We start from the raw sequence: 56,405 nt of genomic DNA, 5'->3' as shown, positions 1-56,405 counted from the left end.
GCCGCGGACCTCGACACCAGTTCGGACAACTTCGCCACCGGTCCGCTGATCTACCACGGCTCCTCGCTGGACACCGCGGACAACGTCCTGATCAGCGACGACCCGGCCACCTGCACCGCCGCCTCGTCGACCGTCCTCAACTGCAAGGGCGTCATCTCCATCCGCCCGGCCGACGGCGACCTGCTCAACTCCGAGGCCGGCACCTGGGGCGCCGGCGCCCTCGCCGTCACGAGCGACGGCAAGGAGAAGATGCAGGGCGGCCTGGGCAGCACCAAGGTGCAGCGGTACTCCAAGCTGACCGTCAACGCCGGCCCCGAGCCCGTCTACAAGGGCAAGACGATCACGTCCACCGGCAAGCTGTCCCGCGCCAACTGGGAGGACAACGCCTACCACGGCTACACCAACCAGCCGGTCAAGCTCCAGTTCCGCAAGGCGGGCACCAGCACCTACACCACGGTCAAGACGGTGTACTCCGACAAGTACGGCAACCTGAAGGCCACCGCCACCGCCCAGTACGACGGCTACTGGCGCTTCAGCTTCGCCGGCACGACGACCACCCCGGCGGTCAACGCCACGGGCGACTACGTCGACGTGCGGTAACTCCGGCTACGCCGGGAAGCGGCGGTCCACCCACCTCCACAGGAGTTCCAGGGTGGCCGCCGCCACCACCGCGATGCCGACCGCCAGCCACGGCATCGTCACGCCGACCAGCTTCAGCGCGAAGAAGTGCTGGAGCCACGGCACGACCAGGACCAGCAGGAAGGCCCCGGCCATCGCCGCCACCAGGGCGATGCGCCACCAGGTGTAGGGGCGGGCGATGATCGCCAGTACCCACATCGAGATGAGGAACAGCGTGAGCGTCGCGGCGCTTGTCTCCGCGTCCAGCGCGCCCGCGCCCGTGTAGTGCTCCCGGGCGATCAGGTACGTCGCGAAGGTCGCCACCGCCGCCACCACCCCGCCCGGGATCGCGTACCGCATCACCCGCCGCACGAAGTTCGGCTTGGCGCGCTCCGTGTTGGGCGCGAGTGCGAGGAAGAAGGCCGGGACGCCGATCGTCAGGGTCGACAGCAGGGTCAGGTGACGTGGCAGGAACGGGTACTCGACCTGCGAGCAGACCACCAGGATCGCCAGCAGCACCGAGTACACCGTCTTGACGAGGAACAGGGTCGCCACGCGCGTGATGTTGCCGATGACCCGGCGGCCCTCCGCCACCACCGACGGCAGCGTCGCGAAGCTGTTGTTCAGCAGCACGATCTGCGCGACCGCCCGGGTCGCCTCCGAGCCGGAGCCCATCGCGACGCCGATGTCGGCGTCCTTCAGGGCGAGGACGTCGTTCACACCGTCGCCGGTCATCGCGACGGTGTGCCCGCGGGACTGCAACGCACCCACCATGTTCCGCTTCTGCTGCGGGGTGACCCGCCCGAACACCGTGCCGTCGTCGAGGGCCTCGGCCATCCCGTCCTGGTCGGCGGGCAGCCGGCGGGCGTCCACGGTCGCGCCGGACAGCCCCAGCTTGGACGCGACCGCGCCGACCGACACCGCGTTGTCGCCGGAGATGACCTTGGCGGCCACGTTCTGGTCGGCGAAGTAGCGCAGCGTGTCGGCCGCGTCCGGCCGCAGCCGCTGTTCCAGTACCACCAGGGCGGTGGGCTTCGCCCCCTCGGCCACCTCGGCGTCGTCGAGGTCACGGTCGACCCGGGCGAGCAGCAGCACCCGCAGGCCCTGCTCGTTCAGCCGCCCGGTCTCCGCGAGGGACGGGTCGTCGTCGGGCAGCAGGACGTCCGGCGCCCCGAGCAGCCAGGTGCTGGTCTCCCCGCCGGCCTCGGCGAACGCGGCGCCGCTGTACTTGCGGGCGGAGGAGAACGGCAGTGCCTGGGTGCAGCGCCAGTCCTCGGCGGCCGGGTAGGCGTCGATGATCGCCTTGAGCGAGGCGTTCGGCCGGGGGTCCGACTCGCCGAGAGCGCCGAGCACCTGGCGTACGTGCGTCTCGTCGGCGCCCTGCAGGGGCCGCAGCTCGGTGACGTTCATGCCGCCCTCGGTGAGGGTGCCGGTCTTGTCGAGGCAGACCGTGTCGACCCGGGCCAGCCCCTCGATCGCGGGCAGCTCCTGGACGAGGCACTGCTTGCGGCCCAGCCGGATGACGCCGATGGCGAAGGCGACCGAGGTGAGCAGCACCAGCCCCTCGGGGACCATCGGGACGATGCCGCCGACCGTGCGGGCGACGGAGTCGTCGAAGGCGTTCTCCTTCACGAACAGCTGGCTGATGATCAGGCCGATCGCGGTCGGGACCATCATCCACGTGACGTACTTCAGGATCGTGGAGATGCCGGAGCGCAGCTCGGACTGGACGAGGGTGAACCGGGACGCCTCCTCCGCGAGCTGCGCGGCATACGCCTCCCGCCCGACCTTCGTGGCCTGGAAGGCCCCGCCGCCCGCGACCACGAAGCTGCCCGACATCACCTGGTCGCCGGGGCGTTTGACGACCGGGTCCGCCTCGCCGGTGAGCAGCGACTCGTCGATCTCCAGCCCGTCGGCCTCGGCACAGACACCGTCGACGACGACCTTGTCGCCGGGCCCGATCTCGATCAGGTCGTCGAGGACGATCTCGGAGGTGCTGACCTGGCCGGACATCCCGTCCCGGCGGACGGTGGGACGCACCTCACCGATCAGCGCGAGCGAGTCCAGCGTCTTCTTCGCCCGCCACTCCTGGACGATCCCGATGCCGGTGTTGGCGAGGATCACGAAGCCGAACAGGCTGTCCTGGATCGGCGCGACGAAGAGCATGATCAGCCAGAGCACGCCGATGATCGCGTTGAAGCGGGTGAAGACGTTCGCGCGGACGATGTCGACGGTGGACCGGCTGCTGCGCACCGGCACGTCGTTGACCTGGCCGCGCTCCACCCGCTCGGCGACCTGAGCCCTGGTCAGGCCGGTCTCGCGGGAGGTGACCGTCGCCGGCCACGCGGAGTCGGGCCGGGCACCCGCGTCGAGATGCGTCATGCATTCGACGGTACGTGCGGATTTGCCGCTTCACCTGCCGAATGCGGGGAAGATCCGACCTGGGAACGACGGACGTCGTGCCCTGGTCGTACGGCAGTTGTACGCCCTCGGATCCCCGTCGGACCCTGGTGCCACTCGCGGTGTCAGCCCGCCCGGCGCGCGGTGAACAGCAGGTACTCCCACTCTCGGAGGCCCCCGACCCCTCCTGGCCCCGGGTCGCCGTCGCGGGCTAGGTCCACCAGGTCGCGGTCCAGGGCGGCGGTGCGCCCGGAGTCGCCGGCGATGCTCTTGTAGACGCTGATCGTGGGGCCGTAGCGCTCCTTGAAGTAGTCGCGGAACGCCTCGGGCGTCTCGAAGCGGTCGACGCGGACGGTCCGGCGCTCGGCGCGCACGTCCGTGACCCGGTCGCCGAGGAGCGCCCGGACATGGTCCTCGTCGCCCCACAGCGGGGGCGGCTGCGCGCCCGGCGGGGGCGGTGGCGCGTACGGCTTCATCGTGGCGAACATCCGGCCGATGAAGCCCTGCGGCGTCCAGCTCAGCAGGCCGATGGTGCCGCCCGGGCGGCAGACCCGGACGAGTTCGTCGGCGGCCCGCTGGTGGTGCGGGGCGAACATCACCCCGACGCAGGACAGCACGGTGTCGAACTCGGCGTCGCCGAAGGGCAGGGCCTCGGCGTCGGCCTCCTGCCAGCTGAGCTCCACGCCCTGCTGCCCGGCCACGCGCCGGCCGGCCTCGAACAGCTCCGGGGTCAGGTCCGAGGCGACCACCTCCGCGCCGGCCAGGGCCGCCGGGATCGCGGCGTTGCCGCTGCCGGCGCCCACGTCCAGCACCCGCTGGCCGGAGCGCACCCCGCACGCCTCGACCAGGACCGCCCCGAGCCCGGGGATGACCTCGGCGGCCAGCGACGGGTAGTCGCCCTGCGCCCACATCGCCCGGTGCTTGGCCTTCAGGGCCCGGTCGGCCTCGGTCGCGCTGTTCTGCGTCGTCATGGCTGCGCTCCTCACCGGTGGTGCGGCGGCAGCGCGCGACGGTTTCGGGCGTTGTGCCGCCTCCCTCCGAGCGTAGGGAGGGGGCGGGCAAGTGTCTCGCCGGAGCGCGAGCGGGACGAGGCCTACTGGGCCGAGGGGGTCGCGGTCGGGTCGGGGGCCGCCGCGGCGGCCCGCTTGATCGCGGCATCGCGCTTACGGACGTACCAGATACCGATCAGCCCCAGACCGCCGCCGGCCAGGCAGGTCCACAGCCACCAGGTGTGGCCGTGGTCGTCGAACCAGCCGTAGAAGGGGAGCTGGACCAGGAAGAGGACGAACCAGAGGATCGTGCCGCCGGTGACGGTGGCGACCACGGGGCCCTCCAGGGGCTCCGGCGCCTCGTGTCTGGGGGTCCATTTCGCCATGAGGAACAGCTTACGAGGCGATCAGGTCTACGCGCGCAGATGTGCGATCGCGGCCTTATATGTTCATACTGAAACGGTTTGTGTCTGACCACTTCTCTTCGTAGGAAACGCCAAACACATGTCCTCCTCGGCTCCCGCCAAGGCCCCCGCCCCTGAACAGCCGGGAGCCGGGCCCACGTACGGCGCACTCGACCGCTTCTTCCGGATCTCCGAGCGGGGCAGCACGCTGTCCCGTGAGGTCCGGGGCGGCCTCGCCACCTTCTTCGCGATGGCCTACATCATCGTGCTGAACCCGATCATCCTCGGCAGCGCCAAGGACATGTACGGTCACCAGCTCGACAACGGGCAGCTGGTGACCGCGACGGCCCTCACGGCCGCGTTCACCACCCTCCTCATGGGCGTCATCGGCAATGTGCCGATCGCGCTCGCCGCCGGCCTCGGTGTGAACTCCGTCGTCGCCCTCCAGCTCGCCCCGCGGATGTCCTGGCCGGACGCGATGGGCATGGTGGTCCTCGCCGGGTTCGTGGTCATGCTGCTGGTCGCCACGGGGCTGCGCGAGCGCGTGATGAACGCCGTCCCCTACGGGCTGCGCAAGGCCATCTCCATCGGCATCGGCCTGTTCATCATGCTGATCGGCCTCGTCGACGCCGGTTTCGTCTCCCGCATCCCGGACGCCGCGCAGACCACCGTCCCGCTCCAGCTCGGCGGGGACGGCCACCTCAACGGCTGGCCGGTCCTGGTCTTCGTCCTGGGCGTGCTGCTCACGCTCGCCCTGATCGTGCGCAAGGTCTCCGGCGCGATCCTGATCTCGATCGTCGCCATGACCGTCGTCGCCGTGGTCATCGAGGCCGTGGCCAAGGTGCCGAGCTGGGGTCTCACCACCCCGAAGTGGCCCGGCAACCCGGTCGCCAGCCCCGACTTCGGGCTGGTCGGGCAGGTCAGCCTGTTCGGCGGCTTCGAGAAGGTCGGCGTGCTGACCGGTGTGCTGTTCGTCTTCACCGTGCTGCTGTCGTGCTTCTTCGACGCGATGGGCACGATCATGGGCGTCTCGGACGAGGCGAAGCTGACCGACGCGCAGGGGCAGATGCCCGGCATCAACAAGGTGCTCTTCGTCGACGGCCTCGCGGTCGCCGCCGGCGGTGCCAGCTCGTCCTCGGCGACCACCGCGTTCGTCGAGTCCACGGCCGGTGTCGGCGAGGGGGCCCGGACCGGTCTGGCGAACGTCGTCACCGGCGGTCTCTTCGCCGTCGCCCTCTTCCTCACGCCGGTCGCCACGATGGTCCCGTCCCAGGCGGCCACGCCCGCCCTCGTCGCGGTCGGCTTCCTGATCCTGGCCGGATCCGTGAAGGAGATCGACTGGGCGGACTACACGATCGCCGTCCCGGCTTTCGTGACGATGCTGATGATGCCGTTCACCTACTCGATCACCAACGGCATCGGCATGGGCTTCATCACCTTCGCGGTGCTGCGGCTGGCGGCCGGGCGGGGCCGGGAGGTGCCGACGGCGATGTACGCCGTGGCGGCGGTGTTCGCGTTCTACTACCTGATGCCGGCGCTGGGCCTGACCTGATCCTCGTCCTCGGAGTCGGATGAGCCGTAGAACCTCTCCGTCTCCTCGACGGCGGACTGGAACCGTTCGTCGAAGTCATCTCGAACGAGCGTCCGGACGACGTAGTCCTGGACGCTCATTCCCCTTTTCGCGGCATGGTGCCGCAGCCGCTGAAGCAGCTCGTGGTCTATTCGCAGGCTGAGCACGCTGGTCCCCATGACCACGAGGGTCGCGGCACCCTCCGGTCCGGTGTGTGGCGTTCCGCCGTCGGGTCACCCATATGAGTGATGTCACGCTTCAGTGGCCAGGGTCACGGGCCTTCCCGTGCGTTCGGGTAGTCCTTAGCGAGAGTAATGAGTTACGCTAAAGAACATGCCGGACCTCAGCCATGGCGACGATGTAGCCGCCGTGAACTCCCTCCGATCCGCCGTGATGCGGCTGTCCCGTCGACTCAAGCACCAGCGGGTCGACGAGTCGCTCAGCCCCACCGAGATGTCGGTGCTCGGCACCCTGTCCCTGTGCGGCAGGGCCACCCCGGGCGAGCTCGCCCGCAAGGAGCACGTCCAGCCGCCCTCGATGACCCGCATCGTGGCGCTGCTGGAGTCCAAGGGACTGGTCCGTCTGGAGCCGCACCCCGAGGACCGGCGCCAGAAGGTCGTGACGCGCACCGAGCAGGCCGAAGCGATGCTCGAGGAGAGCCGCCGCAAGCGGAACGCGTTCCTGGCCTCGCTGGTGGAGAACCTCGACGAGGACGAGTGGGCGAAACTGCGCGCCGCCGCCCCCGTGCTGGAGAAGCTCGCGCATCTGTAAGCCGTATGTCGCAAGGAGGCGAACCCTTTGAGTTCGGGACCCGGAGCAGCTTCCGTCCCCGCACCTGACCCCCACGATTCCCCGCCCACCTCCGACACACGCCCGCGCAAGTCCTCGATGTTCTCCTCCCTGAAGGTGAGGAACTACCGCCTGTTCTTCATGGGACAGGTCGTCTCCAACATCGGCACCTGGATGCAGCGCATCGCCCAGGACTGGCTGGTCCTCAGCCTCACCGGCTCCTCCGCGGCCGTCGGCATCACGACGGCACTCCAGTTCCTGCCGATGCTGCTCTTCGGCCTCTACGGCGGTGTCCTCGTCGACCGGCTGCGCAAGCGGCCCGCCCTGCTCGTCACACAGTCGTCGATGGCCCTCACCGCCATCGCCCTCGCCGTCCTCACCCTCACCGGCCATGTCCAGGTCTGGCACGTGTACGTCGCCGCCTTCGCGGTCGGTCTCGCCACGGTGGTCGACAACCCGGCCCGGCAGTCCTTCGTCTCCGAATTGGTCGGCCCGCAGCAGCTGCAGAACGCGGTCAGCCTGAACTCGGCGAACTTCCAGTCCGCCCGCCTGGTCGGCCCCGCCGTCGCGGGCATACTGATCACCGGCGTCGGCACCGGCTGGGCGTTCCTCTTCAACGGCCTGTCCTTCATCGCGCCGCTCACCGGCCTGCTGCTGATGCGGGCCCGCGAGCTGCACGTGGTGGAGCGCGCCCCGCGCGGCAAGGGGCAGCTGCGGGAAGGCGTGCGGTACGTCACCGGCCGCCCGGAGCTGATCTGGCCGATCGTCCTGGTCGGGTTCGTCGGCACCTTCGCCTTCAACTTCCCCGTCTACCTCTCGGCCTTCGCGGACGACGTGTTCCACGCGGGGGCGGGCGCGTACAGCATGTTCAACACGCTGATGGCGGTCGGCTCGGTCGCGGGCGCGCTGCTCGCCGCCCGGCGCGGCACGGCCCGGCTGCGGCTGCTGATCGCGGCGGCCATCGTCTTCGGCGCGCTGGAGATGCTGGCGGCCACCACACCGACGCTGTGGATGTTCGCCCTGCTCATGGTCCCGCTGGGCCTGTTCGGCATGACGGTCAACGTCACGACGAACACCAGCATCCAGATGTCCACGGACCCGGCCATGCGCGGCCGTGTCATGGCCCTCTACATGATGGTCTTCCTCGGCGGCTCCCCGGTCGGCGCGCCGATCGTCGGCTGGATCACCGACACCTACGGCGCCCGGGTCGGCCTCGCGGCCGGCGGTGCCGTCGCGGCCGTCGCCGCGGCCGTGATCGGCCTGATCCTGGCCCGCGTCGGCAACCTCCGCCTGTCGGTCGGCTGGCACCGCGGGCATCCCCGGGTGCGGTTCGTCCCCCGGGAGCAGGAGCAGCTGGCTCCGGCGGCCTAGGGGGCGTACGGCGGCCTACACCCTCCGGGCCAGCAGCTGGCCGGGCCAGTTGCTCTCGCCGACCGTGAAGGCCTCGGTCCGGGTGAAGCCGTTGGACTCGTAGTAGCGGACGAGTTTGCCGTCGTCTCCGGCGTAACAGTCGACGCGGAGGAGGGACACGCCGGCCCGGCGGGTCTCCTCCGCGGCGTGGGCGAGGAGGGCGCTGCCCACGCCGTGCCCCTTGAAGCGCCGGTCGGAGGCCAGCCAGTGGATGTAGCGCTCGGGTTCTCCGGGCGGCGAGAGCTGGGACAGGTAGGCGCCGGGCGAGTCGGTGAGGGTGAGGGTGGCGGCGGGGACGCCGTCGGCATCGGCCATGTACACGCTGCCCTCCGCCATGTACCGGCCGACCGACTCCACCGTCTTCGGATTCTGCGACAGGGGCTTCGTGCCCCACTGCCCGGTGCGCCCCTGCGCGACCAGCCACTCCACGCAGCTGTCGAGCATGCCGAGTATCGCGGGAATGTCGTCGGGCCCGCCGTCCCGGATGGTGATCCGCATGGCCTCATGGTGCCAGGCTGGAGCCATGAGACTCTTCGCGGCCGTGCTGCCCCCTGACGAGGTGCGTCGTGAACTCGGCGCCGTGGTCGACGCGTTGCGCGCGCTGCCCGGGGCGGACGGGATGCGCTGGACCGGCCGGCCCGGCTGGCACTTCACGCTCGCCTTCTACGGGGAGGTCGACGACGGGCTCGTGCCGGAGCTGTCGGCCCGGCTGGAGCGGGCCGCCCACCGGACGCGTCCCTTTCCGCTGGCCGTGCGGGGCGGCGGTCAGTTCGGGCGCGGCAAGGCGCTGTGGGCCGGGGCCGAAGGCGACCTGGCGACGCTGCGGCTGCTGGCCGAGCGGGCGGAGGCGGCGGCGCGGAAGGCGGGGGTGCCGATGGGGGAGCACCGGCGGTACAAGGCCCACCTGACCGTGGCGCGCCGACGGGAGTCGGGGGATGTGCGCGCCTTCCTGGATGCGCTCGACGCGTTCACGGGCCGGACCTGGACGGTGGACGAGCTCGCGCTGGTGCGGAGCAATCTGCCGACGTCGGGGGTTCCGGGGGAGCAGCCCCGCTACGAGGCGGTCGGCCGGTGGGCGCTCGGCGGCGCCGGTTAGGCTCGGTGCGTGGACCCGAAAACCCGGAACCGGATCATGGCCGGTGTGCTTGTGCTGATGTTCCTCGTCGTCGCCCTCGCTTCCGTGCTCGGGAGGTAGGGCCGAGGGGGGAACCGCGGACGGTTGTGTGCCGGCTGCGGGCCGGTGGGAGCCGGTCGCGCAGTTCCCCGCGCCCCTGAGGACGTCGCCCTCACGGAGCTACCAGGCGAAGGCCTCCGGCGACGGGCCCGGGCCCGGGAAGATCTCGTCCAGGCCTGTCAGAAGCTCCTCGGACAGCTCCAGCTCGGCCGCGCGCACGGCGGAGGCGAGCTGTTCGCAGGTGCGGGGGCCGACGATCGGGCCGGTCACGCCGGGGCGGGTGAGCAGCCATGCCAGGGCGGCCTCGCCGGGCTCGATGCCGTGCTTGTCGAGCAGGTCCTCGTAGGACTGGATCCGCGCGCGGGTGCCGGGGTCGGCGAGCGCGTCGGCCGCGCGGCCGGAGGCACGGCGCTTGCCCTCGACCTCCTTCTTGAGGACACCGCCCAGCAGACCGCCGTGCAGCGGCGACCACGGGATGACGCCCAGGCCGTACTCCTGCGCGGCCGGGACGACCTCCATCTCGGCGCGCCGCTCGGCGAGGTTGTACAGGCACTGCTCGCTGACCAGCCCGATGGTCCCGCCGCGCCGGGCGGCGATCTCGTTGGCCTGGGCGATCTTGTAGCCGGGGAAGTTCGACGACCCGACGTAGAGGATCTTGCCCTGCTGGACCAGGACGTCGATCGCCTGCCAGATCTCCTCGAAGGGGGTGTCCCGGTCGACGTGGTGGAACTGGTACACGTCGATGTAGTCGGTCTGGAGCCGCTTCAGGCTGGCGTCCACGGCCCGCCGGATGTTGACGGCGGAGAGCTTGTCGTGGTTCGGCCAGGCCGGGCCGTCGGCGCCCATGTTGCCGTACACCTTCGTGGCGAGGACGACCTTGTCGCGCCGTCCCCCGCCCTTGGCGAACCAGTTGCCGATGATGCTTTCGGTACGGCCCTTGTTCTCGCCCCAGCCGTAGACGTTGGCGGTGTCGAAGAAGTTGATGCCGGCGTCCAGCGCCGCGTCCATGATGGCGTGGCTGTCGGCCTCGTCGGTCTGCGGGCCGAAGTTCATGGTGCCGAGGACGAGCCGGCTGACCTTGAGTCCCGTGCGTCCGAGCTGCGTGTACTTCATGCGCCCAAGCCAACGTCTTGAAGTGCGCTCCAAGCAAGCACGCGGTGACCTCGAAGGGCGATCAGTCGCGGGGGAACTCGTCGGTCTTGAGGGTGAGGCCGATCTCCGTGATGGTGAGGTCGACGCTCCCGCCGAAGGTGACCGTCGTCTCCGTCAGGTAGTCGCCGTCCTTGGGCTGGGTGTACAGGTGGCACTTGCCCTGGTACGGGTCGGCGATGAGGTAGACGGGGACTTCGGCGAGGGCGTAGGCGGTCTTCTTCGGGCCGTAGTCGTTGTGGGCCGTGCCCTTCGAGATGACTTCGGCCACGAACTCGATGTCCTGGCAGTGCCAGAGGCCCTTCTCGTTCTTCTCGGCTCCCTCGGCCACGAGGGTCACGTCGGAGGCGAATCCGTTGAGGTGCCCCGGATAGTCGACGCGGACATCCGATTTCACGCGCTTGCGCGGGTACTTGGTACGCAGTTGCTCGACAATGTCCAGGATGATCTCCCAGTGCGTGTCCCGCTGCGGCGACATGAAGATGGCCCCCTCGACGATCTCGACCTTGTAACCCTCGGGGGTGGTCCGCTCGAGCGACTCGAACAGCTCGTCCAAAGTCAGCTCGTCGTCTGCCTCGGCCATGTCGATCCTGTCTTCAAGGACGGTCATCGTGGCGCTCCTCCCCTGCCGCCCCATGGACGTGAGCAGCCGCGCGGTACAACGATACGCACGGTGACCACGACACGGGGAAGAGCGCATATGCCAGAGCAGCCCGCCACCGACCACCTCGTCCAGCTCCTCCGCACCACCCTCGGCGACTCCGTCCTCGGTATCTACCTGCACGGCTCCGCCACCCTCGGCGGCCTGCGCCCGCACAGTGACATCGACGTCCTGGCCGTCGTGAGGGACCGCATCGCGCACGCCCAACGCCGGGCCCTGGTCGAGGAGTTGCTCAAGGTGTCCGGTGTGGACGGGCGGCGGCACGTCGAGCTGATCGTCGTCGTACAGGACGACGTACGACCCTGGCGCTACCCGCCCACCTGCGACTTCCTCTACGGCGACTGGCTGCGCGAGGACTACGAGCGCGGAGTGACCCCGGTCCCCGAACCCAGCCCCGACCTCGCGCCTGTCCTCACGATGGTCCTGCGCGCCGACGTCCCGCTCCACGGGCCGCCGCCCGCCGAGCTCCTGGACCCCGTGCCGCACGACGACCTCAGGCGCGCCATCGTCGCCGGCGTGCCGGAGCTGATGGCCGAGCTGGACTCCGACACCCGCAACGTGCTGCTCACCCTGGCCAGGATCTGGACCACCCTCACCACCGGGACCATCCGCTCGAAGGACGCGGCAGCCGCGTGGGCGCTCGACCGGCTCCCAGCCGAGCACCGGCCCGTCCTCGCCCGCGCCCGGGCCGTCTACCTGGGGGAGGAGGCGGAGCGCTGGGACGACCTGGCGCCCCGGCCCTGCGCCGAGTTCCTGGCCCGGATGATCACGGAGAGTCACCCGTCGTAGGGCTCGTCGAGGTCCCAGGCCTGGTGCATCGCCGCCGCGAAGGCCGCCGCGATCTTGTGCTCGCCGCTCGCGTTGGGGTGGGTGCCGTCGTAGGTGTCGGCGTGGATGTCGTACGACGGTGGGGACGAGGCCAGGAGGACGGGCGAGCCGGGCTCGTCGAGGTCCGCGGCCGTCTTCGCCAGCAGCTCGTTGAAGCGGGCGACCTCGGCGGCGAAGGCCCGGTCGGACTCGGCCCGCACGTTCGGGGTCACCGGCAGCCACACCATCCGCACCCGCCGGTTCGCCGCCCGCGCCTCGGCGGTGAAGGCCCTCACGTTCTCGGCGGTCTGCTCGGCGTTCGTGTAGAAGCCCAGGTCGATCAGGCCGAGGGAGACCAGGAGGACGTCCGCGCGGCACGACCGCACCGCCTCGCCGATCAGCGGCGCCATGTGCAGCCAGCCCTCGCCCCAGCCGGCCAGGTGGGCCCGCGGGAAGTCCGGATCGGCGTACGCGTGGGAGGTCGGGGCGTCGGCGAGCTTGTCGTGGAGCGTCTCGCGCGGGCCGACCAGCGTGAAGGGGCCGCCGTAGGAACGGCACAGGTGCTGCCACATCCGGTAGCGCCACGTGTGTTCGCCCGCGCTCCCGATCGTCATGGAGTCACCGACGGGCATGAACCTGAGCATCCGCTCATCATGAACGATCGAGCCGCCGCACGGGGTGTGAGTCGGACCACGCGCCATGGCCCGGCCCCACCAACCCGCCGACCCCTGTGATCCGTTAGCGGCGATGAACCGGGGAGCGGGATGGCAGGCTTGGGGGCATGCGCCGACCGTTCGCCATCCTCGCCGCGGCCCTCCTCGCGGGCGCCTTCGCCGTGCCCGCCTCCGCCGCGGACGCCGACGAGGACTTCACGATCAAGGATCCGCGCATCACCGAGTCCAGCGGTCTGGCCGCCTCCCGTCTCCACCCCGGCATCTACTGGACGCACAACGACAGCGACGACGGCCCCTACATCTACGCCGTCGACAGCAGCACGGGCGAGACCGTCGCCCGCCTCACCCTCACCGGCGTCGGAACGCCCCGGGACGTCGAGGCCATCTCCATCGGCCCGGGCAACCGGATCTACGTCGGCGACACAGGCGACAACCTCGGCGGCAGCTGGCCCCACGTGTGGATCTACGAGCTGCCCGAGCCGAAGACGCTGAAGGACCAGACGATCCGGGCCACGCAGTACGTCGTGAAGTACTCCGACGGGCCCCGCGACGCCGAGTCCCTCGTCGTGCACCCGAAGACCGGCCGGGTCTACATCGTCGACAAGAACGAGAAGGGCGGGCACCTGTACGAGGGGCCCGCCGAGCTCTCCGCCTCGGGCACGAACGTCTTCCGGCCCGTCGCCGCCGTGCCCGACCTGGAGGCCACCGACGCCACGCTCTCCCCGGACGGCCGACACCTCGTCGTCCGCAGCTACTTCGGCGCGATCGCGTACGACTGGAACGGCGGGAAGATCAAGCGGAAGGAGCGGCTCGGCGTGCCGTTCCTCGGGCAGGGGGAGTCCGTCACCTACACCGCCGACGGGACGAGGCTCATGTACGGGGCCGAGGGGGCGGACAGTTCGGTGGAGGGACAGGACGCGCCCGGTGACCCCGGATCCTCGTCCGGCGGAGGGAGTTCGGCCGCCCGGGACGGCGGCGGCAGCGGGGACGGACTCAGCGGCAATCTCAAGACCGGCGCCATCGCCGTGGCCGTGGCCTGCGCCGCCCTGCTCGGTCTGCGCGGGCTGAGGCGGCGCCGGTAGGGCCTGCCGGTGGCGGCCTACGAGGCCGACTCGCCCCGGCGTTGCGCCACGAGTACTTCCAGCCCGTCCAGGATCCGCTGCAGACCGAACCCGAAGTGGTCGAAGTCGGGCCCGAACGTGTCCTCGGAGAGTGACGCCATCACCGGGTAGCGGCCCGAGGCCAGGACCTTCTCCAGTACCGGCACCTGTGCCTGCCAGAACTCCGTGTCCGTCAGGCCCGTCCGGCGCTCCGCCTCCTGCTGGTAGAGCTGCGTGCGCGCGGCCCCGACGACATACCCGTCGATCATGATGATCGCGGAGACCAGTTCGGGGTCGGTGAGCCCCATCGGGCGGATCCGGGTGAGGACCCTCTCCATGCCGTCCAGGGCGCTCGGGCCGAGGATCGGGCGGGACTGGTTGACCTGGAGCAGCCAGGGATGGCGCCGGTAGAGGGCGAGCGTCTCGTGGGCCAGGGCCTCCAGGGCGGCGCGCCAGCCGCCGTCGCCCAGGTCGGCCGGATTCTCCGAGGGGCGCTGGACCCGGTCCAGCATCAGGTCGAGCAGCTCGCCCTTGCCGGGGACGTACCGGTAGAGGGACATGGTGCCGGTGCCGAGTTCGGCGGCGACGCGGCGCATGGAGAACCCCTCCAGGCCTTCCGTGTCCGCGACCTGGACGGCCGCTTCCACGATCCGGTCCAGGGTCAGGGTCGGCTTGGGGCCGCGACTGGGACGCCGGCCGGTGTCCCACAGCAGTTCGAGGGTGCGGGCGATATCGCCGCTGCCACTGGTCTCCGTACCGCCTGTGCTGCTCGTGCCGCGTTCCATGGAGAACAGCTTAGGTCCCCCGCAAAAAACTGGGTACGGTGTACGCGCAATCGGGTACGCTGTACCCAGTTCGGTGTCGACGCAGGGCACGAGCACACGGGAGGGGCGGCATGGACGGATACGCGGTGCGGGCCGAGGCGCTGGAGAAGCGGTACGGCGAGAAACGCGCCCTCGACGGTTTCGATCTGGCGGTACGCGAGGGAACGGTGCACGGCCTGCTCGGGCCGAACGGGGCGGGCAAGACCACCGCCGTCCGCATCCTGTCCACGCTGATCCGGCTGGACGGGGGCAGGGCGACCGTCGCCGGGCTGGACGTGTCCCGGCAGCCCCGCGAGGTGCGGGGCCGGATCGGGCTCACCGGGCAGTACGCGGCGGTGGACGAGGTGCTCACCGGCCGGCAGAACCTGGAGATGTTCGGCCGGCTCTTCCACCTGGGCGGCAGGCGGGCCAGGCTCCGGGCGACCGAACTGCTGGAGCAGTTCGACCTGGCCGACGCCGCCGACCGGGGCGTCGGCAAGTACAGCGGCGGCATGCGGCGCCGCCTCGACCTCGCCGCGTCGATGATCCTCGCCCCGGCCGTCCTCTTCCTCGACGAGCCGACGACCGGTCTCGACCCCCGTAGCCGCGGGGAAGTCTGGGATTCCGTCCGGGCCTTGGTGGCGGGCGGCACGACCGTGCTGCTCACCACGCAGTACCTGGAGGAGGCCGACCGGCTCGCCTCCCGCATCACCGTCATCGACCAGGGGCGGGCCATCGCCGACGACACCCCGGACGGACTGAAGAACCTGGTCGGCGGCGACCGCATCGAGGTGGTGGTCGCCGAGCGCGCCGAGATCCCGCGGGTGGTGAAGGTGGTCGCCCGGGTCGCGGACGGCGAACCCGAGGCGGACGACACCGAGTTGCGGGTGCACGCCCCGGTCACCGACCGGGTCACGGCGCTCACCGAAGTGGCGCGGACCCTCCAGGACGAGGGTGTCCGCGTCGAGGACATCGGGCTGCGCAGGCCCAGCCTCGACGATGTCTTCCTGCGCCTGACCGGACACCGGACCGAGGAGGGCGCCGCAGCATGAGTGCCGTCGACCTGAGCCCGCCCGCCGCGCGCGGCCGCATCTACTGGCTGCTCGCCGACTGCTGGAACATCGTCCGCCGCGGTCTGACCCACTACCGGCGCCAGCCCGTCAACATCGCCTGGCAGCTGGGCTTCCCGATCCTCTCCGTGCTGCTCTACGGCTATGTCTTCGGCAGCGCCATGCAGGTGCCGGGCGGCGGAGACTACAAGGACTACCTGATGCCGGGCATGTTCGCGATGACCATGGCGTTCGGCTTCATCAACACGGCGACCCTCGTGGTCTACGACTCCACCAAAGGCGTCATCGACCGCTTCCGCTCCATGCCGATGGCGTCCTCCGCCGTGGTGGCCGGGCGCGGCGTGACCGATCTGCTCGTCGCCTGCGCCGAGTTGGCGATCATGATGCTCACCGCGCTCGCCATGGGCTGGCGGCCGGACGGGGGCCTCGGCTTCCTGGCCGCGTTCGGGCTGCTGCTGTGGCTGCGGTTCGCGCTGATCTGGATCGGGGTGTGGCTCGGCCTGCTCGTGCCCAACCCGGAGGCGGCGGGCGGCCTGTTCGCGGTCGCCTTCCCGCTGACGATGATCTCCAGCATCTTCGTCGCGCCGCAGCTCATGCCCGACTGGCTGGGCTGGGTGGCGGTCTGGAACCCGATCTCCTCCACGGCGGCGGCGACCCGCGAGCTGTTCGGCACGCCGGTCGGCGGTGACACCTGGGTCGAGCAGCACGCGCTGCTGATGGCCGGGGTGTGGCCGGTGATCCTGACGCTCGTCTTCCTGCCGCTCGCCGTGCGGCGGTTCCGGAAACTGAGCCGCTAGCGAGCGGAACCCGCACCTCCCGGAGGGTTGACGTGCTCATGGTGCGTCAGTTTCCTGGGAGGTGCGCGGCGCACATGGGAGCGCTCCCATCAGTTCCGGGGCCGCGCCTCCTCCGAGAGGAAGCAGCCATGTTCCGCACTCTGCGAAGAGCGCTGTGCGTCGCCGCGGCGCTCCTGTTACCCCTGGCCGGTACCCAGTCGGCACACGCCGACGTCGACGCGCAGGCCGGCGCCGGCTACTGGCACACCAGCGGCCGGCAGATCCTGGACGCGGCCGGGCAGCCGGTCCGTATCGCCGGCATCAACTGGTTCGGCTTCGAGACCGACATCCACGTCGTCCACGGGCTGTGGACCCGCGACTACAAGAGCATGATCGACCAGATGAAGTCGCTGGGCTACAACACCATCCGGATGCCCTACAGCGACGACATCCTCAAGCCCGGCACCATGCCCGACAGCATCAACCACGACGGCAAGAACACCGACCTGCGGGGCCTGACCTCGCTCCAGGTACTGGACCGGATCGTGGCGTACGCCGGGCAGGCCGGCCTCAAGATCGTCCTCGACCGGCACCGCCCGGACGCGGCGGGCCAGTCGGCGCTCTGGTACACGGCGTCGGTCCCCGAGTCGACCTGGATCACCAACCTCAAGTCCCTGGCGGCGCGGTACAAGGGCAACCCCACCGTGGTCGGCATCGACCTGCACAACGAGCCCCACGACCCGGCCTGCTGGGGCTGCGGCGACACCACCCGGGACTGGCGGCTGGCCGCCCAGCGCGCGGGCAACGCCGTGCTGTCGGTCAATCCCGAGCTGCTGATCATGGTCGAGGGCGTGCAGTCGTTCAACGGCGCCAACGGCTGGTGGGGCGGCAACCTCATGGGCGTCGCCCAGTACCCGGTCCAGCTGGACGTCCCGAACCGGCTCGTGTACTCGGCCCATGACTACGCCACGTCGGTGGCCCAGCAGTCGTGGTTCAGCGACCCGTCCTTCCCCGCCAACATGCCGGGGATCTGGGACAAGTACTGGGGCTACATCTTCAAGCAGGACATCGCGCCGGTGTGGCTCGGCGAGTTCGGTACGACGCTCCAGCCGGCGGTGGACCAGAAGTGGCTGTCCGCGCTGGTGACGTACCTGCGCTCGACGTCGGCGTACGGCGCCGACAGCTTCCACTGGACGTTCTGGACCTGGAACCCCAACTCGGGCGACACGGGGGGCATCCTCAAGGACGACTGGCAGACGGTGGACACCGCGAAGGACGGGTACCTCAAGGCGATCAAGGCGCCGGGGTTCGAGGGCGGCGGTTCCGGGCCGGGTCCCGGCGGGCCGGGTGACCCCGGCGGCACGGCTGCCTGCACCGCCGCCTACACGGTGAGCAGCGACTGGGGCGGCGGCTTCAACGCCGAGGTGAAGGTGACCAACACGGGCAGTGCGCCGCTGAAGTCCTGGCAGGTCACCTGGGCGTGGAGCGGTGCGGAGAAGGTCACCAGCATGTGGAACGCGTCGTACACGCAGAGCGGGACGAGCGTGACGGCCGTGAACGCCGCGCACAACGGGACCGTGCCGGTGGGCGGTTCGGCGAGCTTCGGCTTCGGAGGTACTCCCGGGGGCGGGGCCGTACCGAGTGTGAGGTGCACGGCGACATGACGCCGGTGTGACGGGGCGCCCGGTGCTCGCCGGGCGCCCCTTCCGCTGATGCGGCGGATTCCGTGCCGGCCCGCCCCGCAGCGGCGTACGTTGAACCGTATGGCTCTTCATCAGGCCAATGCGTGGCACACAGGACAGGAGTCGTCGAGCGACACGAGCCTCCCACGCAGTGGAGGCGTGATGCTGCCTCCCCAGCCCTCCACCCGCCGGACGTGAGCTTCCCCGCCGTAGCCCGCTCCGCCGAACGGCCCATCCGGTTCACCGCGGCCCCTGACCTTTGACGTGGGCCTTTCCCCTGCCCGCCCGCTCGAGCCTCCTCGGTGACTCACACCATCGGGTTGACTTGCCCGGCCGAAGGGCCGTCAGCCTTCCTCCAGGGCGCTTTTCCGCTCACTGTGTGATCATGAAAACTCCACGATTGCACTGGATGCCCCGATCCCTCGCGCACTCGGCTGGCGCGGCTGTCATCGTCCTCGCGGCAGCCCTGACCTCCGCCGCGCCCGTAGCGGCCGACACGACTGCGCCGCCGGACCGTAAAGATGGCCAGAGTTCTTCGTGCTACACGTCCCGCACTGAGCGGCAGGGGATCGAAGGGGTCGTCTGGACTGTCCTGTTCGGGCCCCAGAACACCACGACGGAGACCAAGTGCGACGGCCAGGTGGCGGAGGGAGGGCAGGACCAGAGCATCGGCCTCCTCCCGCCTCTCGCGGGCTGACCTGCCAGGGGCGCTTGGGTATTCCGGGCGCCCCTCTCATCGCGGCCTGCGCTTTTCCTGCGGGTAGTTCGCGATGGTCCAACAGCCCCTGTTTTCAGGGGGTTTGCGCGTAGAGAACGACTCGATTCGGTCAAGTCTTGGTCGAATGCGTACTGGCATGGCGTGCTCTTCCGAAACGATGCGGCACGGACCGTGTGACACGCGGTCCTGAACCCCTCACCGTTCTGAGAGAACTCCATGAGAAGAAGCGCAGCCGTCCTGTGCGGCGCGACCGTCGTCCTGGCCGGGACGCTCACCGCCGTCCCCGCCAACGCCAGCGCGTCGCACTCCGCGAACACCGCCCGGGCCGCGAAAGTCACGTGGAAGAAGTGCGGCACGGAGGACTACCCGACGCTCCAGTGCGCGTCGGTGAAAGTGCCGCTCGACTACGCGAAGCCGCAGGGGAAGCAGATCACGCTGGCGCTGTCGCGCGTGCCGCACACCGCCAAGACGTACCAGGGCCCGCTGCTGGTCAACCCCGGGGGCCCCGGCGGCAGCGGCCTGACCCTGGCCGGTTTCGTCGCGTCCTCCCTGCCGAAGGAGGTCGCGGCCCAGTACGACGTCATCGGCTTCGACCCGCGCGGCGTGGGCAAGAGCCAGCCCGCCCTGGACTGCAAGCCGGGCTACTTCAACCCCGTGCGCCCCGACTCCGTACCCAGCACGCCGGCGATCGAGAAGGCCAACCTGGAGCGCGCCAAGTCCTTCGCCCAGGCCTGCGGCAAGAAGTACGCGGACGTCCTGCCGTACATGAACACGGTCAGCGCCGTGAAGGACATGGACTCGATCCGCAAGGCCCTCGGCGCCAAGAAGATCAACTACTTCGGCTACTCGTACGGCACCTACCTCGGCGCGGTCTACGGCAAGCTGTACCCCGAGCGGGTACGGCGCCTGGTGCTGGACTCGATCGTCGACCCGACCGGGGTCTGGTACGAGGACAACATCCAGCAGGACTACGCCTTCGACAAGCGCCACAAGGCGCTCATGGCGTGGATCGCCAAGTACGACTCCACGTACAAGCTCGGCACCGACCCGAAGAAGGTCGAGGCCAAGTGGTACGCCATGCGGGCGGCCCTGGCCAAGAAGCCGGCGGGCGGCAAGGTCGGCGCCTCCGAGCTGGAGGACATCTTCATACCCGGCGGCTACAACAACGGCTACTGGCCCACCCTCGCCCAGACGTTCGCGGCGTACGTCAACAACCACGACACCGCTGCGCTGGTCAAGGCGTACGACAACATCGCCGCCATCGACGCCTCCGGCGACAACGGCTACAGCGTGTACACCTCGGTGCAGTGCCGTGACGCGTCCTGGCCGCGCGACTGGAACCAGTGGCGCAAGGACAACTGGGCGGTGTACGAGAAGGCGCCGTTCATGGCCTGGAACAACGCCTGGTACAACGCGCCGTGCGCGTTCTGGCCGACGAAGTCGCTGAAGCCGGTGAACGTCGCCAATGCCAAGCTCCCGCCGGTGCTGCTGTTCCAGGCGACGGACGACGCGGCCACCCCGTACCAGGGCGGTGTCACCATGCACCGGCTGCTGAAGGGCTCCAGCCTGGTGGTGGAGCAGGGCGGCGGCAACCACGGCATCACGCTGGGCGGCAACGCCTGCCTCGACAAGTACCTGGCGACGTACCTCACCAGCGGCAAGGTGCCGCACGGCAGCGGCGTGGCCGACGCGGTCTGCCAGAAGACGCCCGACCCGAAGCCGCAGGCCACGGCGGGGAAGACGCCGAGCACGGCCCAGTCGGCCGTTGCCACGGTCGGCAACACCCTGCGCGGGATCCTGGGGTCCGGGGTCTGACGTGCCGGGGTGAGCATCGCCCGACATGACGCAAAGGGGCGCCCCGCACTCGCGGGGCGCCCTCTGTCACGTGCGGGAGAAGGTCACAGCTTCTCGATCACGTAGTCGACGCACTTCGTCAGGGCCTCGATGTCCGCCGGGTCGATCGCCGGGAACATCGCGACGCGCAGCTGGTTGCGGCCGAGCTTGCGGTAGGGCTCGGTGTCGACGATGCCGTTGGCCCGCAGGACCTTGGCGACGGCGGCGGCGTCCACCTCGTCCGTGAAGTCGATCGTGCCGATGACCTGGGAGCGCTTGGCCGGGTCGGTGACGAACGGGTTCGCGAACTTGACGTCCTCGGCCCAGCCGTACAGCGTCCGCGCGGACGTGGCGGTGCGGCGGACCGACCAGTCCAGGCCGCCCTGGCCGTTGATCCACTCCAGCTGCTCGTTGAGGAGGAACAGGGTGGCGAGGGCCGGGGTGTTGTACGTCTGGTTCTTGCGGGAGTTGTCGATGGCCGTCGGCAGCGAGAAGAACTCGGGGACGTGCCGGCCGGACGCGTGGACGCGCTCGGCGCGCTCGATCGCGGCCGGGGAGAAGACGCCGATCCACAGGCCGCCGTCGGAGGCGAAGGACTTCTGCGGGGCGAAGTAGTAGACGTCCGTCTCGGCGATGTCGACGGGGAGGCCGCCGGCACCGGAGGTGGCGTCCACCAGCACCAAGGCGCCCTCGTCGGCGCCGGCCACGCGCTTGATCGGCATGGCGACACCGGTCGAGGTCTCGTTGTGGGTGAAGGCGTAGACGTCGACGCCCGCCTCGGCGACCGGCTCGGGGTGCGTGCCCGGGTCGCTGGAGATGACGTCCGGCTCGGCCAGCCAGGGTGCGAGCTTGGCGGCCTTGGCGAACTTGGAGGAGAACTCGCCGAAGCTGAGGTGCTGCGACTTGTTCTCGATCAGGCCGTGCGTCGCGATGTCCCAGAACGCGGTGGAGCCGCCGTTGCCGAGGACCACCTCGTACCCGTCGGGGAGCTGGAACAGCTCACGGATGCCCTCACGCACCTTGCCGACCAGGTTCTTGACGGGGGCCTGGCGGTGGGAGGTGCCGAGCAGGGACGTGCCGGTCGCGGCCAGGGCGTCCAGCGCCTCCACCCGCACCTTGGAGGGGCCCGCGCCGAATCGACCGTCGGCGGGCTTGATGTCAGCAGGAATCTGGATCTCAGCCACGCTCTGGAGGTTAGCCGGTGAGGAAACCCGGGCGAAACGTGGTCCGTCGGGTGAGACGGGGTTCGTGGCGGCGTGAGACTGGTTTGCTGGACGTATGACGGATCTCGAGGTCGGGCTGCGCAGGGCCGTCCGAGGTGACGTCCGCTTCGACGTCGCCTCCCGGGCGCTGGTCACCATGGACGCCTCCAACTACCGCCGGGTCCCACTCGGCGTCGTCGCCCCGCGCGACGCCGACGACGTGGCCGCCGTGCTGGAGGTGTGCCGGGCCCACGGCGTGCCGGTGGTGGCGCGGGGCGGGGGGACGTCGATCGCCGGGCAGGCGACCGGGACGGGGGTGGTGCTGGACTTCACCCGGCACATGAACCGGCTGGTCGCCCTGGATCCCGAGACGCGTACGGCCGTCGTGCAGCCGGGGCTGGTGCTCGACCGGCTCCAGGAGGCGGCGGCCGGGCACGGGCTGCGGTTCGGGCCCGACCCCTCCACCCACAGCCGGTGCACGCTCGGCGGCATGATCGGCAACAACTCGTGCGGCTCGCACTCGGTGGCCTGGGGGACGACCGCGGACAGTGTGCGCGAGCTGGACGTGATCACCGCGCGCGGGCGGCGGCTGCGGCTCGGGCGGGACTGGGCCGGCGCGCCGGACGGTCTGCGGGAGCTGGTGGACGGCGAACTGGCCCGGTTGCGCACGGGCTTCCCGGAGCTGCCCCGCCGTATCTCCGGATACGCGCTGGACGCCCTGCTGCCCGAGCGGGGCGCCGACGTGGCCCGCTCCTTCTGCGGTTCGGAGGGCACGCTGGGCGTGCTGACGGAGGCGGTCGTACGACTGGTCGAGGCACCCCGCGCGCGTGCGCTGGCCGTGCTGGGCTACGCCGACGAGAGCGCGGCGGCGCAGGCCGCTGCCGGGCTGCTGCCGCTGCGCCCGCTGACGGTGGAGGGCATGGCGGCGGACCTGGTGCCGTCCACGGCCGCGCTGCCACGGGGCGGGGCCTGGCTGTTCGTGGAGACCGGCGGGGAGTCGGCCGGCGAGGCACGCACGCGTGCCGAGACGATCGTGCGGGCGGCCGATGGCGTGGACGCCCTGGTGGTCACCGACCCGGCCGGGCAGCGCGCGCTGTGGCGGATCCGGGAGGACGCGAGCGGTACGGCGACGCGGATGCCGGACGGGCGGGAGGCCTGGCCGGGCTGGGAGGACTGCGCGGTGCCGCCCGCCCGGCTCGGGGCGTATCTGCGGGACTTCCGGGCGCTGCTCGGCGCGCACGGGCTGCGCGGCACGCCGTACGGGCACTTCGGGGACGGCTGCATCCACGTCCGTATCGACTTCGACCTGCTGACCGAGCCTGGTGTCGCCCGGTTCCGCCGCTTCTCGGAGGAGCTCGCCGAGCTGGTGGTGGCACACGGCGGTTCGCTGTCCGGGGAGCACGGCGACGGGCAGGCGCGGGCGGAGCTGCTGCCGAAGATGTACGGGCAGGAGATGGTCGGCCTGTTCGAGCGGGTGAAGGGAGTGTGGGACCCGGACGACCTGCTCAACCCCGGGATGCTGGTCCGCCCCGCGCCCCTGGACACGGACCTGCGCTTCTCCGTCCTCCCCCGCGAGCCCGTCGACGTCGCCTTCGGCTACCCCTCCGACGGCGGTGACTTCCCGGCTGCGGTGCGGCGCTGCGTGGGCGTCGCCAAATGCCGTACGGCATCGGTGTCCGGCTCCTCCGTCATGTGCCCGTCCTTCCGGGCGACCGGCGCGGAGCAGCACTCCACGCGCGGGCGGGCCCGGCTGCTGCACGAGATGCTCGCCGGTGAGGTCGTGACCGACGGCTGGCGCTCCACACAGGTGCGGGACGCGCTGGACCTGTGCCTGTCCTGCAAGGGCTGCCGGTCGGACTGCCCGGTGGAGGTGGACATGGCCACCTACAAGGCGGAGTTCCTCCACCACCACTACGCCGGCCGGCGCCGGCCCGCCGCGCACTACTCGATGGGCCGGCTGCCGGTGTGGCTCCGAGCCGTGGCCCGTACGCACACGGCGCGGCTGGTCAACGCCCTCGCCCGGCTGCGGCCCTTCGCCCGGGCGGCGAAACGACTGGGCGGGATCGCCCCCGAGCGGGAGATCCCCCGGGTGGCGACACGGACGTTCAGCCGGTGGTGGGAGCGGCGACGGGCGCGACACACCTCCGCGCAGGGCGAGCTGGTCATCCTCTGGCCGGACACGTTCACCGAGTACCTCGCGCCCTCCGTGGGGCAGGCCGCGGTGCGGGTGCTGGAGGCGGCCGGGTTGCGGGTGGCGCTTCCGCCGACCGTGCGGCTGGCGAAACCGCCGGTGGGCGACGGCAGGACGGTAGCGCTCGACCCGCTGTCCCTGCTGCGGGGCCGGGGGCGCGTCTGCTGCGGGCTGACCTACGTGTCGACGGGGCAGCTGGACCGTGCCCGCGCGGTCATGCGCCGCACGCTCGACCTGATGGAACCGGTGCTGGAGACCGACGCCCCGGTCGTGGTCCTGGAGCCGAGCTGCGCCGCGGCGCTCCGCACGGACGTCCCCGAGCTGCTGCACGAGGACCCGCGCGCGGCCCGCCTCGCCGCCAAGGTCCTCACGTTCGCGGAGACGCTGGAACGCCACGCCCCCGGCTGGGCGCCGCGCGTGGACCGCCCGGTGGCCGGCCAGACCCACTGCCACCAGCACGCGGTGCTGGGCGACGCCGCCGACCGCCGGCTGCGTCGGGCCGCGCTGCTCACCGGCGAACTGAGCGGCGGCTGCTGCGGCCTCGCGGGGAACTTCGGCTTCGAGAAGGGCCACTACGAGGTGTCCACCGCGTGCGCGGAGGAACAGCTCCTGCCATCCGTGCGGGACGCCCCCGACGGCACGGTGGTCCTGGCGGACGGCTTCTCCTGCCGCACGCAGCTGGAGCAGCTGGCGGGCGTGCGGGGGAGGCATCTGGCGGAGGTGCTGGCGGCGGCGCTGGAGGGGGGCGGCTGATACCGACGTGGACGTGCTTGAGGCGTTCGGGCCACGGGACGGGCGGACCCGAGTGTCTGAGCCGGGGGAGGGGCGCGGCCGCTCCTAGGCTCTCGCCACCAGCCACTCGAAGGAGCCCGCGCATGAGCGTCCGCGTCCAGCCGATCACCCGTGACGAGCATCTCGCGTTCGTCGCGGCCCGCCCCTCCGCCAGCCACACCCAGATCCCGTCCTGGGGCGAGGTGAAGCCCGACTGGAGGGCGGAGAGCCTCGGCTGGTTCGACGACGCCGGGCAGCTCGTCGGCGCCGGACTGGTGCTGCTGCGCCCGCTGCCCGGGCCGAAGCTGCCCGGACTGCCGCGGTACCTGGCGTACCTGCCCGAGGGCCCGCTCATCGACTGGCACGAACCCGGCCTCGAACACCTGCTGGAGCCGATGATCGCCCACCTCCGGAGCCGGGGCGCGTTCGCGGTGCGGATGGGCCCGCCGGTCGCCGTGCGCCGCTGGAGCGCCGAGGCGGTCAAGGCGGCGATCGCGGACCCGGCGGCCCGGCGGCTGCGCGACGTGCGGGCGACGTCGTTCGAACCGCGTGCCGGCCAGGTCGCGGACACCCTGCGCCGCATGGGCTGGCGGCAGACCGAACCCGGCGGCGAGGACGGCTTCGCCGCGGGACAGCCCCGGTACGTCTTCCAGGTGCCGTTCGCCGGGCGCACGCTGGACGACATCCGCGCCGGTCTGAACCAGCAGTGGCGGCGCAACATCAGCAAGGCGGAGAAGGCCGGCGTGAAGGTCGTACGCGGCGGCTACGAGGATCTGCCGGCCTTCCACGAGCTGTACTCCGAGACCGCCGAGCGCGACCGCTTCATCCCGCGCCCGCTGCCCTACTTCCAGCGCATGTGGAGCGCGCTCACCGCCGAGCACCCGGACCGTATGCGGCTCTACCTCGCGTACCACGACGGCGAGGCGCTCGCCGCCGCGACGATGCTCACCGTCGGTGAGCACGTCTGGTACTCCTACGGCGCCTCCACCAGCCGCCGCCGCGAGGTCCAGCCGAGCAGCGCCGTGCAGTGGCGCATGATGACGGACGCCCATGGACTCGGCGCCGCCGTCTACGACCTGCGCGGCATCACCGACACGCTGGAGGAGTCCAACCACCTGCTGGGGCTGCTCCGGTTCAAGGTGGGCACCGGCGGCGAGGCCGTCGAGTACCTCGGCGAGTGGGACTTCCCGATCAACCGGCTGCTGCACAAGGCGATGAGCCTGTACCTCGCCCGACGCTGAGGGCCGGAGAACCCGGGGAGCCTCGAGAGCCCGCATTCCGAGACAGTGGCATCAGCGGTTTACGCGCCTGACCGAGTCCATTACTCTGGACTTGACAGTACATCGTGATGCACAAGACCGTGCAGGGCGGTGTACGCAACGCAGCCGAGTACACAGCCGAGCCGAGCACAGGACCGCCCGTGACCACCCCCGAAAGCGTCACCACGCCCCAGTCCGCGACAACCGCCGCTGCCACCGCACCGGCCGCCGGGCCGGGCCGACCGGGCCGACTGGGCTCCCTCGGGCCGGTGGGCCTGGTGTTCGCGGGTGGGATCTCGGTGCAGTTCGGCGGTGCGCTGGCGGTGATGCTGATGCCGAGGGCGGGCGCCCTCGGGGTGGTGGCGCTGCGGTTGCTCGTGGCGGCTGCCGTCCTGCTGCTGGTATGCCGTCCGCGGCTGCGCGGCCACTCGCGCACCGACTGGGGCACGGTCGTCGTCTTCGGCATCACCATGGCCGCGATGAACGGCCTCTTCTACCAGGCCGTCGCCCGCATCCCGCTGGGCCCGGCGGTCACCCTGGAGGTCCTCGGCCCGCTCGCCCTCTCGGTCCTGGCGTCCCGCCGCGCGATCAACGTCGTCTGGGCGGCCCTCGCCCTCGCCGGCGTCTTCCTCCTCGGCGGGGGAGGCTTCAGCGGCCTCGACCCCGTAGGAGCGGCCTTCGCCCTGGGCGCCGGCGCCATGTGGGCGACCTACATCATCTTCAGTGCCCGTACGGGCCGCCGCTTCCCGCAGGCCGACGGCCTGGCACTGGCGATGGCGGTGGGGGCGGTGCTGTTCCTGCCGCTGGGGATCGCCGAGTCGGGGACGAAGCTGCTCGACCCGGTGACGCTCGGCCTGGGCGCGGCGGTGGCCCTGCTCTCCTCGGTCCTGCCCTACACCCTCGAACTCCTCGCCCTGCGCCGCCTGCCCGCCTCCACCTTCGCGATCCTCATGAGCCTGGAACCGGCCATCGCCGCGACGGCCGGCTTCCTCCTCCTCGACCAGACCCTCACCGCCATGGAGGCCGCAGCGATCGCCCTCGTCATCGCGGCGAGCATGGGAGCGGTACGGACCCAGGTCGGCCGCGGCCGCGACCGCCGGAAGAAGGCGGCGCTGGAGAGCACGGCTCTGGAGGGCTAGCCCGGCACGCCGCCGCGCTGTCGAGCGAGGCACCGGGCAGGGAACACGCAGACCGATGCGCCGTCACTCCGGCCGGTGCGCGCGCGCCACGCGAAACCCCACGTCGTCGATCCGGAACGTCGGATGACTGCGGCGCCGAACGGAAGCACGGCAACTCCAGTGCTCGTCGGCCCAGCCGCCGCCCCGCAGCACCCGGTAGGTGCCGTAGACCTCGGCGTCGTAGACGTCCCAGCACCACTCCCAGACATTGCCCAGCATGTCGTAGCAGCCCCACGCGTTGGGCTGCTTGCCGCCCACGGGACGGATGCGCTCCTGTGAGGTGCCGCGGTACCAGGCGATCTCGTCGAGCCGCCCGTACCGTGGCCCGCTGCTGCCGGCCCGGCAGGCGTGCTCCCACTCGGCCTCGGTCGGCAGCCGGTACCCGTCACCGGAGGTGTCCCAGCCGACCGGCTCGGACTCACCGCACAGGCGGTACGCGGGCGTCAGCCCTTCCGCCCGGGACAGCGCGTTGCAGAACCGGACCGCGTCCCACCACGACACGCCCTCGACGGGCAGCCGGTCACCGCGAGCGGCACTCGGCCGCTCCCCGGTGACCTGGGCGTACCACGCCTGAGTGACCGGGAACGCCGACATCCGGAACGCCGCGACCTCCACCGCCCAACTCCGCCGCGTCCGCCGGTCGGACAGCGTCACCCGCCCCGGCGGAACGGCCACCATCCCGGTCCCCGCACCCACACCAGCCCCCATGCCGAGCCACACTAACGGCGGTCGGACGCCGGACGTGAAATATCCGAGCGGGCGGCGAAGTTGGCTTGGTCATGACTCAAGGCCCGGCACCCCGCCCGCTGTCCGACGAAGCCCTCTCCGACCTGCTCGGCAAGCAGCAGTTCGGCACTCTCGCCACCGTCAAGCGCAACGGTCGGCCCCATCTGACCACCATGGTCTACAGCTGGGACCCCGGGGCCCGGATCGTGCGGTTCTCGACGACGGCCGACCGTGTCAAGGTCAGGCAGCTGCGCCACGATCCGCGCGCGGCGCTGCATGTGCAGGGCGGTGACGTGTGGTCGTTCGCCGTCGCGGAGGGCGAGGCGGAGGTTTCCGAGGTCACGACGGTTCCCGGTGACGAGGTCGGGCGGGAGCTGCTCGGGATCATCCCGGAGGAGGCCAGGCCGGAGGACGAAGGCGCGTTCCTGGAGCAGTTGGTGGCCGAACGGCGAGTGGTCGTCCGGTTGCACGTGGACCGGCTGTACGGGACGGCGCTCGACATCGACGGGTAGGCCCGATGGGGCCCAGGGCACCCCTGGGGCGCCCTAGCGCACCAACACCCCCCGCACCGTGATCCCGTAATGCACCCGCAGCCGCCGCAGCTCCCACAACCCGACCGCGGTCACGGACAGCGGGGCCCCGAGCATGAACACCGCTCGCACCGGCCCCGGCACGCCCGCGTACGCCCCGGTGAGGACGTCGATCAGCGCCATCTCCCAGACCAGCGTCATGGCGAGCAGCGGCGGCATGGTCTGGTGGATGTCGGCCGTGCGGAACACGTGGAGCAGGGCCAGGCCGATGCCCCAGAAGATGAACGGCGTCACCCACACCAGGATGAACACGATGACCACCCAAGTGACCACGGACATCACCGGGTTGGTGGCGAACTTCCCGTCGAGGAAGCCGGTGAGCATGGTGGCCGGGAAGACGAAGACCGCGGCGACGAGGGCCAGGATCGCACCGAACGACTTCGCGGCCCGGCGCAGCAGGTCCCGGCGGGCCGACGGAGCGGTGAGAGCCGTCAGGACGCCCACGACCACCGGAAGCGTCACGGACAGCACCAGCACGCTGATCCACGACTGCTGGAACCGGTCGTCCGCGACGTCCTCGACGGAGCGGGCGATCTTGTAGGACACCGACACCCACACCACCGCGCCGAGCCCCACGAGCGTACGGATCTTCTGCATCCGCGCGATGAACGGATCCTCCACGAGGTCCGGCCGGGACGGCTTGAAGACCCGGCGCGCGGTGTGGATGGGGCCGATCCGCCGCCGCAGCCGTGTGAAGGGGCCGGGCGGCGGCGCCTGAGGTGGCATCGGGTGGGGTGCGTAGGGGTGCGGCACATGGGGCGGATGGCCACCGCCCGGTGGCGGCTGCGGCGGTCCGTAGGGGCCGGGTGCGGGCGGGTGGGGCCCGGGCGGAGGCGGTGGGTACGGCTGTCCGCCGTGCGGGCCGTACGGCGGCGGCTGCCCGCCCGGGTTCCAGTTGCTCATCCTTGTGTCTCCCCCGATGCGTGACCACTGCGCGACCAAGTGAACAAGCGCGTCCCAGAGTGTATTGATCGCGCCGCCCGTGCACACGCTTTCAGCCACCCGACAATTTCATGCAAGCACGCTTGATTGTTTCTGGCCTCGCTGCCATGCTCCTCAACACGCCGCACCACCCCGCACCACCCCCGCACACCGCCGTGCCCCGAGGGGAGCGCCCGTGTCCGATCCGACGTCCGTGATCGACGACCTGCGCGAGGAGAGCGAGCAACTCGACCGCCTCGTGGCCGGGTTGAGCACGCCGCGCTGGGCGCTCGCCACCCCCGCGCCCGGCTGGACCGTCGCCCACCAGATCGCCCACCTCGCCTGGACGGACCGCTCGGCCCTGCTCGCCGTCACGGACGCCGAGGGCTTCCGCGCCCTGGTCGAGAAGGCCCTCGCCGCACCGGGCTCCTTCGTCGACGAGGGCGCCGAGGAGGACGCCGGACTCCCGCCCGCCGACCTGCTCGCGCGGTGGCGCGACGGCCGTACGGCGCTGCAGGAGGCACTGCGGGCCGCGCCGCCCAAGGCGCGCTTCCCCTGGTACGGCCCACCCATGTCGGCCGCCTCCATGGCGACGGCCCGCCTTATGGAGACCTGGGCCCACGGCCAGGACGTGGCCGATGCCCTCGGTGTGGTGCGCCCACCCACCGACCGACTGCGGCATGTGGCCTGGCTCGGGGTACGGACCCGGGACTTCGCCTACGGTGTGCACGGGCTGACTCCGCCCGCCGAGCCCTTCCGCGTCGAACTCGACTCGCCCTCCGGTGACGTGTGGACGTACGGGCCCGAGGACGCCCCGCAGCGCGTCACCGGGCCCGCCCTCGACTTCTGCCTCCTGGTCACGCAGCGCGCCCACCGCGCCGACCTCGCGCTGCGCGCCGACGGCCCCGACGCCGACCGCTGGCTGGACATCGCCCAGGCCTTCGCGGGCCCGCCGGGCAGCGGCCGTGCGCCGAAGCCGAAGGGAGCAGCCGAGTGACCCGGGCGGCCCTCCGCATCGGCAACGCCTCCGGCTTCTACGGCGACCGCTTCGACGCCATGCGCGAGATGCTCACCGGCGGCGATCTGGACGTCCTCACCGGCGACTACCTCGCCGAGCTGACGATGCTCATCCTCGGCCGGGACCGGCTGAAGGACCCCGGCGCCGGATACGCACGGACCTTTCTGCGGCAGTTGGAGGACTGCCTGGGGCTCGCGCACGAGCGGGGCGTGAAGATCGTCACCAACGCCGGCGGGCTCAACCCGGCCGGACTCGCCGACGCCGTGAGGCACTTGGCCGACCGGCTCGGCGTCCCCGTACGCGTCGCACATGTGGCGGGCGACGACCTCACCGCCGCGTACCCCGGTGCCCTCGCCGCCCACGCCTACCTCGGCGGCTTCGGTATCGCGGCCTGTCTGCGGGCCGGCGCCGACGTCGTCGTCACCGGGCGGGTGACCGACGCGGCACTCGTCACCGGGCCGGCCGCCGCCCACTTCGGCTGGACCCCGGACGACCACGACCGGCTCGCGGGGGCCGTCGTCGCCGGGCATGTGCTGGAGTGCGGGGCGCAGGCCACTGGCGGCAACTACGCCTTCTTCCGGGACGGCGACGTCCGCCGCCCCGGCTTCCCGCTCGCCGAGCTCCACGAGGACGGCAGCTGCGTGATCACCAAGCACCCCGGCACCGGTGGCTTCGTCGACGTCGGCACCGTCACCGCGCAGTTGCTGTACGAGACGGCCGGGGCGCGGTATGCCGGGCCCGACGTCACCGCCCGGCTCGACACCGTGCGGCTCGGCCAGGACGGGCCCGACCGGGTGCGGATCGAGGGCGTGCGCGGTCAGGCGCCGCCGCCCACCCTCAAGGTCGGTCTCAACAGGCTCGGCGGCTTCCGCAACGAGGTCGTCTTCGTGCTCACCGGCCTCGACGTCGAGGCGAAGGCCGCCCTGGTGCGGGAGCAGATGGAACCCGTCCTCGGCAAGGCCGCCGACGTGCGCTGGGAGCTGGTGCGCACCGACCGGCCCGACGCCCCGAGCGAGGAGACGGCGAGCGCGTTGCTGCGGCTCGTCGTACGGGACCCCGACCAGGAGGCCGTCGGGCGGGCCCTGAGCGGGGCGGCCGTGGAGCTGGCGCTCGCCAGTTATCCCGGCTTCCATGTGCTGGCACCACCTGGAAAGGCCTCGCCCTATGGGGTCTTCGACGATGTGTACGTCCCCCACGGTGCCGTCGACCATGTCGCCGTCCTCCATGACGGACGCCGGGTCCCCGTGCCCCCGGCCCACGACACCGCCGTACTCGACGAGGCGCCCGAGCCGCCCCTGCCGGAGCCGTTGCCGTCCGGGCCGACCCGGCACGCCCCCCTCGGGCTCGTCGCGGGCGCCCGCAGCGGCGACAAGGGCGGCAATGCCAACGTCGGGGTGTGGGCCCGCACGGACGACGCCTGGCGCTGGCTCGCGCACGAGCTGACGGCCGACCGGTTCCAGGAGTTGATTCCCGAGAGCCGGCCACTGCAGGTCACCCGGCACGTCCTGCCCAACATCCGCGCCCTCAACTTCGTCGTCGAGGGCATCCTCGGCGTGGGCGTCGCCGCCCGGCACCGCTTCGATCCGCAGGCCAAGGCCCTCGGCGAATGGCTGCGCTCCCGCCACCTGGACATACCGGAGGCCCTGCTGTGACCGTCCTGACCTCCGCGCTCGACCCCGGCAGCCCCGACCACCGGGCCAACCGCGAGGCGATGCTCGCCAAGCTCGCCGACCTCGAAGCCGAGCACGCCAAGGCCCTCGCGGGCGGCGGCGAGAAGTACGTCGAGCGGCACCGCAAGCGCGGCAAACTCCTCGCCCGCGAACGCATCGAACTGCTCCTCGACCCCGACACGCCCTTCCTGGAGCTGTCCCCGCTGGCCGCCTGGGGCAGCGACTACGCCGTCGGTGCCTCCCTCGTCACCGGCATCGGTGTCGTCGAGGGAGTGGAATGCCTGATCACGGCCAACGACCCGACCGTGCGCGGGGGAGCGAGCAACCCCTGGTCGCTGAAGAAGGCCCTGCGCGCGAACGACATCGCCCTCGCCAACCGGCTGCCCTGCATCAGCCTGGTCGAGTCCGGCGGCGCCGACCTGCCGTCGCAGAAGGAGATCTTCATTCCCGGGGGTGCCGTGTTCCGGGACCTGACCCGGCTGTCCGCCGCCGGGATCCCCACCCTCGCGGTCGTCTTCGGCAACTCCACCGCCGGAGGCGCCTACATCCCCGGCATGTCCGACCACGTGATCATGGTCAAGGAACGGGCGAAGGTGTTCCTCGGCGGTCCGCCCCTGGTGAAGATGGCCACGGGGGAGGAGAGCGACGACGAGTCCCTCGGCGGGGCCGAGATGCACGCGCGCGTGTCGGGCCTCGCCGACCACTTCGCCGTCGACGAGCACGACGCGCTCCGGCAGGCCCGCCGGGTGGTCGCCCGCCTCAACCACCGCAAGGCGTACGGCGATCCCGGCCCGGCCGAGCCCCCCAAGTACGACGCCGACGAACTCCTCGGCATCGTCCCCGGCGACCTCAGGAGCCCCTTCGACCCGCGTGAGGTCATCGCCCGCATCGTCGACGCCTCCGACTTCGACGAGTTCAAGCCGCTGTACGGGCCCAGCCTGACCACCGGGTGGGCGGCCCTGCACGGCTATCCGATCGGCATCCTCGCCAACGCCCGAGGGGTCCTCTTCAGCGAGGAGTCCCAGAAGGCCGCCCAGTTCATCCAGCTCGCCAACCAGCGCGACATCCCGCTGCTCTTCCTGCACAACACCACCGGCTACATGGTCGGCCGGGAGTACGAGCAGGGCGGCATCATCAAGCACGGCGCGCTGATGATCAACTCGGTCAGCAACAGCCGCGTCCCGCACCTCTCGGTCCTCATGGGCGCCTCCTACGGCGCCGGCCACTACGGCATGTGCGGCCGGGCCTACGACCCCCGCTTCCTCTTCGCCTGGCCCAGCGCCAAGTCGGCCGTCATGGGCCCGCAGCAGCTCGCGGGGGTGCTGTCGATCGTCGCCCGCCAGTCGGCGGCGGCGAAGGGCCGGCCGTACGACGACGAGGCGGACGCCGCGCTGCGCGCCATGGTGGAGCAGCAGATCGAGTCCGAGTCGCTGCCGATGTTCCTGTCCGGGCGGCTCTACGACGACGGCGTCATCGACCCGCGCGACACCCGCACCGTCCTCGGCCTCTGCCTCTCCGCCATCCACACCGCCCCCTACGAGGGCGCGCGCGGCGGCTTCGGCGTCTTCCGGATGTGAGGGAACAGATGATTTCCACCCTGCTGGTCGCCAACCGGGGCGAGATAGCCTGCCGCGTCTTCCGCACCTGCCGCGAGCTGGGCATCCGCACGGTCGCCGTGCACTCGGACGCCGACGAGAACGCCCTCCACGCGCGCGTGGCCGACACGGGTGTACGACTGCCGGGAGCCGCGCCCGCCGACACCTACCTGCGCGGCGACCTGATCGTGAAGGCCGCCGTCGCGGCCGGAGCGGACGCCGTGCACCCCGGCTACGGCTTCCTCTCCGAGAACGCCGGCTTCGCCCGGGCCGTCCTGGACGCGGGCCTGGTCTGGATCGGACCGCCCCCGGACGCCATCGAGGCGATGGCGTCCAAGACCCGCGCCAAGCGGCTCATGGGACTGAAGCCCCTCACCGACGTCACCGAGGCCGACCTCCCGGTCCTGGTGAAGGCGGCGGCGGGCGGCGGCGGCCGCGGCATGCGGGTCGTACGGCACCTGGCGGACCTGGACGCCGAGTCGGCCGCCGCACGCGCCGAGGCGGCGAGTGCCTTCGGTGACGGCGAGGTCTTCGTCGAGCCGTACGTGGAGAACGGCCGCCACGTCGAGGTGCAGATCCTCGCCGACACCCACGGCACCGTCTGGCCGCTCGGCACCCGCGACTGCTCCCTCCAGCGCCGCCACCAGAAGGTCGTCGAGGAGGCCCCCGCACCCGGACTCTCCGCGGAACTCCGGGAGGAGCTGAGCGCCCTCGCCGTACGGGCCGCCCGAGCCGTCGACTACGTGGGCGCCGGCACGGTCGAGTTCCTCGTCGCCGACGGCAGGGCCCACTTCCTGGAGATGAACACCCGCCTCCAGGTCGAACACCCCGTGACGGAAGCGGTCTTCGGCCTCGACCTCGTCGCCGAGCAGATCCGCGTCGCCGAGGGTCACGCCCTCGAAAGCACCCCGCCACGCGCGCGTGGCTACGCCGTGGAGGCCCGCCTCTACGCCGAGGACCCGTCCCGCGACTGGTCCCCCCAGACCGGCCGCCTGCACCGCCTCGCCCTGAACGAGGGCATCCGCCTCGACACCGGCTACACCGACGGCGACGACATCGGCGTCCACTACGACCCCCTGCTCGCCAAGGCCGTGGCCCACGCCCCCACGCGCACGGAGGCCGTCCGCAAGCTCGCCTCCGCCCTGGAACGGGCCGTGATCCACGGCCCCGTCACCAACCGCGACCTCCTCGTCCGCTCCCTGCGCCACCCGGAGTTCACCGCGGCCCGCATGGACACCGGCTTCTACGACCGCCACCTGCCGGACCTGACCGAGCCGTCCCCCGACCCGCACGCCCCCCTGGCCGCCGCCCTCGCCGACGCCCAGGGCCGCTCCCGCTTCGGCGGCTGGCGCAACGTCCCCTCCCAGCCGCAGACCAAGCGCTACGCGATGGCCGGGGAGGAACACGAGGTCCACTACCGGCACACGCGCACGGGCCTGGAGGCGGACGGCGTACGGGTGGTACACGCGGACGCGCACCTCGTGGTCCTCGATGTGGACGGAGTACGGCGCCAGTTCGAGGTGGCCCGCTACGGCGATCAGGTCTACGTCAACTCCACCGCGCTGACGATCCTGCCCCGATTCCCCGACCCGACGCCCCAGCACGCCCCCGGCTCCCTCCTGGCCCCCATGCCGGGCACGGTCGTCCGAGTGGCCGACGGCGTCACCGCGGGCACACCCGTGAAGGCCGGGGACCCCCTCCTCTGGCTGGAGGCGATGAAGATGCAGCACAAGATCGCGGCACCGGCCACGGGAACGCTGACCGCGTTGTCGGTGGTACCCGGACAGCAGGTGGAGCCGGGCATGGTCCTGGCGGTTGTGTCGGAGACCTGAGGGGCGCGGGGAAGTGCTCGACCAGCCACGTACGGCCCGCACCCGAAAGGACACCCGTGGACACCGAAGACCACAAAGCCCTACGCCAAGCCGTGTCCGCACTCGGCAAACGCCACGGCCGACCACACGACCCCGCCCGACTCTGGTCCGAAGCAGGCAGACTGGGCTACCTCGGCGTCAACCTCCCCGAGGAGTACGGAGGAGGCGGCGGAGGCATCTCCGAACTCTCCATCGTCCTCGAAGAGCTCGGCGCAGCCGGCTGCCCCCTCCTCATGCTGGTCGTCTCACCGGCCATCTGCGGCACGGTGATCGCCCGCTTCGGCACGGACGCCCAGAAACAACAGTGGCTCCCCGCCCTGGCAGACGGCTCCCGCCTCATGGCCTTCGGCATCACCGAACCCGACGCCGGCTCCAACAGCCACCGCATCACCACCACGGCTCGAAAAGACGGTACGGACTGGATCCTCACCGGCCGCAAGGTCTTCATCTCCGGCGTCGACATCGCGGACGCCACCCTCATCGTCGGCCGCGCCGAAGACGCCCGCACCGGCCGCCTCAAGCCCTGCCTCTTCATCGTCCCGCGCGACGCACCCGGCTTCACCCGCCGCCCCATCGACATGGAACTCCACGCCGCCGAGAAGCAGTTCGAACTGACGCTGGACGGCGTACGGCTGCCCGCCGACGCACTCGTCGGCGACGAGGACGCGGGGCTGCTCCAGCTCTTCGCCGGCCTCAACCCAGAGCGCATCATGACGGCCGCCTTCGCGATCGGCATGGGCCGCCACGCCCTCGCGAAAGCCGTGGCGTACGCCCGCGACCGACAGGTCTGGAACACCCCCATCGGCGCCCACCAGGCCATCGCCCACCCGCTGGCCCAGGCGCACATCGACCTCGAACTCGCCCGCCTGATGATGCAGAAGGCGGCCCGTCTCTACGACGCCGGCGACGACATGGGCGCCGGTGAGGCCGCCAACATGGCGAAGTACGCGGCGGGGGAGGCCTGTGTGAAGGCCGTGGACCAGGCCGTGCACACCCTCGGCGGCAACGGCCTCACCCGCGAGTTCGGTCTCGCCTCGCTGATAACGGCCGCGCGCGTGGCTCGTATTGCCCCGGTCAGCCGGGAGATGATTCTCAACTACGTCTCCCACCAGACCCTGGGCCTGCCCAAGTCGTACTGAGACGGCCCGCGCGCGAGGAGGAACCATGTTCCGCAGCGAGTACGCAGACGTCCCGCCCGTCGAACTGCCCATCCACGACGCCGTCCTTGCCCGGGCCGCGGAGTTCGGCGACATCCCGGCGCTGATCGACGGCACCGACGGCACCACCCTCTCGTACGAGCAGGTGGACCGGTTCCACCGGCGCGTCGCCGCCGCCCTCGCCGAGGCCGGGGTGCGCAAGGGCGACGTCCTCGCCCTGCACAGCCCCAACACCATCGCCTTCCCGACCGCCTTCTACGCCGCCACGCGCGCGGGAGCCACCGTCACCACCGTGCACCCGCTCGCCACCGCCCAGGAGTTCGCCAAGCAGCTGACGGACTCGGCGGCCCGCTGGATCATCACCGTCTCACCGCTGCTCGACATCGCCCGCCGGGCCGCCGAACTCGCGGGCGGCGTACGCGAGATCTTCGTGTGCGACAGTGCGACCGGACACCGCTCCCTGATCGACATGCTGGCCTCCGCCGCCCCGGAGCCGCAGGTGGCCATCGACCCCGCGGAGGACGTGGCGGCCCTGCCGTACTCCTCCGGGACCACCGGCACGCCCAAGGGCGTGATGCTCACGCACCGGCAGATCGCCACCAACCTCGCCCAGCTCCACCCGGCGATACCCGCCGGACCGGGAGACCGGGTTCTGGCGGTTCTGCCCTTCTTCCACATCTACGGCCTCACGGCCCTGATGAACGCGCCCCTGCGGCAGGGCGCCACCGTCGTCGTCCTGCCCCGCTTCGACCTGGAGCAGTTCCTCGCGGCTGTCCAGAACCACCGCATCACCGCCCTGTACGTGGCCCCGCCGATCGTGCTCGCCCTCGCCAAACACCCGGCCGTCGCGCAGTACGACCTGTCGTCCCTGAAGTACGTCATCAGCGCCGCCGCACCCCTGGACGCCCGGCTCGCCGCCGCCTGCTCCGAGCGGCTCGGCCTGCCGCCCGTCGGTCAGGCCTACGGCATGACGGAACTGTCGCCCGGCACGCACGTCGTCCCGCTCGACGCGATGCGCGACGCCCCTCCCGGCACCGTCGGCAGACTCATCGCCGGCACCGAGATGCGCATCGTCTCCCTCGACGACCCCGGCAAGGACCTCCCCGCCGGTGAGTCCGGCGAGATCCTCATCCGCGGTCCCCAGGTCATGAAGGGCTACCTCGGCCGCCCCGACGCCACCACCGCCATGATCGACACCGACGGCTGGCTGCACACCGGCGACGTCGGCCAGGTGGACGAGGACGGCTGGCTGTTCGTCGTCGACCGCGTCAAGGAACTCATCAAGTACAAGGGCTTCCAGGTGGCCCCCGCCGAGCTGGAGGCCCTGCTGCTCACCCACCCGGGCATCGCCGACGCCGCCGTGATCGGCACGTACAACGACGACGGCAACGAGATCCCGCACGCGTACGTGGTCCGGCAGCCGGCCGCCACCGACCTCTCCGAGGCGGAGATCATGATGTACGTCGCCGAACGCGTGGCCCCCTACAAGCGGATCCGGCACGTCACCTTCATCGACGGCGTCCCCCGCGCGGCCTCCGGCAAGATCCTGCGCCGACAGCTCAGGGAGCGCGCATGACTCTGATCGGCAGGGCACGCGCGCGTGCCGTGCAGACCCTCACCCTCGACTCGCCCCACAACCGCAACGCCCTGTCGGCGGCCCTCGTCGGCGAACTGGCCGACGCGCTCGCGGACGCCGGCCAGGACACCGGCGTCCGCGCGGTGGTCCTGACCCACACCGGGAACACCTTCAGCGCGGGCGCGGACCTCAAGGATCCGCCGCCCCCCGAGGCGCTGGTCGCACTGCTCCGCCGGATCATCGAACTGCCCAAGCCGGTCGTCGCCCGGGTCACCGGCCACGTCCGCGCGGGCGGTCTCGGCCTGCTGGCCGCCTGCGACATGGCGGCCGCCTCCACCGAGGCCACGTTCGCCTTCACGGAGGTCCGCATCGGCGTCGCCCCCGCGGTCATCTCCCTGCCGCTGCTGCCGCGCACGGACCCGCGCGCCCTGTCCCGCTACTACCTCACCGGCGAACGCTTCGATGCCGCGGAGGCCACCGCGACCGGCCTGCTCACCACCCACGCCGACGACGTCGACACCGCACTGGCCCCCATCCTCGACGGCCTGCGCAGATCCGCCCCCGACGCCCTCACCGAGACGAAACGGCTGCTCACGGCTAGGGTGCTGGAAGCCTTCGACCGGGACGCGGCCGGCCTGACCGCGCTCTCGGCCCGGCTGTTCTCCTCCGCGCAGGCCCGCGAGGGGATGACGGCCTTCCTCGAACGACGGGATCCGGCATGGGTGGTGTGAGGACATGGGCGGTGTGAGCACGGTCGACCGCGCGGAGCGGGTCCCCAAGCAGGACCGCAGCCGTGCCACCCGGCAGCGGCTCCTGGAAGCCGCCGTGTCCTGCCTCGCCGAACACGGCTGGGCGGGATCCACCGTCTCCGTCGTCGCCGAACGCGCCGGCGTCTCCCGCGGCGCAGCCCAGCACCACTTCCCGACCCGGGAGGACCTCTTCACGGCGGCCGTCGAGTACGTCGCCGAGGAACGCTCCACGGCCCTGCGCGCCCTGTTCCCCGAGGGCGCGGCCGGAGACCGGCACGCGGTCGTCGCGGCCCTGGTCGACCTCTACACGGGACCGCTGTTCCGCGCGGCCCTCCACCTCTGGGTGGCCGCCTCCAACGAGGACCAGCTGCGTGCCCGCGTCACCGAGCTCGAATCCCGCGTGGGCCGCGAGACCCACCGCATAGCCGTCGACCTCCTGTCCGCCGACGAATCCGTCCCCGGCGTCCGCGAAACCGTCCAGGGCCTCCTCGACATGGCCCGCGGCCTGGGCCTCGCCAACCTCCTCACGGACGACGCGGCACGCCGCGACCGGGTGGTCGAGCAGTGGGCGGGGCTGCTGGAAGGGGCGCTGGGCAGCCGCTAGGGACTGAGCCGCTCCACGCGCCAGCTCCCGTCGGCCCGCTCCACGTACCGCAACCGGTCGTGCAGCCGGTTCTCGCGGCCCTGCCAGAACTCCACCGTCTGGGGGGCCACCCGGAAACCGCCCCAGTGCGGGGGCACGGGGACCTGCTCGCCCTCGGGATAGCGGGCGGCCAGTTCGGCGTAGGCGCCGTCGATGTCGGCCCGGGTGGCGATCACCGAGGACTGGGCGCTGGCCCAGGCGCCCAGCTGCGATCCGTGCGGGCGGGTCCGGAAGTACGCCGCCGTCTCGTCCCGCCCGGTACGCCGCGCGACCCCGGTCACGATGACCTGCCGGGCCATCGGATGCCAGGGGAACAGCAGCGAGACGTACGGGTTCTCCGCCAGGTCACGGGCCTTGCGGGAGTCGTAGTTCGTGTAGAAGACGAAGCCCTGCTCGTCGAAGTGCTTCAGCAGCACCGTGCGGGAGCTGGGGCGGCCCTCGGCGTCGGCCGTCGAGACGATCATGGCGTTCGGCTCGAACAGCCCGCCGTCCGTCGCGGCCTGTTTGAACCAGCGCGCGAACTGCTCGACGGGGGTGGCGGCCAGCTCGTTCTCGGAGAGGCCCTCGGCCCGGTACTGCTTGCGCATCGAGGCCAGGTCGAAGGGGACGGCGTCGCGGTCGGTCACCCGGTCATCTTGCCGTATGGACGGTGTCCTTCGTCACTGCCTGGCACTGAGTGCCGTGAACCCTCCCCAACGGTGGCACTCGGGGATATCGTTTCCGTGCCGTTCCGGTTGGGTGACCGCCAGCCGTACGGGGCATCACAGGGGGAGACCGGCCAGGACCGCGAGTCGCCGTAGGTGACCGTGGATCCTCCGGACGGCCGCCCGCTTCGCAAGCTGACTGACACATGGTTCGTCGTCCCACCCCACATCACACCATCTGTCACTTACATCACGAGGAGCCGCCTGATGTCCGACTTCGTACCCGGGCTCGAGGGAATCGTCGCGTTCGAGACGGAGATCGCCGAGCCGGACAAGGAGGGCGGCGCACTCCGGTACCGGGGCGTCGACATCGAGGACCTCGTCGGCCACGTCTCCTTCGGCAACGTCTGGGGCCTGCTCGTCGACGGCGCGTTCAACCCCGGCCTGCCGCCCGCCGAGCCGTTCCCCATCCCCGTCCACTCCGGCGACATCCGCGTCGACGTGCAGTCGGCCCTGGCCATGCTGGCGCCCGTGTGGGGCCTGAAACCCCTCCTGGACATCGATGCCGAGCAGGCCCGCGAGGACCTGGCCCGGGCGGCCGTCATGGCACTGTCCTACGTCGCCCAGTCGGCACGCGGCCAGGGCCTGCCGATGGTCCCGCAGCGCGAGATCGACAAGGCCCACTCCGTCGTCGAGCGCTTCATGATCCGCTGGCGCGGCGAGCCGGACCCCAAGCACGTGGCGGCGGTGGACGCGTACTGGACGAGCGCCGCGGAACACGGCATGAACGCGTCCACGTTCACGGCGCGGGTCATCGCCTCGACGGGCGCGGACGTGGCGGCGGCCCTGTCCGGAGCGGTCGGCGCGATGTCGGGCCCCCTCCACGGAGGCGCCCCCTCCCGCGTCCTGCACATGATCGAGGAGATCGAGCGCACGGGCGACGCGGAGGCCTACGTCAAGCAGACCCTCGACAAGGGCGAACGCCTCATGGGCTTCGGCCACCGCGTCTACCGCGCCGAGGACCCGAGGGCGAGGGTCCTGCGCCGCACGGCCCGCGAACTGGGCGCACCGCGCTTCGAGGTCGCCGAGGCCCTGGAGAAGGCGGCCCTGGCGGAACTCCACGCCCGCCGCCCCGACCGGGTCCTCGCCACCAACGTCGAGTTCTGGGCAGCGATCGTCCTGGACTTCGCCGAGGTCCCGGCCCACATGTTCACGTCCATGTTCACCTGCGCCCGCACGGCCGGCTGGTCCGCCCACATCCTCGAACAGAAGCGCACGGGCCGCCTGGTCCGCCCCTCGGCCCGCTACACGGGTCCGGGCTCCCGCGACCCCCGGGAGATCGAGGGCTACGAGGACATCGCCCACTGATCCGTCTCCCACACGGCCCCACCCGGCTCCGGGTGGGGCCGCCCGCCCCTCTCACCCCGTGAGCCGGTCCAGCTCCTGCCCGATCGCCTCCCGCACCGGGTCGTGCCGCGCCCCGAGCGCATGGCGCTCCGCGCTCCACATCTCCCGCGGATAGAGCCACACCGGCATCCGCACGAGATCCCCGGGCTCCCAGTCGTACCGCGGCCACACATGCGCGTGCAGGAACCCGTCGGCGTTCCCGAGAATCTCCAGATTGACCCGCCGAAAGCCCGACTCGATCCGCCGGCAGGCCCGCTCGACGGCCTCCCCCAGACGCGCCATGTCCTCCAGAAACGCCGTCCGCCTGCTCCGCGGCAGCTCCGACAGTCGCTCCACCAAGGGGTCATCGGTCAGCAACACCGAGTAACCAGGCAGAAACTGCACATCGCCGATCACCGCGAACCCGGCGTCCAGCCTCCGCATCACGGTCGGATTCTCGCCCCGCAGAGCGCTGCCGATCCGATCGTCGCGCCACTCGCTCGCCACCATCGCCCCCCGGAAAACGCAGACGACCCGCGAGCCTGGTCCTCCTGAGGAGGAGCCGGCCGGACGTACCGGCGACTCGCGGGTCGGGTGACTGCTGGAGATTGGGCCGGCTGCACGTTTCGCTCACGTGCTGGTCCGGCACCGCACTGTGTGTGGTGCCGGGCCGCTAGCCCGCAGCCACCTCACGCGTCCGGTTCTCATACATCTGCCGAACCACCTCCCTTCTCGTGTACCTGGAACCCTAGGAAACCGTCCGGCCCCGGATCAACTGTTTTTCTGAGACCTTGACCCCATGACGCAGCGACAGGCGATTCTCAGCGGTTCGGTGTTCGAGGAGCGGATCGGGTACGCCCGGGCCGTGGTGGACGGGGACTGGGTGCACGTGTCGGGGACGACCGGCTTCGACTACGCGGACATGACGATCTCCGACGACGTCGTGGAGCAGGCCGAGCAGTGTCTGCGGAACATAGGTGCCGCGCTGGAGGAGGCGGGGTGCTCGTTCGCGGACGTCGTGCGGGTGCGGTACCTGCTGCCGGATCGCGAGGACTTCGAACCGTGCTGGCCGGTGCTGCGGAAGTGCTTCGGTGAGGTGCGGCCGGCCGCGACGATGTTGGTGTGCGGGCTGGCGGACCCCCGGATGAAGATCGAGATCGAGGTGTACGCCCGCCGCGGGAGTGGTACTGGGGGTGTGTCGTCGATCGGCTGAGTCCGCGGCGGGCCGCTCTCCGGGGCGTTGACGTGGGGATCGCCGCCGTACAACGATTCCTTCAATGTTGTGGGAACTTGGTGTGCGCTGGGTCACGTTCCAGTTGAATGATTGCAAGTAGCGAACCGACGTGCCGTACGTGCGGACGCAGCCTGCAGGGGGTCCAGGTGAGTGCTTCCCGGCGTAGTGGGACCACCGACGAGCTGGGGCCGGACGAGCCCGAGCGGGACGGTTCGGACGGCTCGGATCTGCTCGCCGCGCTGCTGGACGGTATGGACGCGGCGCTGTGCGCCTTCGGCGCCGACGGGGTCGTGACGCACTGGAACCGCGAGGCCGAGCGGATTCTGGGATGGAGCGCGGACGAGGCCGTGGGGCGGCGGGGCCTCGCCGGGTGGGCCGTGCGCAGCGCGGACGCCGAGGAGGTCGAGGCGCGGCTGCTGTCCGCCATGCACGCGCCGGGGCGCCAGGTCCACGAGTTCGCGCTGCTGACGAAGGACGGCGGGCGGGTGCTCGTACGGATGCAGTCGGCGGCCGTGCGAGGACCTGACGGCAAGCCCGCGGGTGTGTACTGCGCCTTCAGCGAGGTGCACGTGCAGATCGATCTGGAGCGGTCGATCGCCCTCAGCGAGGCGCTGTTCGAGGACGCCAGCTGGGGTGTCGTGCTCGTGGACGTCGACCTGCGGCCCGCCGTGGTGAACGCGCACGCGGCCCGGGCGCTGGGCACGGGGCGCACGTCCGTGCTCGGGCGGCCGCTCGGGGAACTGCTCGCGCAGGGCGTGGAGGAACTGGAGAGCGCGCTTCAGCACGTGCTGGCGGAGGGTGCGCCGCCCGCGCCCGCCGAGGTGTGGGTGACGGTGCGCACGCCCGAGGGGGAGCGCCGGCGGTGCTGGCGCAGCGGTTTCCTGCGGCTGGCCTCGCCGCTCGCGGAGGAGCCGGTTCCGCTGGGCGTCGGCTGGCTGTTCCAGGACGTGACGGAGGCCAAGCAGACCGAGCAGGAGGCATCACTGCTGCGGTTCCGTACGCAGCAGCTGCACCGGGCGTCGCGGGCCGCCGCCGAGTGTGAGGACCCGGCGGAGGCCGCGACCGTCCACCTGGACTTCGCCCTGGCCGGTTTCGCCGACCACGCGCTGATCGACCGGGTGGCCGGAGGCGCGCTCACCGACGGTGAGAACGAGGGGCCGGTGCGGCTGGTGCGGGTCGCCGCGACGCCCTCCGGCGCGCCGGGCCCGAGCAAGCTCGCCGACCGCGCGGGCCTGCCCGTGCGGTACGCCGAGGCGCATCCGGCCGTGCAGTGCGTGGAGCGGGTCGGTGCGCTGCGGGCGAGCGCGGGCACGGTCCCGCCGGAGCAGGCCCGGGAGTGGGCCCTGGCCCGCCAGTGGCCGCCGGACGCCGTGCACGCCCTGTGCGCGGTGCTGCGCAGCCGGGGGCGGACGCTGGGTGTCGTGACGTTCCTGCGGGGCGCGGGGCGCAGCGCCTTCGAGCGGTCCGACGCGATGTATGCGGAGGACGTGGCGGTACGGATCGCCGCGTCGCTGGATCTCGCCGGGTTGTCGGACGAGGAGTGAGGGCGCGCCGACGCCCGTGGCGCCTCAGCGCCGCCGGAACACGTCAGTGCCGCTTGAACATGTCAGTGCCGGTAGAAGATCCGGTCCCGGTACTCCTCCATGACCCGTGCGTTCCAGTCATGCCCCCCGTCGACGTTCCCGGAGCGCAGGAGCGGGGGCTCCACGCCCCGGTCGGCGAGCGTGGCGGCCGTGGTCGCCATGACGGCCTGGAGGAGGGCCGAGGTGACGACCGTGGAGGCGGGGGCGAAGGGGGCGGGCACGTCGTCGTGGGTGAGTTCCGCGTCGCCGACCGCGATCTTCGAGTCGAGGACGAGATCGCAGTGGTCCTTGAGATACGTCCCCGAGGCGTGCCGCGACTTCGTCTCCGAGGCGTACGCCACCGACGTCACGCCGATGACCTGCACGCCCAGGGCGCGCGCGTGCAGGGCCATCTCCACGGGGAGGGCGTTGCGCCCCGAGAGGGAGATGATCAGCAGGGCGTCGCCCGCGCGGAGCGGGGAGCTGTCCAGGACGGCGCTCGCGAGGCCGTCGACGCGTTCCAGCGCGGAGCCGAGCGGCGCGGGCATGACGTCGACGCCGACGACTCCCGGCACGGCGAGCAGGTTCATCAGGGCGAGACCGCCGGCGCGGTAGACGAGGTCCTGCGCGGCGAGGGAGGAGTGCCCGGCGCCGAAGGCGAACAGACGGCCGCCGTTCTCGACGGTGTCGGCGAGGAGCGTCCCGGCCGCCGCGATGCTGTCGGCCTCCTCGTCGCGGACCCGCCGCAGCAGGCCGATCGCGGCGTCGAGGAACCGGCCGGCCGGCGCGCGCTCGCTCATACGGAGTCCCTTCGGGCTGACCTGGGGCGGGTGTCGCGCATCACGGTGCGGTCTGGACCAGTGCGGTGTCAATACGGCCGTGAAAGGCCCGGCGGAGCCGGGAAAAGCCCGGCGGGGCCGGGAGAGCGCTCGTTGCGGTTGTGAAAGGCTCCGTCGTACCCCGCCGCGGGCCCGGATAACCTCCGCTTTCCCTCCCGCGGCACGGTTGTCGGTGGTATCCGGCAGAATTGGGTGCAGGGCCAGCGCACACGCCGGTGAGCCGTCCAGCCTCCGGCAGATCTCATTCGAGGGGCACGTATGTCCGGACTGATCGACACCACGGAGATGTATCTCCGCACCATCCTCGAGCTGGAGGAAGAGGGTGTGGTCCCCATGCGCGCCCGTATCGCCGAGCGGCTGGACCAGAGCGGGCCGACGGTCAGCCAGACCGTGGCCCGGATGGAGCGCGACGGCCTGGTGTCCGTCGCCAGCGACCGGCACCTGGAGCTCACCGACGAGGGCCGTCGTCTCGCCACGCGCGTGATGCGCAAGCACCGCCTCGCCGAGTGTCTGCTCGTCGACGTGATCGGTCTGGAGTGGGAGCAGGTCCACGCCGAGGCGTGCCGCTGGGAGCACGTGATGAGCGAGGCCGTGGAGCGCCGCGTCCTGGAGTTGCTGCGGCACCCGACGGAGTCGCCGTACGGCAACCCGATCCCGGGGCTGGAGGAGCTCGGCGAGAAGGACGGCGCCGACCCGTTCCTGGACGAGGGCATGGTGTCGCTGGCCAGCCTCGACCCGGGCGCCGAGGGCAAGACGGTCGTGGTGCGCCGGATCGGCGAGCCGATCCAGACGGACGCGCAGCTGATGTACACGCTGCGGCGCGCGGGCGTGCAGCCCGGCTCGGTGGTGAGTGTGACGGAGTCGGCGGGCGGTGTGCTGGTCGGCAGCGGTGGCGAGGCGGCCGAGCTGGAGTCGGACGTCGCCTCCCACGTGTTCGTCGCCAAGCCCTGATCCCGGCCCGGAACCGGTCTCGGGGTGGTCGCCAACTCCCGTTGCGGGTGGGGCGGTTGTGGCGTTGGCGTGATCCCGTCGGATCCATGATTCAGTCCGTCGAATGGCAGCGCTCGCGGGCTTCCCGTGCGACGCTGTCGCGTGAGGCATATGACCTGAGGGCTCTTGGCCGCGGTTCGACAGCGATGTCGTCCGGCCGGGGAGGGGGCGGAAGGATGTGCCGTGGAGACGTGGAGGGCCCCGGCGCCGCGTGGCGCCGGGGCCTGTCCTCCCCTGTGCTGACCCGGAGCCCCGAGCTCTCAGGGTCATTCCCCGCGGACCGGTTTCCCCGAGCGGTCCGCCCCCCGCTGAAGATCTCCCCTCGGTCGAGGCGATCAATCCTTGGGGGTGGTCACTCGAACGAGGGGTGTTGTCCGCGAGAACGGCCTCCTCGAATGGCCATTCGATAATCTGCGGGTGACGTACCCACCGGAATGTGCGCTACAGGGATGTGCACTCCGGCAGGAACCACGAGGAACGGCAACAGGCACGGCAGGCAGAACACGGTTCACAGGACCGACCGGCCCGAGACGGCCACGGTCCGCGCGAAGCTTGGGGGGTGCCAGGACATGGCGCGACGCATCGACGTGACCGGGACGGGCGGCGTACGCCTCGCGGCCTGGGAGTTCGGCGACCCGCCCAAGACCGATCCAGCCGGATCCGATCCAGCGCGGGACGTGCCGGACGGCTCCCCGGGCGTGCTGTTACTGCACGGTCTCATGGGCCGCGCCTCGCACTGGGCGTCCACCGCCCGCTGGCTCTCCGCCCGGTACCGAGCGGTCGCCCTGGACCAGCGCGGCCACGGCCGTAGCGACAAGCCCCCGCAGGGCTCCTTCACCCGTGACGCCTACGTCGACGACGCCGAGGCCGCTCTCGAACAGCTCGGCCTCGCCCCGGTCGTCCTCATCGGCCACGCCATGGGCGCGCTGACCGCCTGGCAGCTCGCCGCCAAGCGCCCCGACCTGGTCCGTGGCCTGATCATCTGCGACATGCGGGCCTCCGCCCTCGGTGCCGCGTCGCAGCGCGAGTGGGACCAGTGGTTCAAGTCCTGGCCGCTGCCCTTCGCCACGCTCGCCGACGTCCGCAAGTGGTTCGGCGAGGACGACCCCTGGGTGGAGCGGCCCAACCCGGCCCGCGGCGAGTTCTACGCCGAGGTGATGGCCGAGTCCCCGGACGGCTGGCGTCCGGTCTTCGACCCGGAGCAGATGCTCCGCTCCCGCGAGACGTGGGTGTACGACGCGCACTGGGAGGAGCTGGCCCAGGTCCGCTGCCCCGCCCTGGTGGTGCGCGGCCTCGACGGCGAGCTGGGCCGGGCCGAGGCCCAGGAGATGGTCCGCGTCCTGCCCCGCGGCCAGTACGCGGAGGTCGCCGACGCCGGCCACCTCGTCCACTACGACCAGCCGGAGGCCTGGCGGGCGGCGATCGAACCGTTCCTGGACGCCCTGAGCGCCGACTGACGCCCCTGGGGGTGTTTCGGAAGCCCCCTGGTCACCCCTTGCTGACCGCCGTCAGGATCTCCGGCAACCGCCGGGCCGTCTGCGGAGCGGCGAACCGCAGTCCCACCGCCGTGAGCGCCGCCGCGTACCCCGCGCCCACCGGCAGCAGCAGCCACGTCGAGTCGTCGCCCCCGGCGCTCACGTTCAGCCAGATCGTGAGCGCGATGACCGGCGCGCACAGCAGGGCGGCGGCGATCATCCCGCCGAAGATGGAGATCCAGGCGAGCCCGGCCTGCCCGGGGGCGACGTTCTTGTGGCCCTCCTGCGGAATGGAGTAGGGGAAGCGGGCCGAGGTCCACGCCCCGGTCGCGAGCATCGCGCCGAGCAGCGCGAAGGACAGCCCCAGCGCCTCGGGCAACCGCCGCCAGTCGCCGAGCACGGCGGTCGTCACGACGGTGACGAGCGTGGCGTACGGCAGGGTGATCAGCAGCAGGGCCAGGGCACGGGCGCGCAGCTCGACGTAGGCGTCGCGGGTCGACGAGATCGTCATCGCGACCATCCAGAACGCCGAGGTGTCCTGCCCGAACTGGTTGTACATCTGGATGCCGAGCATCCCGGCGGCGAAGCAGGCGAAGTACACGGACCCGGTGCCCTGCCAGGCGTTGAACACCGGCACGATCAGCCCGATGGCCAGCGACGTCACCCAGGCCGCCTTGGTCTTGGGGTCGCGCCACACGTACCGCAGGCTGCGCTCCATGACCGTCCCCGTACGGCCCGCGGGCAGCAGCCGTCCGAGCCCGCTGGACGTCCGCTCGCGGGCGGCCGTCCCGGCGGCCGGCAGCGTCGACCCGTCGGGCGAGGTCATCAGCCGGGTCAGATGCCGTGACCACACGGCGAGCAGCGCGGCCAGCGCGCCCGCCGTCAGCGCCAGTTGCGCGAGGGCGAGACCGTACGATCCCTCGCCCACCGCGTGCACGGCCCCGATGGCCGACGCGGGCGGCACCCACCGGAGCACGTCCGCCGCCGGGTCGAGCTCGCCCAGGCCGGACGCCCCGAGCCGCTGCGCGCCGAAGTTGACGACCTGCGCCCCGATCGCGATGACGAGCCCGCTCAGCACGGCGAGGTCCCGCCCCTTGCGGCTGGTCAGCAGCCGTACGTTGGCGGCGGCGACGGCCCGCGCGAGAGCCACGCACACCAGCAGCGCCAGGACGACCGCGACCACGCCCACCGCGAACGCCGCCCCGCCCCGGGCCACCGCGACCACGGAACCGATCAGCAGGCACAGCGTGAACAGCGGCCCGATACCGACCAGCGACGCCACGAGCAGGGCCCGCACCAGCGGCCGGGGCCGCAGCGGCAGCATCACCAGCCGGGTCGGATCCAGCGTCTCGTCGCCGCTGGGGAAGAACAGCGGCATCACCGCCCAGCCGAGCCCCAGCACCGCCGCCGCCAGCACGACCAGCGACTCGACGTGCGCGTGCCCGCGCAGCGCGATCAGGCCGATCAGTTGCAACGCGGCGAACAGCAGAGCACAGACGGCCGACGCGATGTAGGCGGCCTTACGGCCCCCGGACTGCCGCAGCCCGTTGCGCAGCAGCGACAGCTTCAGCCGTACGAAGACGGGGGTGATCGTGGAGTCGCTCACCGGGACCCGCCGCCCAGCCAGTCGAGATCGGACCCGGCGTCCCGGCTCTGCGCCCCGACGAGCTCCAGGAACGCCCGCTGCAACGAGGGCGCGTCACCCCGCACTTCCGCCAGCGTCCCGTGCGCGCGGATCCGTCCGGCGGCCATCACGGCCACCCAGTCGCACAGCGACTCGACGAGCTCCATGACGTGGGAAGAGAACACGACCGTGGCGCCGGAGGCGGTGTACCGCTCCAGGACGCCCCGGATGGTCTGGGCGGAGACGGGGTCGACGCCCTCGAACGGCTCGTCCAGGAACAGCACTTCGGGATTGTGGAGGAGAGCCGTGGCGAGGCCGATCTTCTTTCGCATGCCGGTCGAGTAGTCGACGACGAGCTTGTGCTGGGCGCCCGCCAGATCGAGGACGTCGAGGAGCTGCGTGGCCCGCTTGTCGACCTCGGCACCGGGCAGTCCGCGCAACCGCCCGGTGTACGCCAGCAGTTCCCGCCCGGACAGCCGCTCGAACAGCCGCAGCCCCTCCGGCAGCACCCCGATCCGCGCCTTCACCTCGACGGGGTCCCGCCACACGTCGTGCCCGACCACCTCGACGGTCCCGTGGTCGGGCCGGAGCAGCCCGGTCACCATCGACAGGGTGGTGGTCTTCCCGGCCCCGTTCGGCCCGACAAGCCCGATGAACTTGCCCGCGGGCAACTCCAGGTCGACCCCGGCAACAGCGACCTGCTGCCCGAACCGCTTCCAGAGCCCCTGCACACGCACAGCGCTGGATCCCACCGCGTCTCCCTCCGTCACCTTGAACCCTACGGTGGCGTTCTTCAGGGGCGCGGGGAACTGCGCGATCAACCACACACAACCAGCAGTCGCCGCACACCAGCGACCAGGCAGACGAACAGGCGCGGCTACCGATCCCGGCCGCACGCATAGGCCAACGGCGAGATCAACTCCTCCGCATCCGGCAGCCACCGATTCGCGGGCGTAGGCCGGCAGGCCCACTGCACAGCTCCGCGCGACCCGAACCGCGTGGGCGGCGCAGCCACGTACCCACCCTCGCCCAGCACCGTCAGATCCAGCGACGACAACGACCAGCCCAGCTTCCGCACCAGGTCAGGCACCTTCACGGACGCCCCCGGCAGCACGAAGAACTCCATCCGCCGATCCGGCGTGAGCGTCACCGGCCCCAGCGTCAGCTCCATCCGCTCCATCCGCGCCAGGGCGAGGAACCCGGCGGTCTCCGGCACGGAAATCGCGTCGAACGTACGCCCCGTCGGCAGCAGGATCGACGCCGTCGGCTGCTTCTGCCACATCCGCCGTGCCACGGTCGCGCTGCCCGTCGCCTGCGTCGCCCAGTCCGGGCGCGCCGGGTGCGATCCCGGGGCCGGACACGCGGCGTCACCGCAGGAGCAGCGCTGGGCGCCGTCGACGGCTTCCAGCCAGGTGCCGGGGAACACGTCCCAGTGGCGCTCCTCGGCGTAGCGGACAGCGGTCTCCAGCAGCGATTCCCCGCGCTGCTTCGGGATCTGAGCGGCTTCGGTGCCGGCGATCGTCTCTTCCACGATGAACACAACTCCGGTCGTCACCAGGGGTTACGCCCGCCCGCGTGCGCGGGGAGGAGCATCGCCCTTGTCGTCGGGGCGCATGGGTGCATGTGCGGGGGCGCGCAGGAGGATCCGTGGCCGGAGCTGGGTAGCCACGAGTGGGGCCGGCAACAGCCGTTACCCCGGCAATCCTCACATGCCTCGCATTTTCGCCTGGTCGGCGGGGCATTGATCTTCACGGCCGGATCTTTTCGCCGGGACGCGAGGGACCCGGCCGCGGAAGACACGTCAACTCGGTGCGTGGGCAGGCACCGCAGCCACAGGGGGTACGCCATGGCCGCAAGGCCGCTCGTCGCCAGGCAGCCGAACGAACGGCTCCAGGCGCTCATCCAGGAAGCCGGATGCTCCAACGCCGGCCTCGCCCGCCGGGTCAACATGTGCGGTGCCGAGCACGGCCTCGACCTGCGCTACGACAAGACGTCGGTGGCGCGCTGGCTGCGCGGGCAGCAGCCGCGAGGACGGGCCCCGGCGATCATCGCCGAGGCGCTCGGCCGCAAGCTCGGCCGTACGGTCACGATCGACGAGATCGGCATGGCCAACGGCAAGAACCTCGCCTCGGGCGTGGGTCTGCAGTTCTCGCCGACGGTACTGGGGGCCATCGAGCAGGTCTGCGAGCTGTGGCGCAGTGACGTGGGGCGGCGGGACTTCCTGTCCGGCTCCTCCGTCGCCGCGTCCGCGCTGGTCGAGCCCAGCCGTGACTGGCTGATCTCCGCACCCGACGGCCAGGTGTCGCGCTCGGCCGGGCCGCGGGTCGGGCAGTCCGACGTGCAGGCGGTGCGGGCCATGACGCAGGCGCTGGTGGATCTCGACCACCAGTACGGCAGCGGGCACGTGCGGCCGGTCGTCGTGCACTACCTCAACAGCGTCGTCTCGGGGCTGCTGGCGGGGTCGTACCGGGAGGCGGTCGGGCGGGACCTGTTCGCGGCGGTGGCCCGGCTGACCGAGCTCGCCGGGTACATGGCCGTGGACACCGGGCAACCGGGCCTGGCCCAGCGCTACTACATCCAGGCGCTGCGGCTCGCCCAGGCGGCCGGGGACCGGGGCTACGGCGGGTACGTGCTCGCCGCCTCCATGAGCCATCTCGCCGCGCAGCTCGGGAACCCGCGGGAGATCGCGCAGTTGGCGCGGGCGGCGCAGGAGGGGGCGCGGGGGCGCGTGACGCCGCGTGCGGAGTCGATGTTCCACGCGGCGGAGGCGCGCGGGCACGCCCTGATGGGCGACGCGCGCGCCGCCCAGTCCTGCGCCGGGCGGGCGGTGAGCGCCCTGGAGGCGGCCGACCCGGCCGCCGGGGACGACCCGGCGTGGATCGGGCACTTCGACGAGGCCTATCTCGCCGACGAGTTGGCCCACTGCCACCGGGATCTCGGGCAGGCCGAGGCGGCGGCGCGGTGCGCGCAGGAGTCGCTGGCCGGGCATCCCGAGACGCGGGCCCGCCGCCGGGCCATCGGTTATGTGCTGTTGGCCACGGCACAGGTGCAGCAGCGCGAGATCGAAGAGGCGTGCAGTACGGGCATGAAGGCCGTCGAACTCCTGGAGGGGCTGCGCTCCAACCGGGGGGCCGAGTATCTGGAGGACTTCCAGCAGCGGCTGGAGCCGTACCGGGACGAGGCGGTGGTCAGGGAGTTCGGGGCGCGGCTGGACCTTCAGGCGGCGGCGTGAACACAGGGTCGGCGCATGCGTGAACGTGAGGAAAACGGCGGCTTGGCGCGCGGGAGGTGACATGAGCAGCGAGCCGTGACCCGGTTTTGTTACCGCGCTCACAGGGCAGGAGGTCACGTCCTGTGCTGCGTGGCACGGGGCTCAGGGGACCCGGTAGCGTGACCCGACGATTCACAAGGTCCCCCATTAGTAGGAGTCCCGGTGACGCAGAGTGGACAGGGCGAGGAGCCCTCGGCGCGCCCCGCGCGCGAAGGCATCGTGCTGCCCTCCGACGGTGGCGAGCCCCTGCTGCCGGGCATGACGGGCGGACGCGGTGACGCGCCCGCCGGCCGCCGGTCCGGCCAGACCCCGGCCTCGGCTCCCGCCGAGGGCCAGACCTGGGGCCAGCCCTGGGGGCCCGACCAGCAGACCCCGCCCGCGCAGCCGGGCCAGAGCTGGCAGTCCCCGCCGCCCCAGCAGTGGACGGAGCCACCGGCCTGGGACGCCCAGCACCCCGCCCCCGGCACACCGGGCCCGGGCGCGCTGCCCCCCGAGGGCGCCCAGTCCCCGAACCCGTACGCCGGCTCCTACGGCGCGCCCGCCGACGGCGCACAGTACGGCGCTCCTGCGGGCCGAGCCCCGCTGCCTCCGGAGGGCGCGGGCGGCCGGCCGCCGCAGCAGCACGACGCGTACGGGTCACCTGCCGGAGGCGCGCCCTCCGGCACGTACGGGCCCGCCGGCACGGGCGGTTCACACCAGCAGGGCGCCGACGCGTACAACTCCCCTGCCGGGTCACCGGGCCCCCAGGGGCCCGGCGGGTACGGGAACGGGCCCGCCGGAGGGCAGCAGCCGCAGCAGTCCGGCGCGTACGGGAACGGGCCCGCCGGGGGGCAGCAGCCGCAGCAGACCGGTGCCTATGGGACCGGCCCCGCCGGGGGGCAGCAGCCGCAGCAGGCCGATGCCTACGGGAACGGCCCCGCGGGCGGGCAGCCGCCGCAGCAGTCCGACGTCCACGGGTCTCCCGCCGGAGGCGCGCCCTCCGGTGCGTACGGGCCTGCCGGTGGGCAGCTGCCCCGGCAGAGTGACGCGTACGGGTCCGTCGCCGCGGGTGGCCCGCAGCCGCCGGCCTCCGGCGGACACGGCGCCGCTGCCGGACGTGCCCCCCTGCCCCCGGCCGTCGACGAGGGGGCGACCCAGTATCTGCCGCCCGTCGCCGCCACCCCGGCCGACGAGGGGGCGACGCAGTACATACCCCCGGTGGGCCCGGGCGCGCTGCCGCCCGAGATGCCCGCCGAGCAGGACTCCGAGGCGACGCGGTTCCTGGGGACCGGGCCGTTGCCGCCCGCCTCGAACCCGGACGCCGAGGCGACGCAGTACATCGCGCCGGTGCCAGGCGGTGGCCAGCAGCCGCCCGCAGGGTTCGAGAACCTCTTCCGCAGCGAGCACGGCGCCGAGAGTCCGGCCGCGGCCACCCAGCAGATGCCCCGCTTCGAGCAGCCGCAGTCCCACCCCCAGCCCTCCTACGCGCCGCCCGGCGGCGGCCAGTCCGACGGCCGCTCCGGCCGCGGTGGCCGGAGCGGCTCGCGCGTGCCGGTCATCGCGGCCGTCGGCATCGGCATCGCCGTCCTCGGCGTCGGCGCCGGCGCGCTGCTCGCCGGTGGCGGAGGCGGTGACGACAGCGGTGACAACAACAAGACCGTGGCCGCCTCGGCGCCCGCGACGGACGGTTCCGCCTCGCCGTCCGCCGACCCGGCCCGCGCGCAGGCGGTCGAGCTGGACAAGCTGCTCGCCGACAGCGGCAACAGCCGCAGCACCGTGATCAACGCGGTGGCCGACGTCAAGGGCTGCGACAACCTCGCCCAGGCCGCCAAGGACCTGCGCGACGCGGCCAAGCAGCGCAACCAGCTGGTCACCCGGCTCTCCGGCATCACGGTCGACAAGCTGCCCGACCACGCCGCGCTGACCACCGCCCTCACCAAGGCGTGGCAGGCCTCGGCCTCGGCCGACAACCACTACGCGGCCTGGGCCGACCAGACCGCAGGCAAGAAGGGCTGCAAGAAGGGCCAGGCCCGCGTCACCGGCCAGACGCAGGCCGGCAACCGGGCCAGCGGGGTGGCGAGCGCCGAGAAGACCAAGGCGGCCCAGCTGTGGAACGGCATCGCGAAGAAATACGGCCTGACCGAGCGGCAGCCGACGCAGCTGTGAGTGCTCCCGGCCGGGCGTGAACTGCTGAGCCGGGCTCAGTAGTTCACGTCGGCGTTCTGCAGCGTCCTCGTCGTGTCGACGAAGCCCTTCCGCGCCGACACCAGCCGTCCCTGCCGCACCACCTGGAGGGTCACGTTGGCGTTGACCAGGCGCGGGAATCCGACGGAGGCGAGCTTGTCCTGGAAGCGCCACTGAAGCGTCGGCGTGAGCCCGCCCGTGCTGATCCTGAGGCCGTCGTCGAGGGCCTCCGTGACCGTGTCGGCGGTCACCTCCCCGTCGCCGAGCGACTCGACGATCTTGCGGAACACGGTGTAGGCGATCCAGGTGGTCTGCACTCCGGCGTCCGCGGGGTCGATGCGGTTGTCGTCGAAGGCCTCCTCCTTGATCACCCGCTTCATCGCGTCCCAGCGGGGATCGCTCTCCACCGGGTACCAGCCGGTGATGTACGAGCCTTCGTACGGACCCGACGCCCCGCCGGTCGCGTCGATCACCGTCTGGTCGACGCTGCCGAGCACGGTGGCCGTCCGTACGTCGGGATAGTCCTCGCGGGCCCGGCGGAAGGAGTCCATGAAGGTGCCGTTGCGGTCCCCGAGCGCGGGCACCACACACCCCCTGTCCACCGGGTCGGTGGTCGTCGTCTCCAGCGCCCGCTGGGCCTGGCCGTCGTACTCGGTGGCGTCCTCCGCCGCCCGCTGGTCCCTCGCGGGCCTGTGCCCGCCCGCCTTCAGGCCGGAGTCGAGCAGCGGGGGAAGCTGGTCGCCCGCGATGGTGTCGGGCCGGATCAGCGCCACGGGCCCGCAGCCGTCGGCGAGCGCGCTGCCGAGCCCGGCGAGCAGCGCGGGCTGGCCGCCGTTGACGGGGTAGGACAGGGGGCTGGTGAACTCGGCGTTGGTGACGCCGTAGCCGCCGATGTACGGGATGCCCGCGCCCTCCAGGGACGGGAAGAAGGAGTCGGCGTACTGGCTGTAGGATCCTACGACCGCGACGACGTTCTCCTTGGCGGCCCGCCGGGCGCACTTGGCGGCGGCCACGCTGTCGTTGTGGTCGTTGCAGGTCAGCACGTCGAGCTTGCGGCCGTTGATCCCGCCGTTGGCGTTGACCCAGCGGGCGTAGGCGCGTGCGAGGGCGGGCATGCCGGGTTTGTTGGTGGCCTTGGTGTCCTGCGGCGCCCAGGTCATGACGGTGATCGGGTCGTCCCCGGCATCCCCCGTGGTGCCGGGGACCACCCCGCAGCCGGCGAGGAGCGACGCGCACGCGACCGCCGTGCCCGCGGAGAGGACGCCGGTTCTGGCGTGACGGGTGAGGAGGCCGGGGAGGAATGTGCTGCGGTTGCGTCGCCTGCCGGTCATGGCTCTGCACGATTCCGCCACACGACTAACCCGGGAGTGATCTCCGGTCAACGATCGGTGACGCACAGGTGAATTGCAGGGGTCGGTGTGACCGATGTGAAGGGGAACGTACGATCGATGACCGTGCAAGCTTCGGAGAACT

General features: G+C 71.7%; 50 protein-coding genes (2 of these 50 only partly in view). 31 read left to right on the top strand and 19 right to left on the bottom strand.

Annotated features, from left to right (window positions below):
• On the top strand, positions 1–600 hold the 3' portion of the coding sequence (locus GTY47_RS11580; RefSeq protein WP_029180896.1) for a hypothetical protein. It extends 255 nt beyond the left edge of the window; the window shows 600 of its 855 coding nt (coding positions 256–855); the start codon falls outside the window, past its left edge; the stop codon is at positions 598–600.
• A 6-nt stretch (positions 601–606) separates the two neighbouring features.
• Here the strand turns inward: GTY47_RS11580 and GTY47_RS11575 are convergent, their stop codons facing one another.
• The 3 genes from GTY47_RS11575 to GTY47_RS11565 all read right to left on the bottom strand — a co-directional run bounded on the left by GTY47_RS11575 (position 607) and on the right by GTY47_RS11565 (position 4,393).
• A complete protein-coding gene (locus GTY47_RS11575) occupies positions 607–3,000 on the bottom strand; it encodes an HAD-IC family P-type ATPase (protein WP_010035869.1) in 2,394 nt (797 codons plus the stop codon).
• Between the two features lie 143 nt (positions 3,001–3,143).
• Positions 3,144–3,989 (bottom strand): methyltransferase domain-containing protein, encoded by an 846-nt coding sequence (locus GTY47_RS11570; protein ID WP_010035867.1) that lies wholly within the window; start codon positions 3,987–3,989, stop codon positions 3,144–3,146.
• 122 nt (positions 3,990–4,111) lie between these two features.
• Positions 4,112–4,393, bottom strand: a complete 282-nt coding sequence (locus tag GTY47_RS11565; RefSeq protein ID WP_078602761.1) for a DUF2530 domain-containing protein — start codon at positions 4,391–4,393, stop codon at positions 4,112–4,114.
• 118 nt (positions 4,394–4,511) lie between these two features.
• Between GTY47_RS11565 and GTY47_RS11560 the strand changes: the two genes are divergently transcribed.
• Positions 4,512–5,963 carry an NCS2 family permease gene (locus tag GTY47_RS11560; protein ID WP_010035863.1) on the top strand — a complete coding sequence of 484 codons (1,452 nt, stop codon included), beginning with the start codon at positions 4,512–4,514 and terminating at the stop codon, positions 5,961–5,963.
• Here the strand turns inward: GTY47_RS11560 and GTY47_RS11555 are convergent.
• A complete protein-coding gene (locus GTY47_RS11555) occupies positions 5,933–6,160 on the bottom strand; it encodes a hypothetical protein (RefSeq protein WP_050810191.1) in 228 nt (75 codons plus the stop codon). The two genes, GTY47_RS11560 and GTY47_RS11555, sit on opposite strands and share 31 nt — an antisense overlap.
• A 154-nt stretch (positions 6,161–6,314) precedes the next feature.
• Between GTY47_RS11555 and GTY47_RS11550 the strand changes: the two genes are divergently transcribed.
• Both GTY47_RS11550 and GTY47_RS11545 read left to right on the top strand, forming a co-directional pair.
• Complete coding sequence (locus tag GTY47_RS11550) at positions 6,315–6,752, top strand: MarR family transcriptional regulator (RefSeq protein ID WP_010035858.1); 438 nt, start codon at positions 6,315–6,317, stop codon at positions 6,750–6,752.
• A 27-nt stretch (positions 6,753–6,779) separates the two neighbouring features.
• On the top strand, positions 6,780–8,141 hold the full coding sequence (locus tag GTY47_RS11545; protein WP_029180895.1) for an MFS transporter: 1,362 nt from the start codon (positions 6,780–6,782) through the stop codon (positions 8,139–8,141).
• Between the two features lie 15 nt (positions 8,142–8,156).
• Here GTY47_RS11545 and GTY47_RS11540 read toward each other — a convergent pair whose 3' ends face one another.
• Positions 8,157–8,678 (bottom strand): GNAT family N-acetyltransferase, encoded by a 522-nt coding sequence (locus GTY47_RS11540; RefSeq protein ID WP_010035855.1) that lies wholly within the window; start codon positions 8,676–8,678, stop codon positions 8,157–8,159.
• 25 nt (positions 8,679–8,703) lie between these two features.
• Between GTY47_RS11540 and thpR the strand changes: the two genes are divergently transcribed.
• The gene (thpR, locus tag GTY47_RS11535) at positions 8,704–9,276 is read left to right on the top strand and encodes an RNA 2',3'-cyclic phosphodiesterase (RefSeq protein WP_010035851.1); all 573 of its coding nucleotides are present in this window, start codon (positions 8,704–8,706) and stop codon (positions 9,274–9,276) included.
• A gap of 198 nt (positions 9,277–9,474) precedes the next feature.
• On the opposite strand, the gene GTY47_RS11530 is transcribed toward thpR, so the two are convergent.
• A complete protein-coding gene (locus GTY47_RS11530; protein WP_010035847.1) occupies positions 9,475–10,467 on the bottom strand; it encodes an aldo/keto reductase in 993 nt (330 codons plus the stop codon).
• Positions 10,468–10,528: 61 nt separating this feature from the next.
• Positions 10,529–11,113 (bottom strand): Uma2 family endonuclease, encoded by a 585-nt coding sequence (locus tag GTY47_RS11525; protein WP_010035845.1) that lies wholly within the window; start codon positions 11,111–11,113, stop codon positions 10,529–10,531.
• 90 nt (positions 11,114–11,203) lie between these two features.
• On the opposite strand from GTY47_RS11525, the gene GTY47_RS11520 reads away from it, so the two are divergent.
• Positions 11,204–11,953, top strand: coding sequence for an aminoglycoside nucleotidyltransferase ANT9 (locus tag GTY47_RS11520; RefSeq protein ID WP_010035842.1), 750 nt, complete (start codon positions 11,204–11,206; stop codon positions 11,951–11,953).
• Here GTY47_RS11520 and GTY47_RS11515 read toward each other — a convergent pair.
• The gene (locus GTY47_RS11515; protein ID WP_010035839.1) at positions 11,941–12,615 is read right to left on the bottom strand and encodes a GDSL-type esterase/lipase family protein; all 675 of its coding nucleotides are present in this window, start codon (positions 12,613–12,615) and stop codon (positions 11,941–11,943) included. The genes GTY47_RS11520 and GTY47_RS11515 overlap by 13 nt on opposite strands.
• 137 nt (positions 12,616–12,752) lie before the next feature.
• On the opposite strand from GTY47_RS11515, the gene GTY47_RS11510 reads away from it, so the two are divergent.
• Entirely contained in the window at positions 12,753–13,727 is a 975-nt protein-coding gene (locus GTY47_RS11510) for a hypothetical protein (protein ID WP_010035838.1), read from the top strand.
• 17 nt (positions 13,728–13,744) lie between these two features.
• Here GTY47_RS11510 and GTY47_RS11505 read toward each other — a convergent pair whose 3' ends face one another.
• Complete coding sequence (locus tag GTY47_RS11505; protein WP_010035837.1) at positions 13,745–14,530, bottom strand: TetR/AcrR family transcriptional regulator; 786 nt, start codon at positions 14,528–14,530, stop codon at positions 13,745–13,747.
• A 110-nt stretch (positions 14,531–14,640) separates the two neighbouring features.
• On the opposite strand from GTY47_RS11505, the gene GTY47_RS11500 reads away from it, so the two are divergent.
• From GTY47_RS11500 to GTY47_RS11485, 4 genes are all read left to right on the top strand, one after another.
• Positions 14,641–15,600 carry a daunorubicin resistance protein DrrA family ABC transporter ATP-binding protein gene (locus tag GTY47_RS11500; RefSeq protein ID WP_010035834.1) on the top strand — a complete coding sequence of 320 codons (960 nt, stop codon included), beginning with the start codon at positions 14,641–14,643 and terminating at the stop codon, positions 15,598–15,600.
• Positions 15,597–16,415 (top strand): ABC transporter permease, encoded by an 819-nt coding sequence (locus GTY47_RS11495; protein WP_010035833.1) that lies wholly within the window; start codon positions 15,597–15,599, stop codon positions 16,413–16,415. The genes GTY47_RS11500 and GTY47_RS11495 overlap by 4 nt, the downstream gene beginning before the upstream one ends.
• 128 nt (positions 16,416–16,543) lie before the next feature.
• Positions 16,544–18,058, top strand: coding sequence for a cellulase family glycosylhydrolase (locus GTY47_RS11490; protein WP_010035830.1), 1,515 nt, complete (start codon positions 16,544–16,546; stop codon positions 18,056–18,058).
• A 952-nt stretch (positions 18,059–19,010) separates the two neighbouring features.
• Positions 19,011–20,609, top strand: coding sequence for an alpha/beta hydrolase (locus GTY47_RS11485; RefSeq protein WP_010035828.1), 1,599 nt, complete (start codon positions 19,011–19,013; stop codon positions 20,607–20,609).
• A gap of 83 nt (positions 20,610–20,692) precedes the next feature.
• On the opposite strand, the gene serC is transcribed toward GTY47_RS11485, so the two are convergent.
• On the bottom strand, positions 20,693–21,811 hold the full coding sequence (gene serC, locus GTY47_RS11480; RefSeq protein ID WP_029180894.1) for a phosphoserine transaminase: 1,119 nt from the start codon (positions 21,809–21,811) through the stop codon (positions 20,693–20,695).
• Positions 21,812–21,905: 94 nt separating this feature from the next.
• Here serC and GTY47_RS11475 point away from each other — a divergent pair, with 94 nt between their 5' ends.
• From GTY47_RS11475 to GTY47_RS11465, 3 genes are all read left to right on the top strand, one after another.
• The gene (locus GTY47_RS11475) at positions 21,906–24,773 is read left to right on the top strand and encodes an FAD-binding and (Fe-S)-binding domain-containing protein (RefSeq protein ID WP_010035826.1); all 2,868 of its coding nucleotides are present in this window, start codon (positions 21,906–21,908) and stop codon (positions 24,771–24,773) included.
• 122 nt (positions 24,774–24,895) lie between these two features.
• Positions 24,896–26,032: a peptidoglycan bridge formation glycyltransferase FemA/FemB family protein gene (locus GTY47_RS11470; RefSeq protein ID WP_010035825.1), complete on the top strand. Its 1,137-nt coding sequence runs from the start codon at positions 24,896–24,898 to the stop codon at positions 26,030–26,032.
• A 179-nt stretch (positions 26,033–26,211) separates the two neighbouring features.
• On the top strand, positions 26,212–27,189 hold the full coding sequence (locus tag GTY47_RS11465) for an EamA family transporter (RefSeq protein ID WP_029180893.1): 978 nt from the start codon (positions 26,212–26,214) through the stop codon (positions 27,187–27,189).
• 63 nt (positions 27,190–27,252) lie between these two features.
• Here the strand turns inward: GTY47_RS11465 and GTY47_RS11460 are convergent, their stop codons facing one another.
• Positions 27,253–27,936 carry an SUMF1/EgtB/PvdO family nonheme iron enzyme gene (locus GTY47_RS11460; RefSeq protein ID WP_040902663.1) on the bottom strand — a complete coding sequence of 228 codons (684 nt, stop codon included), beginning with the start codon at positions 27,934–27,936 and terminating at the stop codon, positions 27,253–27,255.
• A 71-nt stretch (positions 27,937–28,007) separates the two neighbouring features.
• On the opposite strand from GTY47_RS11460, the gene GTY47_RS11455 reads away from it, so the two are divergent.
• Positions 28,008–28,466: a TIGR03618 family F420-dependent PPOX class oxidoreductase gene (locus tag GTY47_RS11455; RefSeq protein ID WP_010035817.1), complete on the top strand. Its 459-nt coding sequence runs from the start codon at positions 28,008–28,010 to the stop codon at positions 28,464–28,466.
• A 33-nt stretch (positions 28,467–28,499) separates the two neighbouring features.
• Here the strand turns inward: GTY47_RS11455 and GTY47_RS11450 are convergent, their stop codons facing one another.
• On the bottom strand, positions 28,500–29,447 hold the full coding sequence (locus GTY47_RS11450) for a hypothetical protein (RefSeq protein ID WP_231911158.1): 948 nt from the start codon (positions 29,445–29,447) through the stop codon (positions 28,500–28,502).
• A 214-nt stretch (positions 29,448–29,661) separates the two neighbouring features.
• Here GTY47_RS11450 and GTY47_RS11445 point away from each other — a divergent pair, with 214 nt between their 5' ends.
• From GTY47_RS11445 to GTY47_RS11410, 8 genes are read left to right on the top strand one after another with little or no spacing between them, the layout of a single operon-like run.
• Entirely contained in the window at positions 29,662–30,462 is an 801-nt protein-coding gene (locus GTY47_RS11445; RefSeq protein ID WP_010035813.1) for a TIGR03084 family metal-binding protein, read from the top strand.
• Positions 30,459–32,135 carry an acyclic terpene utilization AtuA family protein gene (locus GTY47_RS11440; protein WP_010035811.1) on the top strand — a complete coding sequence of 559 codons (1,677 nt, stop codon included), beginning with the start codon at positions 30,459–30,461 and terminating at the stop codon, positions 32,133–32,135. The genes GTY47_RS11445 and GTY47_RS11440 overlap by 4 nt, the downstream gene beginning before the upstream one ends.
• The gene (locus GTY47_RS11435; RefSeq protein ID WP_010035809.1) at positions 32,132–33,730 is read left to right on the top strand and encodes a carboxyl transferase domain-containing protein; all 1,599 of its coding nucleotides are present in this window, start codon (positions 32,132–32,134) and stop codon (positions 33,728–33,730) included. Before GTY47_RS11440 ends, GTY47_RS11435 begins: the two co-directional genes overlap by 4 nt.
• Before the next feature lie 8 nt (positions 33,731–33,738).
• Positions 33,739–35,580, top strand: coding sequence for a biotin carboxylase N-terminal domain-containing protein (locus GTY47_RS11430; protein ID WP_010035808.1), 1,842 nt, complete (start codon positions 33,739–33,741; stop codon positions 35,578–35,580).
• 56 nt (positions 35,581–35,636) lie between these two features.
• Entirely contained in the window at positions 35,637–36,758 is a 1,122-nt protein-coding gene (locus GTY47_RS11425) for an acyl-CoA dehydrogenase family protein (protein ID WP_010035807.1), read from the top strand.
• Between the two features lie 25 nt (positions 36,759–36,783).
• Positions 36,784–38,352 carry a 4-coumarate--CoA ligase family protein gene (locus tag GTY47_RS11420; protein ID WP_010035806.1) on the top strand — a complete coding sequence of 523 codons (1,569 nt, stop codon included), beginning with the start codon at positions 36,784–36,786 and terminating at the stop codon, positions 38,350–38,352.
• The gene (locus tag GTY47_RS11415; protein WP_010035803.1) at positions 38,349–39,083 is read left to right on the top strand and encodes an enoyl-CoA hydratase family protein; all 735 of its coding nucleotides are present in this window, start codon (positions 38,349–38,351) and stop codon (positions 39,081–39,083) included. Before GTY47_RS11420 ends, GTY47_RS11415 begins: the two co-directional genes overlap by 4 nt.
• Before the next feature lie 4 nt (positions 39,084–39,087).
• Complete coding sequence (locus tag GTY47_RS11410; RefSeq protein WP_010035802.1) at positions 39,088–39,705, top strand: TetR/AcrR family transcriptional regulator; 618 nt, start codon at positions 39,088–39,090, stop codon at positions 39,703–39,705.
• Here the strand turns inward: GTY47_RS11410 and pdxH are convergent.
• Positions 39,702–40,370 (bottom strand): pyridoxamine 5'-phosphate oxidase, encoded by a 669-nt coding sequence (gene pdxH, locus GTY47_RS11405; protein WP_010035799.1) that lies wholly within the window; start codon positions 40,368–40,370, stop codon positions 39,702–39,704. The genes GTY47_RS11410 and pdxH overlap by 4 nt on opposite strands.
• Positions 40,371–40,655: 285 nt before the next feature.
• On the opposite strand from pdxH, the gene GTY47_RS11400 reads away from it, so the two are divergent.
• The gene (locus GTY47_RS11400; RefSeq protein ID WP_010035796.1) at positions 40,656–41,756 is read left to right on the top strand and encodes a citrate synthase 2; all 1,101 of its coding nucleotides are present in this window, start codon (positions 40,656–40,658) and stop codon (positions 41,754–41,756) included.
• A gap of 51 nt (positions 41,757–41,807) precedes the next feature.
• On the opposite strand, the gene GTY47_RS11395 is transcribed toward GTY47_RS11400, so the two are convergent.
• The gene (locus GTY47_RS11395) at positions 41,808–42,281 is read right to left on the bottom strand and encodes a diadenosine tetraphosphate hydrolase (RefSeq protein ID WP_029180891.1); all 474 of its coding nucleotides are present in this window, start codon (positions 42,279–42,281) and stop codon (positions 41,808–41,810) included.
• A gap of 292 nt (positions 42,282–42,573) precedes the next feature.
• Here GTY47_RS11395 and GTY47_RS11390 point away from each other — a divergent pair, with 292 nt between their 5' ends.
• Positions 42,574–42,987 (top strand): RidA family protein, encoded by a 414-nt coding sequence (locus tag GTY47_RS11390; protein WP_010035792.1) that lies wholly within the window; start codon positions 42,574–42,576, stop codon positions 42,985–42,987.
• Positions 42,988–43,094: 107 nt separating this feature from the next.
• Positions 43,095–44,552 (top strand): PAS domain-containing protein, encoded by a 1,458-nt coding sequence (locus GTY47_RS11385; protein ID WP_078602760.1) that lies wholly within the window; start codon positions 43,095–43,097, stop codon positions 44,550–44,552.
• Positions 44,553–44,614: 62 nt separating this feature from the next.
• Here GTY47_RS11385 and GTY47_RS11380 read toward each other — a convergent pair whose 3' ends face one another.
• Positions 44,615–45,370, bottom strand: coding sequence for a sugar isomerase domain-containing protein (locus tag GTY47_RS11380; RefSeq protein WP_010035782.1), 756 nt, complete (start codon positions 45,368–45,370; stop codon positions 44,615–44,617).
• A gap of 297 nt (positions 45,371–45,667) precedes the next feature.
• Here GTY47_RS11380 and GTY47_RS11375 point away from each other — a divergent pair, with 297 nt between their 5' ends.
• The gene (locus tag GTY47_RS11375; RefSeq protein WP_010035781.1) at positions 45,668–46,360 is read left to right on the top strand and encodes a metal-dependent transcriptional regulator; all 693 of its coding nucleotides are present in this window, start codon (positions 45,668–45,670) and stop codon (positions 46,358–46,360) included.
• A 608-nt stretch (positions 46,361–46,968) separates the two neighbouring features.
• Entirely contained in the window at positions 46,969–47,856 is an 888-nt protein-coding gene (locus tag GTY47_RS11370) for an alpha/beta hydrolase (protein WP_010035779.1), read from the top strand.
• A gap of 31 nt (positions 47,857–47,887) precedes the next feature.
• Here GTY47_RS11370 and GTY47_RS11365 read toward each other — a convergent pair whose 3' ends face one another.
• The 3 genes from GTY47_RS11365 to GTY47_RS11355 form a co-directional block, all read right to left on the bottom strand.
• Positions 47,888–49,480 carry a hypothetical protein gene (locus GTY47_RS11365; protein ID WP_010035772.1) on the bottom strand — a complete coding sequence of 531 codons (1,593 nt, stop codon included), beginning with the start codon at positions 49,478–49,480 and terminating at the stop codon, positions 47,888–47,890.
• Positions 49,477–50,268 (bottom strand): ABC transporter ATP-binding protein, encoded by a 792-nt coding sequence (locus GTY47_RS11360; protein ID WP_029180890.1) that lies wholly within the window; start codon positions 50,266–50,268, stop codon positions 49,477–49,479. The genes GTY47_RS11365 and GTY47_RS11360 overlap by 4 nt, the downstream gene beginning before the upstream one ends.
• A 107-nt stretch (positions 50,269–50,375) precedes the next feature.
• Complete coding sequence (locus tag GTY47_RS11355; RefSeq protein WP_010035765.1) at positions 50,376–51,038, bottom strand: bifunctional DNA primase/polymerase; 663 nt, start codon at positions 51,036–51,038, stop codon at positions 50,376–50,378.
• A gap of 306 nt (positions 51,039–51,344) precedes the next feature.
• Between GTY47_RS11355 and GTY47_RS11350 the strand changes: the two genes are divergently transcribed.
• Positions 51,345–52,730 (top strand): transcriptional regulator, encoded by a 1,386-nt coding sequence (locus GTY47_RS11350; protein WP_010035764.1) that lies wholly within the window; start codon positions 51,345–51,347, stop codon positions 52,728–52,730.
• Between the two features lie 201 nt (positions 52,731–52,931).
• A complete protein-coding gene (locus GTY47_RS11345; RefSeq protein ID WP_010035763.1) occupies positions 52,932–54,914 on the top strand; it encodes a hypothetical protein in 1,983 nt (660 codons plus the stop codon).
• A gap of 35 nt (positions 54,915–54,949) precedes the next feature.
• Here GTY47_RS11345 and GTY47_RS11340 read toward each other — a convergent pair whose 3' ends face one another.
• Positions 54,950–56,263, bottom strand: coding sequence for an ABC transporter substrate-binding protein (locus GTY47_RS11340; RefSeq protein ID WP_010035761.1), 1,314 nt, complete (start codon positions 56,261–56,263; stop codon positions 54,950–54,952).
• Positions 56,264–56,380: 117 nt separating this feature from the next.
• Here GTY47_RS11340 and GTY47_RS11335 point away from each other — a divergent pair, with 117 nt between their 5' ends.
• Positions 56,381–56,405, top strand: partial view of a hypothetical protein gene (locus tag GTY47_RS11335; protein WP_029180888.1) — the start only. 476 nt of this gene lie beyond the right edge of the window; only the first 25 of its 501 coding nucleotides appear in the window; its start codon is at positions 56,381–56,383; the stop codon falls past the right edge of the window.

The sequence above is a fragment of the Streptomyces sp. SID5464 genome (assembly GCF_009862985.1).
GTDB lineage: Bacteria > Actinomycetota > Actinomycetes > Streptomycetales > Streptomycetaceae > Streptomyces > Streptomyces chartreusis_D.
This window is presented reverse-complemented; position numbering and strand designations above follow the sequence as displayed.

Bases quoted from the DNA above. Each gene is read 5' to 3' on its own strand.
- GTY47_RS11575 (WP_010035869.1), bottom strand. From the start codon at position 3,000: ATGACGCATCTCGACGCGGGTGCCCGGCCCGACTCCGCGTGGCCGGCG.
- GTY47_RS11570 (WP_010035867.1), bottom strand. From the start codon at position 3,989: ATGACGACGCAGAACAGCGCGACCGAGGCCGACCGGGCCCTGAAGGCC.
- GTY47_RS11565 (WP_078602761.1), bottom strand. From the start codon at position 4,393: ATGGCGAAATGGACCCCCAGACACGAGGCGCCGGAGCCCCTGGAGGGC.
- GTY47_RS11560 (WP_010035863.1), top strand. From the start codon at position 4,512: ATGTCCTCCTCGGCTCCCGCCAAGGCCCCCGCCCCTGAACAGCCGGGA.
- GTY47_RS11555 (WP_050810191.1), bottom strand. From the start codon at position 6,160: ATGGGGACCAGCGTGCTCAGCCTGCGAATAGACCACGAGCTGCTTCAG.
- GTY47_RS11550 (WP_010035858.1), top strand. From the start codon at position 6,315: ATGCCGGACCTCAGCCATGGCGACGATGTAGCCGCCGTGAACTCCCTC.
- GTY47_RS11540 (WP_010035855.1), bottom strand. From the start codon at position 8,678: ATGCGGATCACCATCCGGGACGGCGGGCCCGACGACATTCCCGCGATA.
- thpR (WP_010035851.1), top strand. From the start codon at position 8,704: ATGAGACTCTTCGCGGCCGTGCTGCCCCCTGACGAGGTGCGTCGTGAA.
- GTY47_RS11530 (WP_010035847.1), bottom strand. From the start codon at position 10,467: ATGAAGTACACGCAGCTCGGACGCACGGGACTCAAGGTCAGCCGGCTC.
- GTY47_RS11525 (WP_010035845.1), bottom strand. From the start codon at position 11,113: ATGACCGTCCTTGAAGACAGGATCGACATGGCCGAGGCAGACGACGAG.
- GTY47_RS11520 (WP_010035842.1), top strand. From the start codon at position 11,204: ATGCCAGAGCAGCCCGCCACCGACCACCTCGTCCAGCTCCTCCGCACC.
- GTY47_RS11515 (WP_010035839.1), bottom strand. From the start codon at position 12,615: ATGCTCAGGTTCATGCCCGTCGGTGACTCCATGACGATCGGGAGCGCG.
- GTY47_RS11510 (WP_010035838.1), top strand. From the start codon at position 12,753: ATGCGCCGACCGTTCGCCATCCTCGCCGCGGCCCTCCTCGCGGGCGCC.
- GTY47_RS11505 (WP_010035837.1), bottom strand. From the start codon at position 14,530: ATGGAACGCGGCACGAGCAGCACAGGCGGTACGGAGACCAGTGGCAGC.
- GTY47_RS11500 (WP_010035834.1), top strand. From the start codon at position 14,641: ATGGACGGATACGCGGTGCGGGCCGAGGCGCTGGAGAAGCGGTACGGC.
- GTY47_RS11495 (WP_010035833.1), top strand. From the start codon at position 15,597: ATGAGTGCCGTCGACCTGAGCCCGCCCGCCGCGCGCGGCCGCATCTAC.
- GTY47_RS11490 (WP_010035830.1), top strand. From the start codon at position 16,544: ATGTTCCGCACTCTGCGAAGAGCGCTGTGCGTCGCCGCGGCGCTCCTG.
- GTY47_RS11485 (WP_010035828.1), top strand. From the start codon at position 19,011: ATGAGAAGAAGCGCAGCCGTCCTGTGCGGCGCGACCGTCGTCCTGGCC.
- GTY47_RS11475 (WP_010035826.1), top strand. From the start codon at position 21,906: ATGACGGATCTCGAGGTCGGGCTGCGCAGGGCCGTCCGAGGTGACGTC.
- GTY47_RS11470 (WP_010035825.1), top strand. From the start codon at position 24,896: ATGAGCGTCCGCGTCCAGCCGATCACCCGTGACGAGCATCTCGCGTTC.
- GTY47_RS11460 (WP_040902663.1), bottom strand. From the start codon at position 27,936: ATGGGGGCTGGTGTGGGTGCGGGGACCGGGATGGTGGCCGTTCCGCCG.
- GTY47_RS11455 (WP_010035817.1), top strand. From the start codon at position 28,008: ATGACTCAAGGCCCGGCACCCCGCCCGCTGTCCGACGAAGCCCTCTCC.
- GTY47_RS11450 (WP_231911158.1), bottom strand. From the start codon at position 29,447: ATGAGCAACTGGAACCCGGGCGGGCAGCCGCCGCCGTACGGCCCGCAC.
- GTY47_RS11430 (WP_010035808.1), top strand. From the start codon at position 33,739: ATGATTTCCACCCTGCTGGTCGCCAACCGGGGCGAGATAGCCTGCCGC.
- GTY47_RS11420 (WP_010035806.1), top strand. From the start codon at position 36,784: ATGTTCCGCAGCGAGTACGCAGACGTCCCGCCCGTCGAACTGCCCATC.
- GTY47_RS11415 (WP_010035803.1), top strand. From the start codon at position 38,349: ATGACTCTGATCGGCAGGGCACGCGCGCGTGCCGTGCAGACCCTCACC.
- GTY47_RS11410 (WP_010035802.1), top strand. From the start codon at position 39,088: ATGGGCGGTGTGAGCACGGTCGACCGCGCGGAGCGGGTCCCCAAGCAG.
- GTY47_RS11400 (WP_010035796.1), top strand. From the start codon at position 40,656: ATGTCCGACTTCGTACCCGGGCTCGAGGGAATCGTCGCGTTCGAGACG.
- GTY47_RS11390 (WP_010035792.1), top strand. From the start codon at position 42,574: ATGACGCAGCGACAGGCGATTCTCAGCGGTTCGGTGTTCGAGGAGCGG.
- GTY47_RS11385 (WP_078602760.1), top strand. From the start codon at position 43,095: ATGATTGCAAGTAGCGAACCGACGTGCCGTACGTGCGGACGCAGCCTG.
- GTY47_RS11380 (WP_010035782.1), bottom strand. From the start codon at position 45,370: ATGAGCGAGCGCGCGCCGGCCGGCCGGTTCCTCGACGCCGCGATCGGC.
- GTY47_RS11375 (WP_010035781.1), top strand. From the start codon at position 45,668: ATGTCCGGACTGATCGACACCACGGAGATGTATCTCCGCACCATCCTC.
- GTY47_RS11370 (WP_010035779.1), top strand. From the start codon at position 46,969: ATGGCGCGACGCATCGACGTGACCGGGACGGGCGGCGTACGCCTCGCG.
- GTY47_RS11350 (WP_010035764.1), top strand. From the start codon at position 51,345: ATGGCCGCAAGGCCGCTCGTCGCCAGGCAGCCGAACGAACGGCTCCAG.
- GTY47_RS11340 (WP_010035761.1), bottom strand. From the start codon at position 56,263: ATGACCGGCAGGCGACGCAACCGCAGCACATTCCTCCCCGGCCTCCTC.